We start from the raw sequence: 57,671 nt of genomic DNA on the forward strand, positions 1-57,671 counted from the left end.
GCAAATCGGTTGTAAATCGTCGGAGCGATCCGGGCAGCACCCACGCCCGACGGCCAGCGCCTAACAGTCAACCCGTCTGCTCATTCGTCGCGAAGCGTCCGGGCCGGGTCGGTCTGCGCGGCACGGACCGTCTGCGACCCGACCGCGAGGAACGCTAATACGCCCAAGCCCGCGGCACTCAGCACGAACGGCAGCGCGCCCATCTCAATCCGGTAGGCCATGCTGCGGAGCCAAAGCCGGTTCAGCCACCACGCCAGGGGCAGGCCCAGCGCCCCCGCGGCGCCCACCAGCCACAGGAAGTCCTTCGACAACAGCCCTACGACGGAGGGCACGGTCGCGCCCAGTGCTTTCCGAATCCCGATCTCGCGGGTGCGGGTCTGCACCGTGTAGGTGGCAATGCCGAGCAGGCCCAGGCACCCGATGAGGGCGGCCAGGGCTGCCACCAGCGCCAGGACGCCCCCGGCCTCAGCGATCGGCGTCACAACCCCGCTCCGTACGATCTCGTCGTAGCGGCGCACGTCGGGAGGGTTCACGGAATCGAACTGCTGCCACGTGCTACTCAGGGCGGTGAGGGCGGCCTGCTCCTGTGACGAGGCCACCTCGGCGATGGCGGCCCGAAACCCAGCCGGGTCGTAGCGAAACACCACCGGCTGATCCGGCGACTCCGAAAAACGGATGTAGAAGTTTGGGGTGACGGCGGCGATGCGGACCTGGCGCGTGGTGTCGCGCCGCTCCATCATCACGGGCGCGCCGAGGGCCGACTTCGCCGACTCGAACCCGAGCGTGCGGGTCGCCGCCTTGTTGGCGACGATCACCTGCCCATCTTCAAATCGCGCCTCCGACCACTCGTCGGTCGTCGTTAGGGGAACGTCGAGGATCCGAAGCGCCTCGTAGTCGGCCGGGTAGTAGATCGACGCAAAGGAATCGGCAATGTGGGCCGAGTGGAGAGACGCGGTGGTGGTGCGCCCGTCGAGGGGGAGGTTGCGCACCGCACCCACCTGCTCAACGCCGGTGACGGCCCGGGCCTCCTGCCGGAAGGGCGTCATCGGGGCGTCTTGCAACGCCACGCGCGCAACATGGTCGGTCCGGACGCCTGCATTGTCCCGCTGCTCCATGTGCTGGACCTGCTGGTAGACCAGCGCCGCGGTCACGATCACCACGATGGCAACGGTAAACTGGAGCACCGTGAGAACCTTGCGTAGGGTCATCCAGCCCAACCCGGGCGTCTCGCTCTGCGCACTGGCCTTGAGCACCCGCGCCGGACGGAATTTCGACAGGTGCCACGCCGGATAGAGGCCGGCCACGGCCCCCACGCCCAGCGCAAAGAGCAGGAAGGCCCCGTACACGAGCGGGCCCTGCCGCACGTCAATCTGAGCGCCGAGGGTCTGATGGATCGAGAGTTGGTTATACAGGGGCACGAGTCCCTGCAGGAGTACAAGCGCGAGGCCCAGTGCCAGCAGCGACACGATGGTGCCCTCCGCAACAAATTGCCCCATTACCTGCCGCCGCCGGGCCCCCACAGCTTTTCGGACGCCCACCTCCCGGGCCCGCGTGAGCGACCGGGCGGTCGATAAGTTGACGTAGTTGAAGGCGGCCGCCACCAGCACCAGCAGCGCCAGAATGCCCAGAAAGTACCCGATGACTGACGGCAGCATCCCCGTCGCAATCTCGTTGGGGAGGAGCTCGCTCAGCGGCAGTGCCGAGAGGGCCTGCAGCCGGAACGCCTCCGGCGGCACGCCCTCCGCCGACGGGGGTGGCAGGTACTGCTCCTCGATCTGCCGGAGGGTCGGCGCCAGGTCGGCCGGCGTGGTGCCGGGCGCGAGGCGGAGATACGTGTAGTAGGCATAACCTCTATCCCAGTCGCTCTCAATCTCCTCGGCCCGGGTCTGCTGGAGGGTGGCGAACGAATACAGCACGTCGAAGTCCAGGTGCGACCGATAGGCGTCGCGGTCCACGACGCCAGTAACGGTGAAGGTGCCCATCTCCTTAAGCTGAAAGGTGCGGCCCATCGGGTTTTGGTCCCCGTACAGCTGGGTTTCGAAGTCCTGGGCGATCACCGCGGTGTAGGGATCACTCAAGACCTCTGCCGCCCTTCCGGCCTCCAGCTGAAAGCCAAAGAGGTCGAAGAACTGCGGCTCGGCGTAGAGGCCCTGGGCACGGAATCCGCGGTTATCCTGCGACACGTTGCGGTCGGTGCGCCGCAGACGCGTGGCCGTTTCGAGGCCCGCGACCCCGTCCCGAAGTACCGGCGCCAGTCCCGCCGGCGACGGGGCGTACGGGTCCGGATTCTCCTGATGGGTGGTCGTGACGCGATGGATGCGCTCGCTGTCGGGATGGAAGTCGTCGTGCGTCACCTGATCCCAGAAGAGCAGGCCCACGAGCAGGCAGACAGCCATCCCCGCCGCTAGGCCCACCACGTTGATGGCGGTGATGCCCTTCTGCTTCCAGAGCGTGCGGAGCGCAATCTTGAGGTAGTTGCGGAGCATGGGATTTCAGACTTGGTGTTGAGGACCGAGGCGTTGTGATGCTGATGGGTTGAGGAAGCGAATCTCCTGAGCACCCACGCCCCTGAACCGGTGAATGCTATTCCTCCCGAAGCGCGGGGGCCGGGTCCACGAGGGCGGCGCGGATCGAGTGCACGCTCACGGTGCCGAGCGCGAGGAGTGCCACCACGATGCCGGCGCTCAGAAAGAGCCACGGCCCCAGATCCACGCGGTAGGCAAAGCCCTCCAGCCACGCCTGCGCGCCGAGATAAGCCCCCGGCGCGGCTACGACAAACGCGATGCCGACGAGGGCGAGGAAGTCCTTCGACAGCAGGCCAAGGAGGTGGCTCATCGTCGCCCCCAGCACCTTGCGGATGCCAATTTCTTTCCGGCGCTGCCGCACCGTGAAGGCCGCGAGTCCGAGGAGGCCCAGGCACGCCACGAACAGGGCCAGGCCCGCGAAGCCGCCGAAGATGGATGCGAGACGCCGTTCGGCCTGGTACTGGCGCTCGAAATCTGCGTCGAGGAAGAAGTGCTCGGTCGGATACGCCGGGTAGAGATCGTTCGACGTCTGCCGCAGGTGATCGAGGGCCTGCGATGCCTGACCGGGGCCTACTCGCATCGCTGCGTACTCGTAGCCTTCGGGGGCGAAGCGCAAAAAGAGAGGCTCGATTTTTTGTCGGAGCGAGAAGTGATGGTAGTCTTCAACGACGCCTACGACCTCGTAAAGAGTCTTTTCGTTGCGGCGCATTGTCTTTCCGACCGCCGTCCTGGGGCGATCCCATCCGTTCACCTCCACAGCCGTCTCGTTGACGAGTACCGGGCGCGGATCTTTTGCACCCCGGTCCCCTGGACGAAAGCCACGTCCAGCAATGACCTCCAAGTCGAGGGTTTCCAAATAGTCCGCATCCACGTCGTACCGGCGCAGGTCGCGCGTCTCGTCGTCGGGATGTCCCTCCGGACGCACCACAATGCCGTCGGCAATCGAGCGGCCCGGCACGCCGCCCGTCACGGCGGCCCGTTGAATGCTGGGCGCGCGCGACAGCTCCTGCTTCAGCGTGCGATACTGCTGGGCGACCAATGTGTCCGGCACCGGACGCAGGTCGGCCACGAGCACCTGCTTGTCCTGAAAGCCCAGATCCTGGCCCTGCATGTACGCGAACTGGCGGAGGATCACGGCGACGCCAATCACGAGGGCCATGGCCACGCCAAACTGAAAGACCACGAGCCCCTTACGAAGCCACTGCCGCTGCCGCGATCCGGTCAGGAAATCCTGAAGCACGCGCGCCGGCTGGAAGCGGGAGAGGACCAGGGCCGGGTAGCTCCCGGCCAGGACCCCCACCATGGTCACGCCCACGATGGCCCCTACGATTACCGTGGGGGCTGCCAACGTTGAGACCGAAAGCGTCTTTCCACTAACGGCGTTCACGAGCGGCAGGCCCACCGCCACGAGGCCCACCGCCAGAACCGCCCCGGACAGTACCGTCAAGACCGACTCGGCGAGAAACTGCCCGGCGAGGCCGCTCTGCGTGGCCCCGATCGCCTTGCGCACGCCGACCTCGCGGGCGCGGTCCATCGACCGCGCCGTCGCCAGGTTCATGAAGTTGATACACGCAACCAGCAGCACGAGGACGGCGATGCCTGCAAAGAGGGAGACAGTTTGAATGTCGCCCGATTCGCTTAGGGCATAGCGCCGGTCGGAGTGAAGGTGGATGTCTGAGACCTGCTGCAAGCTGAGAATAGACGTCATCCCAAGGACCTCCTGTACGCGCCCGCCCGTCTCTTCGTCGACGAACTGGGCGATGTCTTCCTCAAACGACTGAACGTCGGCGCCACTGGACAGAACGAGATACGTGTAGGCGTTGATGTTGCCCCAACTCTGCTGCTGAGAGTCGCTGAGGCTCGAGTACGAGAAGACGCCTTCAAACTGGAGGTGAGTATTCGCTGGTGGGTCGTCCACGATCCCTGTCACCGTGTATTCGGTCTCGTCCGCCACGATCGTCTGTCCCATCGGATCCTGGTCGCCGAAGTACGTCCTTGCGGTCCGCTCCGTCAGCACCACCGACCTCGGCGCCCGTAGCGCTGTCGAATCGCCCCGCTGCAGCGTAAACCCGAAGGATTCGAAAAGGTCGGGCTCGGCGTAGAAAAACGACCGATCCCGGTAAAACTGCGCCCCCACCTTCACGGTCGGTTCTCGGGCGTTGTGCAGCCGAACAGCCGTCTCTACCTCCGGATATTTGCGCTCTAGGATCGGGCCGACCGGCTGAGGGGTGGATGCGAGTTCTCGCACATGATCGTCTCCTTTCAGGTCCGTGACCACCCGGTGGAGCCGATCGCCTGTGGGGTGAAAGTCGTCGTAGCTGAGCTCGTCGGCCACGTAGAGCCCGATGCACGCGCACACGGCGAGGCCCACGGCCAGTCCGAGGACGTTGATGGTCGTGTAGCCGAGGTGGCGGCGCATGCGCCGGAGCGCCACGGTGAGGTGGTTGCGGAGCATGGCTTTGGGGGTCTAGTGTGAAGGTTGAGGGCAGAGCACATGTCCTTGAGCACCGGGATCCCCAGAGCAGAATTCATTCGTCCCGCAGCGTCGTCGCTGGGTCGGTGCGGGCGGCGCGGAGGGCGTGTACGCTTGCGGTGAGGCCGGCAATCAGGAGGGCGCCCGCGGCGGTCACCACGAAGGGAAGGGCGCCGAGCGCCAGCCCTATGATGTTGAGGACGGCGTACAGAGGACGACGTCGGATGCGTCGGAGGGCGATCGTAAGCGTATTGAGGGGCACGGACTGAAGTGTTCTTGTTGTGATGGAGGGGACGAAAAACCGCTCGGTCCAAGAGGGCCAGCCCACACGTTACGCGAACACGAGTCAGACCCCAGGATGGGCGGCGTACTCCTGCTCGATGAAGTTTTCGGAGACGACCTTGCCATCGAACAGGTGGATGGTGCGGGCCGAGTACTCGGCGTCGGCGGGGGAGTGGGTCACCATCACGATGGTGGTGCCCGCCTCGTTGAGGTCCGAGAGCAGCTCCATCACCTGCGCGCCGTTCGTGGAGTCGAGGTTCCCGGTCGGCTCGTCGGCCAGGATCAGCTTCGGGTTGGCCACCACCGCGCGCGCCACGGCCACCCGCTGCTGCTGGCCTCCGGACAACTGCTGCGGAAAGTGATCGCGGCGGTGGGCGATCTGCACCCGATCCAGGGCCGCCTCCACCCGTTCGCTGCGCTCGGCGGAGGGGGTGTCGAGGTAGAGGAGGGGCAGCTCCACGTTCTCGTAGACGGTGAGCTCGTCGATCAGGTTAAAGCTCTGAAAGACGAACCCGATGTTGCCCTTCCGGAGCTTCGCGCGCTGGCGCTCGCTGCGGTCGCCGACCTCCTGCCCGTCGAACGCGTAGCGGCCCTCGGTCGGGGCGTCGAGCAGGCCGAGCACGTTGAGGAGGGTAGACTTGCCGCAGCCGGACGGGCCCATCACCGACACGAACTCGCCGGTGTCGATCTCGATGTTGACGCCGTTGAGGGCCAGGGTTTCGACCTCGTCGGTGCGGTAGACCTTCTGTAGGTTCTCGGTCTTGATCATGGGCTTTTCTTACTGGTTGGAAAAAGTGTGGCTGATGCTTGAGCGTAGACCGGGGGCGCCTCCATTCCCCCTAGCGAGGCAGAAAGGCGACGAATACGAATTCGATCGGCACTCGTTACTCGTCACCCGATGTTGCCGTTGCGTCCGTCCAGGCGGTCCGCCGCGCCCGAGCACGGATGATGCAGGGCTGGACGGCGGCGGTTTGATCACTGGAGACCATATTTGTGGCTCTAATAAAAGGTCAGATCCGATTTTGATGTCGGGTCGAAGGCCGTGCACGATTCCTACTGGAGAGACAGACGGTCGGCGTCGCCGAAGGTGTCGTAGCTGCTGGTGATGACCTTGTCGCCCGGCGCCAGCCCTTCCAGCACTTCGAAGTGATTGGGGTTCTGGCGCCCGAGGCGGATGGACCGCCGCACCGCCATGTCCTCGCCTTCAGCGAGCACGTAGGCCCAGTTGCCGCCGGTGCTTTGGTAAAACCCGCCCCGCGCCAGGAGGGTTGCCTCCTGCGGCTGCCCCAGTTGAAGCCTCAGGCGCGCCGTCTGGCCGCGGCGCAGGCCGCGGGGGGAGCCGCCCTGCACGGCGAGGTCCACCTCAAACCGGCCGTCCTCAACCTCCGGATAGACGCGGTCGACAACGAGGGTGCGGGCCGTGTCCCCGAGGGCGTCGGTGGTGGCCGTCTGGCCGTGCTGGACACGCTCGATGTAAAACTCGTCGACCTGGGCCCGCAGCTTGAAGTCGTCGGTGTTGTCGACCCGCCCGATCCGCTGGCCCCGCCCGATCGTCTGTCCGACCTCCGCGTTGAGGGACGTCAGTTGCCCGTTGATGGGGGCGCGGACGGTCAGGCTCTCCACCGATTCCTGGATGACCTCGTACTGCTCGTCGAGCCGCTGACGCTGCTGGCGCTGCTGCTGGAGTTGAGACCGAAAGCTGAGGGAGTCCTGCCGGTAGGCCGACCGGGTCAGCTCCAGCCGACGGCGCTGGTACCGGAGGTCATCGCGGGTCCGCTGAAACGCCCGGTCGGCAATCAGGTCCTGATCGTGGAGCCGCTTCTGGCGCTTGAACTGTCGCTCCAGTTGGCGGATCTGGTTCCGGATGTTGGCCAGGTCGCGCTGGAGGCTTAGCCGGCGCTCCTCCATCGACATCCGCAGCTGCTGCATGTTGCTTCGCTGCTCGGCCAGCCGGGTCTCGGTGTCGGCGAGCTCCAGGCGGAGGTCGTTGTTGGAGAGGCGCAGAATTGGGTCGCCCGCCCGGACCTGCGCCCCGGCCCGGGCGGGGACCGCCTCGATGCGCCCCCCTTCCTCGGCGCTCAGAAAGACCGTCTTCTCCGGAACGGCCGTGCCGGTTACCGCGATGAACTCCTGGAAGTCCCCCTGCCCGACAGTCGAAATCGTGACCTTCTCGCGGTCGACATTAAGGACGCGCCCCCCCGTGGCGGTGTCCCACACGCCGTACGCCAGCGCGCCGACGATCAGAAAGGCCGCGAGTCCGGCGGCTACGCGTGTCGGGGTGAAAACGGGCGTCTCGATGTTGCGGTCGATGCCTTCTCCGGTGCCGCCCGTTTCGGTATCGCCCCCGGAGGAGGGATTGCCCTGAAGGAGGGGCGACTCGGGCGAGGACGACTCATCGGAGGCCCGATTCTCGGGGGACGTTCCGTTTGGGGCGGTCGAGTCCTGTGGCGCCATGAGCGAACAGAGATGATTCGGAAGCAGGTCGTAGCGGAGGCAAGGCGTGTCAGCCTCCACGGGTGCTCTTCGCAATCGCATTTTGTTGTCCGCGCAACGGGCGTTCCAGACTCCAAGGGGGCCCTCAGCGTCGGCAAGCAGGGGGGCATGCGGAGCCGCTGTGCGGATCCGCACAGTCGGATGTGCGCAATCGCCCGCTGGTTGATGGGACCGCCCGCCATGCCGTGGAAAGAGAAACCATCTGCGGATTGCTTCGCTTCAGAATGATGTCCCTCAACGCACTTCCGCACGGACGTCCTGGTGTCGCCATGCCTGCCTCCCCCGCGTCCCCCAGTGCCGAGACCAACGGTCGGGTGCTCGTCGTCGATGACAACCGGGACGTGCTCACAGCACTTCGTCTCCTGCTCAAAGAACACGTGGGCGCGGTCCACACCGCCACCGACCCGTCGTCCATTCCGTCGCTCCTTGGCGACAACGACTACGACACGATTCTGCTGGACATGAACTTCCAGCAGGACGCCTCCAGCGGCCGGGAGGGGTTTGAGTGGCTCGGCAAGATCCAGGAGATCGATCCGCGGGCCGTGGTGGTTATGATCACGGCGTACGGCGACGTGGACAAGGCCGTGCGCGCCATGAAGGCGGGGGCAGCGGACTTCATCGTGAAGCCGTGGACCGACCCGGAGCTGGTGGCGAGCGTCCAGGCGGCCATCAAGCTCCACCAGACCCGCGCGGCGGCGGAGGCATCAGGGGACGCCCCCTCAAACGCTGAGCCGGACGTGGCCGCGGCGGCGGAGGAACCGCCGCCCGGGTTCGAGGGCATTGTTGGGAGGAGCGCGGAGATGCAGGCAGTCTTCGATCTCATCCAGAAGGTGGCTACGACAAGCGCCAATGTGCTCATCCTCGGCGAGAACGGCACCGGAAAAGAACTCGTGGCCCGTGCGGTGCACCGGCGCTCCGACCGGGCTGAGGGGGCATTCGTGACGGCGGACCTCGGGGCCCTCAGTCCGTCGCTCTTTGAGAGCGAGCTGTTTGGGCACGTGGAGGGGGCCTTTACGGGGGCCGACGCGGACCGGGCGGGGCGCTTCGAGACGGCCGACGGGGGGACGCTCTTTCTCGACGAGATTGGCAACATTCCCCTGGAGCTCCAGAAGAAGCTGCTCACGGTGCTCCAGCGCCGTGAGGTGACGCGGGTGGGGGCGGTGGAGGCGCGGCCCGTTGACATCCGGCTGGTGTGTGCCACGAACCAGCCCATTTACGACGCGACGAACGACGAGGACTTCCGACAGGATCTTCTCTTTCGCATCAACACGGTCGAGATTGAGCTGCCCCCGTTGCGGGAGCGCGGGGACGACGTGCTCCTTCTGGCGCGTCATTTCCTGGGCGAGTACGCGGCGAAATACGATGCCGCGACCACGGGCTTTACGGACGAGGCGCAGGCGGCCCTTCACCAGTACCACTGGCCCGGAAACGTGCGGGAGCTGAGGCACACGGTCGAGCGGGCCGTCATTCTCAGTGAGTCGGCCCAAATCGAGCCCGGCGATCTGCGCTTCTCAGCCCCGTCCCGGGATGCCTCAAGCGGTGATGGAGAAGGGGCCTTCAACACCCTCGACCTTGACGATCTGGAGCAGAAGGCGGTCCGGAAGGCGCTTAGCAAGCACGGGGGCAATGTGAGCCAGGCCGCCGATGAGCTTGGTATTTCCCGCCGTGCCCTTTACCGCCGTATCGAAAAATATGGTCTGTGAGAATGTGCGTTTGGGCGAGGGGCGAATGGAGGAGAAGACGAAAAGGCGAGAGGGGGATGAGCAGAAAGTGGGATTGGAGAGCGAGGAGGAATTTCTTGACCAGTATCAGAAAGATCTTGAGGTCATGGCGATTGAGCGTGTTGAGGATCTGGAGGTGTATCGGTCGGCGTTTTGTTCATCAATGGAGATCTTTCGGCAATCGAAGGAACGGCCGAAGGTGGAGCGGTGCGCGTTGGCGGATCAGATTCGGCGGTTCTCGCGGGCGGTCTGTGCGAATCTTTCGGAGGTGTGGCGAAAGCGGCGGTACCCGAAGCACTTTGTCAACAAGCTGTCGGATGCCGGTGCGGAGGCCAGTGAGACCCGAACGTGGCTCCGGTTTGCGCGGAGTTGTGAGTATCTGGGTTTGGAAGCGTTCGAGACCTTGGACGATCGGTACGATCGGATCTGCGGGGGACTTGTGCAGATGATGGATGCTCCCGAAAAGTGGTGCGGTCCCACCGACTCTGCTCAGGAACCCTCGGTTCCCTACGACACGGAGTAACGCCTCCTCACCCATTCTCCCTTTCGCCCATTCCTCCGTTCGCAAATGCACAAGCGGTTTCGTGTACAGGTGGCTGTGCGGGTTGGGGCCCTGATGGCCTTGGTGGCGGGGGCAGCGTACCTGATCTTCGGGCGCGCTCTCTATCTCCCGGGCGGCCTCCTGGGAGCGTGCGCCATCCCCGTCGGCGTGTCGCTGGTGCGCTACACGGAAAAGACCACCCGCGACCTCACCCGTTTTCTGGAATCGGTCCGCTACGCCGACTTCACCCGCCGGTTCACGACCGATGGGCGCGGGCCGGTCTTTGAGGACCTGCGCGACGCCTTCGAGGACGTAACGGCTGAGTTTCGGCGGCTGCGGGCCGAGAAGGAGCGCCAGGTGCAGTACCTGCAGCAGGTGGTGCAGCACCTCGGGGTGGCCCTGATCACGTACCAGGACGACGGCGAGGTGGAGACGATGAACACGGCCGCCCGGCGTCTCCTCCGCACCGGCCCCATCCGGCACGTAGAGGCGCTCGAACGGGTGAGCGATGAGCTTGCCGAGGCGCTCCGCACGCTCGACTCTGGCGACCAGGCGATGGTGCGGGTGGAGGAGACGGACCGGACGCTCCAGCTGGCCGTCCGGGTGAGCCGGTTTCAGTTGCAGGGGGAGCCCCACGCCCTCGCCTCGATTCAGGACCTCCGCAACGAGTTGGAGGAGAAGGAGATGGAGGCGTGGCAGCAACTCACGAGCGTCCTCACCCACGAGATCATGAATTCCGTGGCGCCCATCTCGTCGCTCGCCTCCACCGCTTCGCGTCGCCTGCAGTCCGGCGGGGGTACTGGAACGATCACCGCCGACCAGGCCGCCGACGCCCAGGAGGCGGTGGACACGATTGAGCGACGGAGCGAGGGCCTCATGAACTTCGTCGACGCCTACCGCAGCTTCACCGACATCCCGGCGCCCGAGTTTGAGGTCCTCGACGCCAGGCCCCTCCTCGACGACGTGGAGAGCCTGCTCCGCGCCCAGATCGAAGAGCAGAGTCTTGAGGTTGCGGCCTCCGTCGACCCCCCTGATCTAACCCTCTCTGGGGACCCCGATCTCCTGGAGCAGTTGCTCATCAACCTGGCGCTGAACGCCGTGCAGGCCATCGAGGAAGACGCTGAGACGAGGCAGGGGCGCATCGAATTCCGCGCGTTCGTCGACCGGCGGAGTCGTCCCGTGATTCAGGTGGAGGACAACGGCCCGGGCATCCCCGACGACGTGCAAGAGAAGATCTTCGTTCCCTTCTTTACCACGAAGGAGGAGGGCTCCGGGATCGGCCTCAGCCTGTCGCGCCAAATCATGCGTCTGCATGGGGGCAGTCTCTCGGTCCGCTCCACGGAAGGCGACGGGTCGGTTTTCACGCTCCGTTTCTGAGGAGCGGACGGCACCGCCCCGCGCCAAGTCACGATGCCTGTCCCATGGCGGCCTCCCGGTTTTGCCGACTGATGAGCTTCCACTTTTCCGTCCGGAAGCGGTAGTAGATGACCGCGGCGGGCACGGCAGTCTCGGCGAACAGGGTGCCGTAGAGCCCCCAGATGCCGAGCGACGTGACGGCCCCGAGGTAGGCCAGGGGCAGCGCAAAGACGAAGAGCCCCAACAGCTGGCCGTAGAAGGGCCAGGTGGTGTCGCCGCTGGCACGGAGCGGCCCCAGGGCGCCGTTCATGACGCCCCAAAGCAGCACGCTCACGCAGGCCGCCCGGATGAGGGCCGTGGTGGTGGTGCGCACGGCGCCCTCGTCCACGAAGAGCGCGCTGACCGGGTCGGCCACGACGAACACGGCGGCCCCGACTAGGGCGTAGGTCGCGACGGTAAAGCGGAGGGTGTCGCGGGCGTAGCCGTCGGCGTCCTGTTCGTTGCCCGCGCCGAGCGACTGGCCGACGAGGCTGCTGGAGGCCAGGCCGAAGCCCCAACCGGGCGTGTTCATGAGGGCCCGCACGCGGAGCGCGACCACGAAGGCGGCCACCATGTTGGGCCCGTAGAGGCCCACGATGGCGAGCAGGGGAAACTGCCCGCCGTTCTGGGCCACCTTCCGCAGGGCCAGGGGCGTCGAGATGCGGGCCAGGTGACGGGCGTCCGCTGCGTCCCAGTAGGGCGCCGACCAGTCGATCTGCACGGGCAGGGTCCCCACGAACGGAAGGCGTCCCGCGGTGAGCCCCCATCCGAGGAAGAGCACGCCGCCGATGCTTCCAAGAACCGTCCCCAACGCGGCCCCGACCACGCCGAGGTCGAAGACAAAGATAAAGACGGCGTTCAGCCCCACGTTGATCACCGCGCCCCCGGCCCGCACGATCATGGGCGTCCACGCATCGTCGGCCCCGATGAGGGTGCGGCTCCCCACCAGGTTGAGGGCCGCGAAGGGCATCGCTAGACTCGCGACCCGCAGGTACCGCGTGCCGTACTGGATGGCCTCCTCGCCCGTCCCGATGAGGCGAATGAGCGGCTCCGGAAGCGTCCAGAACACGACGACCAGGGGCAGTGTCACCAGGAGCGCGGCCACCACGCTCACCTTCACCGCCCGATCAATGTCATCGTGCCGCCCGGCCCCGTACCGCTGCGAGACGAGGCTAATCGTGCCCCCGGCGATGCCGCCTCCGAGCATGTACGTCATGGTCCAGTACGGCACCCCGTACCCGACGCCCGCAATGGCGGCCGGCCCCACGGCCACGCCCACCATCGCCACGTCGGCGGTTGCCTTCGACATGCGCGCTAGGCCCGTCAGGATGCGGGGCCAGGCCAGGTCCGCGATCCGTTGGACCCGCGACGCCGCGATGAGTTGCAGACGAGCAAGGAGGCGCCCAATGCCCTCGACGGCGGCGCGGATGGGATTCAGCACAGAGGCGGAACGGAACGGGAAAACAGCGTGGACAGTCCCGATGCCTAGATGGATGACACATCGGGAAAAAAGGCACTCGCGGGACGGAAGGGTTGTTCGGGCAAGCCCAAGCACGTGGAAGCTCAGCCCCAGGAATAACTCATTTCTGCCATTCCCCTCACGCGCTCTTGACCTGCAGGCCGATGCCTGCGCTAGTCCGCTTCGCGTGTGGACGGCGAATGAGAATGTGAGGGGAATGAAATTCCCGTCATCAATCGGACGCGGGAGACGTGTGTAACTCACGTACCAAGCTGATCTTTTTCCAGTGCCCTCCCATCTCATGCTCACGTTCTACCTTTTGGCCGCCCTCGTTCTGATTGCGGTCGTTCTCGTCGTGCGCACCTTCAAGGTCGTGAAGGAGTACGAGCGCGGCGTCAAGTTTATGCTCGGGCAGTTCGTCAAGGTGATGGAGCCGGGCCTCGGCACGGTCATCCCGCTGATCCAGTCGTGGGAGCGGGTCGACATGCGCGTGAAGGCGGTCGACGTGCCGCGCCAGGAGAGCATCACGCGCGACAATGTAACCGTCGAGATCGACGCCGTCATCTACTACCAGGTGCGGGACGCGGAGAAGGCCATCCTGGAGGTCGAGGAGTACATGTACGCCACCCAGCAGCTGGCGCAGACCACCATGCGCAACATCGTCGGGGAGGTGGACCTCGACGCGCTGCTGGCCGAGCGGGAGCGCATCTCCCAGCAGATCCGTGAGATCATCGACGAGGCCACCGACCCGTGGGGCATCGAGGTGCAGTCGGTGGAGCTGAAGGACATCATCCTGGCGGAGAACATGAAGCGGGTAATCGCCCGGCAGGCCGAGGCGGAGCGCGAGCGCCGTGCCGTCACGATTCAGGCGGAGGGGGAACTGGAGGCGGCCCAGAACATGGCCGACGCGGCGGATACGCTCAACGACGAAGAGGGGGCGCTCCACCTCCGCACCCTCCAGACGCTCAACAGCCTCAGCAGCGACGACTCGAACACTGTCATCTTCGCCGTGCCCACCGAGGCCCTGCGGGCGCTGGAGTCGATTGGGGGGAACGGAACCGGTGGAGAGTAGGCCCCGATCGCAGGCAGATGTGTGCAGTGCCAGTTCTTGACCAGGGCCTAGACTCATGCCCCTGGTGCCTCCCGCACGCTGGCGATGTGTGTGCAACCAAAAAGCCGACCTTGGGCCCTAAGACCCAAAATCGGCGGAAAGAAGTGTCTACAATGGTGTGCGCTCGGGAGGATTCGAACCCCCGGCCTTCGGTACCGGAAACCGATGCTCTGTCCGACTGAGCTACGAGCGCATGTCTAAAAAAGACACTACAGTGTTCGAAGCGCACCCCAAAGTGTTCCTGCAAAGAATCAGCAAAGGGGCAAACAGGAGGGGGCGCCGCACTTTCAAGGCGCCGCTAACGTCTCTCCTCACGGGCCCTTCACGCTGTGGCGTCTCCCTCCTCTGCTTCCGGCGGTGTCCTGTTCGATCCGTGGACCCGACGGGGGCATCTTCCACTGAACGGCCCACTGGAGCGGGCATCGGTGGGACGGCCCACCCTGAGCTTCGTGACGGGCCTGCTGGGCCTCGGGGCCGCGTTTTTGCTGTTCCAGTTTCTCCTCACCCCCATTGCACTCCTCGCCCAGATCGCGATGGCGGAGGGCGGGCTGTCGTTGGAGGCCTTCCAGAACCCGGAGCGGCTGATGGCGTCCTACACGCAGGAGCTGCTGGTCAGCAACAGCATTGGGCAGGTGCTGGGGCTGGCGGTCCCGGCGCTGCTGGCGGCGCGCCTGCACTCCTCCGAGTGGATGGCGTACCTGCGCCTTCGGGGCGTGGACGGGCGGCTCCTGGCACTGGCGCTGGTCGGGATCGTCGGGCTGCAGCCCGTGACGCAGTGGCTCGCCGAGCTGAATCGGGCGCTGCCGCTGCCGGAGTCCGTCCGGGCGATGGAGCAGTCGCAGCTGGAGATGATTCGGAGCGTGCTGCAGAGCGACCTGGGGCTCGTCTTCAGCGTCACGGTGCTGGCGCTCGTCCCTGGGGTCTGTGAGGAACTGCTGTTCCGAGGGTACGCCCAGCGACAGTTTGAGCGAGCCGCCGGGCCGACTGGGGGCATTCTTTTGGCGGGGGGGCTCTTCGGGGTGTATCATCTCCGCCCTTCGCAGGCGCTTCCGCTCACGGTACTCGGGCTGTACATGGCGTATCTCGTGTGGCGCACCGGCAGCCTCCTGCCGGCTGTGCTGGTGCACATCGCCCACAACGGCCTCGCCGTCGTCGGGGCCCGATACGCAGAGACGCATCCCGACTACACGGTCCGCGCGCTCGAACAGACCTCAATGCCGTGGTACCTGGTGGGGCTTGGGTTCGTCATTGTGGGAAGTGTTCTCTATGTTATGCATTCCCTTGCCACTCGCCTTCAGAATTCTCCAGGCGAGGCGGAGCGCTCTTCTCCTTGACCGTTTCCACGACCCATGAGTTCGCACGAGGAATGGGCGAGTGTTTTTCGGACTAGCACCGACTACGAGGCCGACCTCGTTCGGGATCGGCTCGACGACAGCGGCATTCCGGCCGTCGTGCTGACCCAGCGCGACCATGCCTTCAACCTCACTGTGGGCGACCTCGCCTCGGTGCACGTGATGGTGCCGCCGGAGCAGGCCGACAAGGCGGTGTCGCTGTTGGAGGAGCAACTCTCGGACGAGGAATTGGAGGCGGCGGCGCTCAGCGCCGACCCCGACGCCCCTCCGGCCAACACCCCCGACCAAGACTCGAAGCTCGACTCCGGGCACGAGCACATGGACCTGGGGCCGCCCGAAGACGACGCGGAGGACGCCGACGACGACTCGTCCGCGTAGAGGAGCCGGACCGACGCCATGGAATGGATTGATCAGACCGCGTCCCCGTGAGCAACAACTTCCGCCGGATCGTCACGGCCCTCTTGGCGGCGCCGGTCGTGCTGGGACTGGCGTACCTGGGCGGATGGTGGTTTGCGGGCCTCGTCGCGGGCATCGGGGTGCTGGGGCAACGCGAGCTGTACCAGATGGCCCACCAGGGCGGTGCGTGGCCGCAACGGATCTGGGGGTTTCTCGTCGGCATCCTCCTCGTGGGAACGTTCCTGCGGCCGTCCCTCTGGCCCGTTGGGGCGACGATTCTGCTCCTTTTCGTCGTAGGCGCGCCGCTGCTGGTGCCACAGGAGCAGTTTCTGTTCAGCTTCGCGGTAACGCTCGTGGGGGTCGTCTACCCGACGGGCCTGCTCGGGAGCTTGATCTGGCTTCGCGAGACCCAAAGTGCGGCCGTCGGCGACGGGGAAGCGTTCTGGTTGGTCCTGTTCGTCTTGCTGGTGGTCTGGGCGACGGATGTAGCGGCCTACTACGTTGGCAAGACCGTCGGCCAGCGCCCCCTTGCCCCCACCATCTCCCCGAACAAGACGTGGGAGGGCACGCTCGGGGGGCTGGGAGCGGCCCTGATCGTCGGCATCGTGCTCAAGCTGACCGTCGTGGACCTCCTCGCGTGGGCTCATGTGGCGGCCCTCATCGGAATTGGGGGCGGCGTGAGCCAGCTTGGCGACCTGCTGGAGAGCAAGCTCAAGCGCTCGGTGGCGGTCGACGATTCGAGCCAGCTCCTGCCGGGCCACGGCGGGATGCTGGACCGCTTCGACGCGATGGCGGTGGCGGCCCCGCTTAGCGTGCTCTATCTCCACCTCGTCGCGGGACTGGTGTAGTGCCTGGTTGCAGTCTGGGAAACGGGGGGCCACGCCAGCGGAGGGGCTGAGGGCCTCTGAGGGCCATCGTACACCGGATTTTGGGAACGACGGCTCCGACCGCCCTGTTCGGTCCGGTGCACAGATTTCTGACACGCAGCCGACGCGACCATGGGTCTGTTTAGTGCCGGGCGCGGGCCCCGGTCGTTCGACTACCGGCCTCGCCAACACGATCCCGAAGAGGAGGACGATCGCGACATCCGGCGGCGGATGAAGTCCCGCCGCGCCCAGGAAGCACAACGCAGTCCGCTCAGCCTGCTGTTTTTCCTGGCCCTCCTGTTTCTCACGCTGCTCCTCTACTACTCGCTGTAGGTTTCTCCAATCCGTCCGTGCCGTGGCCGACGAGCCCACCACGTCCGAGGGCCTCATTGAGGTGATGTCCGACCGCCTCGCCAATCAGATTGCGGCGGGTGAGGTGGTGCAGCGGCCCGCCTCGGTGGCGAAGGAGCTGACCGAGAATGCCCTCGATGCGGGGGCGTCGTCGATCGAAGTGCTCCTGAAAGACGCAGGCAGTACCCTCGTGCAGGTCGTCGACGACGGGTGCGGCATGGGGCCGGGGGACGCGGAGCGCTGCTTTGAGCGACACGCCACCAGCAAGCTCCGCTCGGTGGACGACCTGGAGCGCATCCGGACGCTCGGGTTTCGGGGAGAGGCCCTCGCGTCGATCGCCGCCGTCGCGCAGGTGACGCTCAAGACAAAGCGGGTGGAGGACGACGCGGGGACCCTGGTGCGGGTGGAGGGGGGCGAGCAGGTGGCGAAGCGTCCCTGTGCGATCCCGAGCGGGACCTCCGTGGCGGTCCGCAATCTCTTCTTCAACGTCCCGGCCCGTCGCAATTTTCTGAAGACCCCGGCCACTGAGCTGAAGCACCTCACACAAACCGTCCAGTCGCTGGCCCTCGCCAACCCCGGTACGGCAGTCCGGCTGGAGCACGACGGCCACGAGCACTACGACCTGCCCGCGGCGCCGGACGACGACTGGCACGCGGCCACCCGCGCCCGCATCCTCGGCCTCTTCGGCGGCGACCACGAGGGCGAGTTGGTGGCGGTCGGGGACGAGTCGAGCGACCTCAGGCTGCGTGGGTTCGTCGGGGCGCCGTCGTTCCATCGGAAGACGCGGGGCGAGCAGTTCCTGTTCGTGAACGGCCGGGCCGTGACGGATCGGTACCTGAGCCACGCGGTCAAAAAGGCGTACGGCGAGCTGGTCCCGGATGGGGCGTTTCCGTTCTTCGCGCTCTTCCTGTCGATGAACCCGGAGCGGGTGGACGTGAACGTGCACCCGCAGAAGGAGGAGGTCAAGTTTGACGACCAGAGCGGCATCTACGGGTTCTTGCGGAGCGCCGTGCGGCGGGCGCTGGGCCGGGTGCACGTGTCGCCGCAGATGGACGACGAGGAGACGTCGGGAGAGAGGGCGGACACGCCCGGTCCCGAATCCGATGAAACGGAGGGCGGGGGGGACGCCGCGTCGCCGGTGTCGGGGGACGGCACCTCGTCCACGCGGCCCACGCCGACCTCCTTCCAGCCGCGGCAATCGTCCGAGGGGGCGTCCGATTCGTCGGGAACCCCGCCGTCTGGGTCGTCCTCCCGGCCTTCGAGTCCCACGAACGAATCCCCGTCGGTGTCGCCCGGCGATCAGTCCGACGCCCTCTACCGCCCGCCGGATGAGGGCACTGAATCCTCATCGGGGGACGCCCCGGCATCGTCCCCTCCGCGCGGAGAGAAATCGTCTTCGACGCCCGGCGCCGACGGATCAGAGCGGTCGGAGCGCCCGGTGTGGGGCCTGCACGACACCTACGTCGTGACGCCGACCGAGACGGGCATGATGCTCGTCGACCAGCGGGCGGCGCACCTCCGCGTGCTGTACGAACGGGCCCAGGCGCATCTTCGCGATCAGCAGGGGGCATCGCAGCGCCTGCTCTTTCCGCACACCGTCGACCTGTCCCCCGCCGAGGTCGAGCTGCTGGACGAGCTGCGAGACGACCTCGATGCCCTCGGGTTTGAGCTGGAGCGCCTCAGCGGGCGTACCGTCTCGGTGCGGGGCGTGCCGGCCGACGTGCCGGACGGGAACGAAGACACGATCCTGGAGACGCTCCTAGAGCAGTACCGCTCCGCCCAGGGTGCGGTCGAGGATGAGCGCCGCGAGCACCTCGCGAAGACGATGGCCCAGCGAAGCGCCGTGGACCGGGGGCAGCCGCTGTCGGAGGAGGAGCGGCGGGCCCTCCTCAACGACCTGTTCGACTGCGAGATGCCCTACGCCGACCCCACCGGTACGCCCACGATCGTCAAGTTTTCGATGGAGGAGCTGGCCGACCGCTTCGGGCGGTAGGCGGTTTCTCTCCCACGAGTCTCTCCCCCGATGTCCCACCCGCTCGTCGACACGGTCGCGGCGTTCAGCGATCGGCACGCCCTTCTGGACGACGAACCGGTACTGGTGGCGGTAAGCGGCGGCGTGGACTCGATGACGTGTCTCTCCGTCCTCCGCCGACGGGGCATCGACGTGCACGCACTCCACGCAAACTATGGGCTGCGAGAGGGGGCCGACGCGGACGAAGCCCTGGTGCGCCGGTGGTGCACTGAGCAGTCGCCCCCGGTGCCGCTCTCCGTCGTGGCGCTCGACGCCAAGGCCCGCGCCGCGTCCCACGACGAGTCGCTTCAGGAGGCCGCGCGCCGGCTGCGCTACGACGCCCTGGCGACGGAGGCCGCGGAGATCGGGGCGCCTGCCGTGGCGACCGGCCACCACCGCAACGACCAGGCCGAAACGCTCCTCCTCAATCTTGTCCGCGGAAGCGGGCCGGAGGGGCTGGCCGGAATGCGCCCGGCACGTCCCCTGGAGGCCGACCCGTCCGTCACCCTTGTCCGGCCCCTCCTGAACGCCCGACGGGACGCGATCGAATCCTACGCCGAGTCCACGGGACTCCCGTGGCGGACCGATCCGACCAACCAACGTCACGACTACGACCGGGGTGTTGTCCGGACCGACATTCTTCCCCGGCTGGAATCTCACTTCGAGGGCGCGACCGACGCCCTGGCCCGGTCGGCGGACCTCATGCAGGAATACGTCGACCAGGCCCTCCGGCCGGCCTTGAGGCAGCGGATGACCCGGACGTACACCGACCGTGATGAGGGCGGGGCCCTGTCTGTAGAGGCCCTGCGTGAGGCCCCGCCCGTCTGGCGCCGTCGCCTCCTTCTGGAGGCCCTGCGCCGCGCGCTGCCCACGGCGCCCTACTCCCGGGCGGTGGCCGAGGAGCTGGAGGCCCTCGTTGAGGCGCAGGTGGGGAAGCGCGTCGAGGTGGGGGCGGGAACCGTCTGGCGGGAGCGCGGGCAGATGCGCTTCGTGCCCGACGCCGCCACGCCCGATCCGCTCCCGCCCACGTCCGTTGAATGGGGGACGCCCGTGTCGATCCCGCAGGGCCGTCTCCGGGTGGCACGGTGCGACGAGCAGCCCTCATCGCTAAATCCGGGCACGCCGCACGTCGCCTACGCCGACGCCGATCGGCTGGGGACGACGCTCACGGTGCGCTCCTGGGCGGATGGCGACCGCATTCGGCCTCTGGGGCTGGACGGCACGAAACCTGTGAGCGACCTGTTGACGGAGGCCCGCGTGCCGCCCCACAGACGGATGGACGTGTCCGTGCTGTGCGGGGACGGCCGCATCGCCTGGGTGGTGGGCCACCGGCTCGACCACCGGGTCCGGGTCCGGCCCGCGACCGACCGGGTGGCCCGGCTCATCCTACGACCACGTGAAAAACCCTCGGACAATTGACACTCTTCGGGGCCGCCGCCTAGCTTTGCTCGTCTCATTCGCGCCTCACTTTTTCCACCGATGGCTTCTGACATGCCCGCCACGCGCGACCTCTTGGAGACCCCCGTCCAGCCCACCGATGCCGCCGTTACCGTACAGGGCGAACGCTTCCGACGATACCTGTCGGCCGAGCGGATTCAAGAGCGGGTCGCCGAGATGGGGCAGGCCATCGCCCGCGACTACGCCAGTACCACCCCCATCCTCGTGAGCGTCCTGAACGGGGCGTTCATGTACACCGCGGACCTGATGCGGGCCATCGACACGGATTGCGAGATCGACTTCATCAAGCTCTCCTCGTACGGGGACGAGAAGGTGTCGAGCGGGGAGGTGCGGGAGCTCAAAAGTATCGACGCGGAGCTGGAGGGCCGCGACGTGATCGTGGTGGAGGACATTGTAGACACGGGACTGTCGATGGAGTTCATGAAGCGCCGCCTTGCGGGGTGCAACCCGGCCTCCCTGCGCGTGTCGACCCTGCTCCACAAGCCCACGGCGACGGAGCCGGACCTCACGCTCGACTACGTCGGCTTCCGCATTCCGGACCTCTTCGTCATCGGCTACGGGCTGGACTACGGCCAGCTCGCCCGCAATCTGCCCGACATCTACATCCTCGACGAGGAGTGATCGGGGCACGGCCTGCAGGCCGCGGACTGGCATGCCCTCCTGTAAGGGCGCCGTGATTCTGTCCACGATGGAGACGTTGGTCCGTCGAGCGGTTGCTGGGGGGAGGTCCCCGCCCGAGCGTTTTCTTGAATCGCAGCATTGGTACAATGGCCGAGTCTTCGCCCCGCATTCTCGTGGTGTACACCGGGGGCACGCTGGGCATGGTGGAGAGCGAGGAGGGCTACGTGCCGGGGCCCGGCACTCTCGAAGCCCTCATGGAGGAGCGCCTCTCGTTTCAGTCGGAGGACCTTCCCGCCTACGACGTGCACGCGTTCGATCCGCTGCTCGACAGCGCAAACATGAAGCCGGCCGACTGGCTCGGCATCGCGGAGGCCATTCGGGACCGCTTTGAGGCATACGACGGCTTTCTGGTTGTCCACGGCACGGATACGATGGCGTTCACCGCCTCGGCGCTGTCGTTCATGCTGCATCCGCTCGATAAACCGGTGCTCCTCACCGGCGCTCAACTGCCGTTCGACGAGGCGCGCACCGACGCACAGGGGAATCTGCTCACGTCCCTTCTGCTGCTGGCCACCTATCCCGGCCGGCTGGGCGGGGTGCACGTGTTCTTCCACGACCGTCTGTACCGGGGCACCCGCGTGACGAAGGTGAACGCCGACTCGTTTGCGGCCTTCGACTCCCCAAACTTCCCAACCGTGGGCACGGCGGGCATCGATCTCGACGTGGACTGGGAGCGGGTGCCGGCGCCCCATCAGCCGCCCCGCCCCCCCGCCGTAACAGAACTCGGGGCGGCGACCGTCTCGGCGTTTCGGCTCTTTCCGGGGCTGGGGGTGGCGTCCCTGAAAAACGTACTGGCCCCGCCGGTGGAGGGCGTTGTGCTGGAGTGCTTTGGGGCGGGCAATGCGCCGGCACAGAACGACGCGTTCCTCGATGCCCTGCGCGAGGCGACGGCGCGGGGCGTCGTCATTGTGGCGGTGACACAGCCGCTCCGGGGCACGGCGGACCTCGACCTCTACGCGACCGGCCAGGCCCTGGCGGACGCAGGCGTGGTGAGCGGGTACGACATGACGACGGAGGCGGCGCTGGCCAAGCTATACTACCTCTTCGAGCAGGACCACTCGCCCGACGAGGTGCGCCGGCTCGTGCAGAACAACCTTCGAGGGGAGCTGACGCCGCCGGAGGAGGTGCCGCCCGCCCTGGGCCGTACGCGGCGCCGCTTGGCTGGATACCGGTAACGGCGAGTCACGACGCTGTGGCGGAGGCGTCTGTCTCGTGGTGGACGGCCCCGGGCTGCTTTGGGCGGAGGTGGGCCGTGAAGTGGCGGAGCTGAGGGGGCTCTTCGGTGATTTCGTAGCCGCAGAGGGCGTCCTTGCGCGCCACCAGTTCCTCGAAGCACTCGATCACGTAGTCGACGTGACTCTGGGTGTAGACGCGGCGGGGGATGGCGAGGCGCAAGAGCTCCTGGTCCGCTGGCTCCTCACTGCCGTCGGGCTGCCGGCCAAACATGACCGACCCGATCTCGACCCCGCGGATGCCGCCCGTCACGTATAGCGCCACGGCCAGCGACTGGGCCGGGTAGTCCAGCGGTGGAATGTGAGGGAGAAACGACTTCGCGTCGATGTAGACGGCGTGCCCGCCCACCGGCTTGACGATCGGCACGCCCAACTCCGTGAGGGCCTCGCCGAGGTACCGCGTCGACGCCATGCGGTACTCCAGGTAGTCCTCGTCGACAATCTCCTGCAGTCCCACGGCGATGGCCTCCAGGTCCCGTCCGGCCAGTCCCCCGTAGGTTGGGAAGCCCTCCGTGAGGATCAGTTGATTGCGGGCCTTCCGGGCCCACGTGTCGTCGTCGAGGGCCAGCCACCCCCCGATGTTGACCAGCGCGTCCTTCTTGGCGCTCATCGTCATGCCGTCCGCGTGCGAAAACATCTCCCGGACGATCTCCTTGACCGAGCGGTCGTCGTACCCGTCTTCGCGCTGTTTGATGAAGTAGGCGTTCTCGGCGAAGCGACAGGCGTCGAGGACGAGCGGCACGTCGTGCTCGTCACACAGGGCCTTTGCGCCGCGGATGTTGGCGATCGAGACCGGCTGGCCGCCGCCGGTGTTGTTGGTGACCGTGAGCATAACGACAGGAACCCGGCCCCCCTCCGCGACTAGGAGCGCCTCCAGCCGGTCGAGATTGATGTTGCCCTTGAACGGATGTTCCGCGTCCGGAATGTGCCCCGCGTCAATGACGAGGTCGACCGCCTCGGCGCCCGTGGCCTCAATGTTGGCGCGGGTGGTGTCGAAGTGCGTATTGCTCGGGATTTTGGCGTCGGGACCCGCCACGATGCCCATCAGGATGCGCTCGGCGGCCCGGCCCTGGTGGGTTGGCACGACGTGCTCGAACGGCATCAGGTCCTTCACCGCCTCCTCGAATCGGAAATAGGAGGGCGACCCCGCGTAGCTCTCGTCCCCCTGCATGAGGCCGGCCCACTGCGCCGCGCTCATCGCGGAGGTGCCCGAGTCGGTCAGCAGGTCGATGATGACGTCGTCGGCGTGCAGGTTAAAGAGGTTGTAGTGCGCGTCCCGAATCATCCGTTCACGCTCGGCCCGAGACGTGAGTTGAATCGGCTCGACCGACTTGATCCGGAACGGCTCGATGATCGTATCCATCTCCATGGCGGACTGAAGAATTCTGGAGTTGAAACGGAATCGTAAACTATCAACTCAGCCAGGCAAGGACAACGGAGGGGCGAGATGCCGAGAGACGAACGCTAGGCGGGAACCGGGTCGAGGGCACGGTCAAGCTGAGCGCGCAACTTTTTGCGGCCCCGGTGGAGGTAGACCTTGACGGTGTTGAGCGGCATGTCGAGGGCCTCGGCAATCTCCTTGTACTTGAGTCCTTGCAGTTCGCGGAGGGCCACCACCCGCCGGTACGGATCGTCGACTCGGTCCAGGGCGTCGAGCACGTGGTCGTGGAGGTCGGCCGCCTCGGTGTGGCGGTCGGGCGTCCGGCTCGGGCTCGGGGCACGGTCCACGCCGTCGGGGTCGTTCCGGACGGTCTTGCGCCGTCGCTGTCGGGCCCGAAGCCGGTCGATGCAGGCGTTCCGGGTCACGCGCATGAGCCAGGCGATAACCCCGTCCTCGTCGAGCTCGTCCTGGTGCTCCCAGAGCGTCACCAGTACCTCCTGGGTCACGTCCTGGGCCGTTGCGTCATCGTTCAGCATCGAGCGGGCGAACCGGTAGACCTGGTCCTCGTGGTCGGAAACCTGACGTTCAAAGGCGGGAAACGTATTCATCGTGGTGGAGCCATGAATGGAACGAACCAAGCGAGCGCGACGATGGGCCGTCGCACAACCGCAGGGGACAGGTCGCGCCCCTCCTCGGTTGCAGGGGAGCCTACGGAGTGGGGCGGGGCCGGGATGCCGGCTGCGCGATGAGTGGGACGATGCGTGCGATCAATCGCCAATCCTCGTTCTCCGGGCCCCTCCATAAAAAATGCCCCGACCGGGGACCGGCTGGGGCACTGGAGAAACGAGTCGGGACGTACGGAAAGGCTTCAACCACAGCCCATTGTCCGGACGCTCGCGCGGGCACGCCCTCAGAATTAAGAAAAGACACCGGGCTGGTCTCCAGGCTAGCGCCGCGCGGAGATCTGTCTCCTCCGAAGCGAGAGCGACCGTCACCCCTCAGAGACTGCGCCGAGGTCCAGGTCGACCGGCTTCGGAAAGCACACGTAGGGCTTCTCTACGAAGCCTGTGAGGTCCGAGATGGTGGCGGTGTCGGCCATCTGAGAGAGCTCGCGGGCGGTGCCGTCCCGCCCCAGGATGCCAATCAGTTCCTCGTCGCCGTCGTAGGCAGTGTGGCGCGACACGTTGAGGGTGAGGTAGTGCCGGGCGGCCGCCTCCGCCTCGGAGCGGGGCACAAGGTCCTCGGCCACGAGCCAGTCCGCCACGTCGGCGCGCCAGGCGTCGATCTGTGCCTCGTCGGGGCGCTGCGAGAGAAAGCGGACGCGCAGGAAAACACGGTTGATGAAGCGGTGGCACAGGTCGGCCAGAACCGGGTCGGGGCCCTGCATCCACTGCTTGAGGCTGAAAAGGACGTCGGTGTCGTCAAGTTGCAGGTAGTGGTCCTGGACCTCGGGGGTCTCGATCGCGTCGACGTGCACGTCGTGGTCGAGAAAGAAAAGCAGCGCCCGCGATCCCCGTTGCAGCCAGTCGGGGGCCGGCCCGGCGTCGAGGTGCGTCTGCGCGCGGCGCAGGATGCCCCGGAGCAACTCGTCGCCGGCCAGCACGGTCTTGTGGAGGTAGACCTGCCAGTACATGAGCCGGCGTGAGATGAGGAAGTTTTCCACGGCGTAGATGCCCTTCGCCTCGATCATGACCTCCGCGTCGGCCCCGCCCGAGAGGGGATGCACGCGCATGGTCTTGAGCAGACGCTGGACCCCCACTTCTCCCTCCGCCACGCCGGTGTAGAAGGAGTCGCGCCGGAGGTAGTCGAGCCGGTCCATGTCGAGCTGGCTCGACACCATCTGGTGGAAGAAGGGCCGGTCGTACGTGTCGTCGAACATGGCGAGGGCCATCTCAAGCGCGCCGTCCATGCGCTCGTTGAGGTCCGTCAGGAGGACCCGGCTCATGTCTTCGTGCGAAAAGTCCTCGATGAGCTCGTGTTCGAGGGTGTGAGAGAAGGCGCCGTGTCCCACGTCGTGCAGCAGGGCCACGGCCAGGGCGGCGGTCTGCTCCTCCGGGCTCACGGGCGTGCCCTTCTCGGTCAGGTTGGCGAGGGCGTCCTGCATGAGGGCCATTGCCCCCAGCGCGTGGTTGAAGCGCGTGTGCTCGGCGCCCGGAAAGACGAGATGCCCGACGCCGAGCTGGCGGATCCGGCGCAGCCGCTGGACCTCCGGCGTCTGGACGAGGTCCATGATCACGTTCTTCGGCACAGAGACAAACCCGTGGACCGGGTCTGAGAAAAGCTTGAAGCGCTGGTTGGCGGACACGGGGGAAGAGTGAACAGGTGCAGAGGAGCGTCGAAGGGAGGAGCCGCACGGGAAGGCAGAGCGGCGCGTCGGCATCCTACCATCCGTCGTCGGCTAGATTCTGGACGATGGTGGTGTAGAACGCATTCGAGTCGAAGTCGGCGGCGAGCCCCGACGAGAGGCCCACCTGTCGGGCGTGATCGGCGTCCACGGTGCCCTGGTAGTCGCCCCAGCGAGCACTCTCGACGCTTACGATGCCGTCGTTTTCCCCTTCTTCCTCGTACAGGTAGCGGTTCAGGTAGCGAAAGATGGGGGCGATGGGGATGGCGGTCCCTTTGCCCGCCCGGCACCCGTAGGACCAGTATTCGACGTCCGGATGGTCGGGGACCTCGGGGTTGAACGTGTTTTCCATGTGCTCGGGGGTCAGCTCCGTAAGGGCCCGCCGGAGGTTGGCCGACCCGTCTTCCAGAATGTGGGTGCCTACCCAGTCGGCCATGTCCGCCAGCCAGTCGCGCACCAGCTCGGGCTGGTCGAGCACGAGGGAGGCTACGGAGGAGCCGCGATGGGGGGTTGCGATCGTGACAAGGACGTCGACCACCTCGTGCCAGCCCATGGCCGAGATGAGGTAGCGGGCGTCCAGGCCGCCCATCGAGTGGGCGATCAGCAGCAGGCGGTCGGTCTTGGCTTCGTCGAGGACGCGCTCCAGGCGGTCGTTCCAGGTGGCGGTCCGGGCGCGGACAGTGTCGTAGGGGGACACGTTGGGCGCCACGGCCCGCACGCCCTGCGACCGCAGGTGCAGGGCCTCCTTGTGCAGGTGCCCGCCCCGCCGGAAGGACGCCCCCACGCCGAAGCCGTGCATGAGCACGACCGGGGTCTGTACCGGAATCAGTTCGGGCTGCGGGAAGGGCTCCAGGCCGGTAATGCGCCGCAGGGCGGAGGCCGGAATCGTGGGCTCCGGGTCGTCGGGCATGGTGGGGGTGAAGGTGCTCGGAAGAATCGCTGGCTGAGTGATACCCGAACTGAACCGGGCGGGTTCGTGGGCCCGACGGCCTTACAGCGAGAGGATGGGCAGGAGCGAAGTGGAATGGCCCATGATGAGCGCTTCGCCGGCGACCACTGCCAGCGCGGCCCCGACGGGCACGCGGATGTTGTCGTTCACCGGCAGCGGGAGGGCCTCGAGGCCGGCCCCCACCAGGACGCCGCCGGCCGCCGGGCCGAGGGCGATGGACGAAAAGAAGGTCACCACGCCCAGGCCCGTGACCACGAACGCGGCGGTGCCCTCTACGGTCGCCGAAAGGGGGCCCCATGCATGGCGGCCCCACCGGCGCCCCACCAGTGCGGCGGCGGCGTCCGCCAGCATGGCCATCACGAGCACCGGCACCGCAATCCGGAGGGGGAACAGCGCCACCATCATGGCGGCGCCTACCAGTACGCACGTGGCCCCATTGAATTGCACCCCCGTTCTTGTTGCCGGCAATTCTTCCGCCCGCATCAGGGCCCCGAAGCCCCACCGGATGACCGCGTTGAAGGGCTCAGAATAGGCCCGAGCCACGTCGGCGGCGATGGCCACGAGCGCTGCGGGGGCCAACAGGTACAGTGCCGTCGGCATGCCGATCACCCATGCCCCAAACGGGATCAAGAGGGCGAGGAGGTGGAGGGCCTTCCGGGCGACTTCGCCGGTGTACGAGAGGGAAGAGGCGGACACGAGACGGCGAAACCAGGGCGCGAGATTCCGTTCGTCTCCCGAACCTTCCGGCCCGGCGATGGTTCAGCATCTTACCAAATCCGGTTCCACTTCCTGGGCAAAACCAGTGAAGTCCGGGCCGCCTTCCCAACAAAGGGATTTCCTCCTGGGTTGACCGCAGGCCTTTCGCCGTCTCTCAGCACCTCCTCCCGAAAAGTCCTTGCGCCCATGCGCGCCACCGCTTCTGTACTCGTCGTCTGTATGCTTCCACTGCTCGCTGGCTGTGGCTCCGGCTCCGACGGTGGCTCCGAGGCCGAACGCATGGCGGAGAAGCACGAGGGCGACACGCCCACAGCCACCGAGGCCGCCCAGGCCCCCGAGATTCCTGTGGAGGGGCGCACGGTGACCTACACGCAGCAGAATGGGACGGACCAGACTGGGTACCTTGCCGTGCCCGCCAATGAGGACTCGGTGCGGTCGGCGCACGAGGGCGACGCACTACCCGGCATCGTGGTGATCCACGAGTGGTGGGGCCTTAATGACAACGTCCGGGCTGCCACCCGGCGCCTCGCCGGCGAGGGATACCGCGCCCTGGCTGTGGACCTGTACGGCAATGCCGTCGCCGAAACGCCGGACTCGGCCCAGGCGCTCATGGGGCGGGCGATGCGCGATGCGTCGCGGCTCGTCGAGAACGTGCTGGACGGACGAGCCTATCTGACGTCTGAGACCGGCGCGCCCCGGACGGCTCTGCTAGGCTGGTGCTTCGGCGGGGGCATGACGTACCGGACCCTGGCAAATGACGCGTCCGGCTTCGACGCGGCCGTGGCCTACTACGGCACGCCGGAGCCCCTTTCTGGGACGGCCCTGCAAGAGTTGGAGACGCCGATCCTCGCCCACTTCGGCACGGAGGACCAGGCCGTTTCAATCGACGCGGCCCGGGGCTTCCGAGACCGGATGGAGGACACTGGGAAATCGCTCTCGTACCACGAGTACGACGCCGGCCACGCATTTGCGAACCCGTCGGGGGAGAGCTACCAGCCAGCGGCCGCCGGGCAGGCCTGGACGCGCACGACCGACTTTCTGCGGACGCACCTCTCCCCGTAGGCGCTCTCGGTTCCTGCCGAGCACGTGTGGCACCATCGGTTCGACGCTCTCTGCACTCGTTCACTCTTTCGGACCTACGTTCGCGTATATGGCCTCTTTTCCGCCCCTCGACAATGACCGCCTGCTCCGCGCCGCCCGCGGGAAGCCCACCGACTGCACGCCGGTCTGGATGATGCGGCAGGCCGGTCGGTACTTGCCCGAGTACCAGGCGATCCGCGAGGAGCACCGTTTTTTCGAGGTCGTGGAGACGCCCGAGCTCGCGGCGGAGGTGACCATCCAGCCGGTAGAGCGCTTTTCCCTCGACGCGGCGATTCTCTTCTGCGACATCATGGTGGTGCCGGAGGCGATGGGGCTCACGGTCAAGATGGTGTCGGGGCAGGGGCCGACCTTCCCGAGGCCCCTCACGACGCCCGACGAGATGGAGCGCCTCGTGGAGCCGGATGTGGAGAAGTCCCTCCAGCACGTGTTTGAGGCACTGACGGTGACGCGGCACGAGCTGGCCGGGCGCGTGCCGCTGATTGGCTTCTCGGGGGCGCCGTGGACCCTCATGGCGTACATGGTGGAAGGGGGAGGCAGCAAGTCGTACCGGGCCGCCCGGCGCTGGCTGTACCGCCACCCCGAAGCCAGCAAGGCCCTGCTCCAGCGCACGACGGACGTGATTGTCGACTATCTGATCCGCCAGGTAGACGCCGGGGCGCAGGTGCTTCAGGTGTTTGACTCCTGGGCGGGCCTCCACACCCCCGAGAATTTCCGGACGTTCTGCCTGCCGTACCTCGCCGAGATTGCCGCGCGGGTGAAGGAGGCGCATCCCGATGTGCCGCTCGTTGTCTTCGCGAAGGGGGCACACTACGCCCTGGACGCGCTGGCGGACACGGACTACGACGTGATTAGTCTTGACTCTACGATGGACCCGGAAGCCGCCCGTGACACGGTCGGCGACCGGGCCGTCTTGCAGGGCAACCTCGACCCATGCGCGCTGTACGCCCCGCCCGATGTCCTGCGACGCGAGGTGCAGCATATGCTCGCGGACTTCGGGCCGCACCATCACATTGGCAACTTGGGCCACGGCATGCTGCCGGACCACGACCCCGAGCACGCCCGCGTCTTTGTCGACACGGTCCACGAGCAGTCTCGGCACATGCGGACCGTCTGAAGAAGGCCGTTGGCGAGGTCGGAACTGCCCGCTCTCCCACATTCCGTTTCACGCACCCCCTTGACTGTTATGCTCGATACCGACTCGCCACGGGTTCGCGCCGTCCTTCCGCTACTGTACGTGGCCTGGGCGGACGGGGTGCTCACGCCGTCGGAGGCCGCGACGATCCGGAGCCACCTTCGCAGGCAGGGGTGGCTCGATGCGTCCACCCGTGAGGAGATCTGCGACCACCTTGACCCCCAGTCGCCCCCCACGCCCACGCAGTACCTCCGGTGGATCCGCACGCTGCGGGACGGGGCCGGGAACGCGGCAGTGACGTCCCGGTGCTCACTCGCGGAGCTCGGGATGGCCCTCGCAAACGCTGGGGGGGATGGGGTGGCCCTGCCCGAAGATTCTCGTCGGGCGTTGGAAGACATTGAGTCGGCCCTTAACATTGACGGGGAGGAGGTCGTGCGTGATCTCCTCGGGGAGCGGCCCGAGCCGTCGCCCGTGGAGCCGGAGGCGCCGTTCGACACGGACGCGATGCAGCGTCTCCTCGACGGCCCTCACGCGGACCTGCGTGAGAACATCCGCACGCTTCTTCAGGATCCGGCGTTCGAGTACCAGGACGGGCTGGACACCGAGGCCTACCGCGAGCAGGTTCTTCGCTGGTGCGAGCACCTGGCCGACCAGGGGCTTGGGGCGCTGGCCTATCCCGACGAGTACGGCGGCGGGGGCAACATGGAGCAGTTCATCGTCGCCTTCGAGACGCTTGCCTACCACGACCTGAACCTGGTCGTCAAGTTCGGGGTGCAGTTCGGCCTGTTTGGGGGAAGCATCCACCACCTCGGCACGGAGCGCCACCACGAGGAGTACCTGGACCGCGTGGGCACGCTCGACCTGCCCGGCTGCTTCGCCATGACGGAGTGGGGACACGGCTCGAACGTGCGAGAGCTAGAGACGACGGCCCGCTACGACCCCGCGACCGAGGAGTTTGTAATCAACACGCCCCACGACGGCGCCCGGAAGGAATGGATTGGCAACGCTGCGGCCCACGGGCAGATGGCGACCGTCTTCGCCCAGCTCCGGACCGACGGGGAGGAGCACGGGGTCCACGCCTTCCTTGTGCCCATTCGGGCCGACGACGGGACCCCGCAGCCGCGCGTCCGAATCGAGGACTGCGGCGAGAAGGTCGGCCTCAACGGCGTCGACAACGGACGGCTCTGGTTTGACCAGGTGCGCATCCCACGAACGAACCTGCTCGACCGGCACGCACAGGTGGCCCCGGACGGCACCTACGACAGTCCGATCCCGAGCTCCGGCAAGCGCTTCTTTACCATGCTGAGCACGTTGATCGGGGGGCGCATCAGCGTGGCACGGGCGGGGCTGAGCGCGGCCAAGTCGGGCCTCACGATTGCCGTGCGCTACGGCAACCGGCGCCGCCAGTTTGGGCCCAAGGACGAACCGGAGGTGCCGCTCCTCGACTACCGCACCCACAAGCGGCGTCTCCTCCCGCGCCTGGCCACGACCTACGCCCTCCACTTTGCGCTCGACGACCTCACCGCGCGGTTCACGCGCAAGGGGCGCGGCGAGTCGCTGGAGGCCATCGAGGCGGAGGCGAACGCGCTGAAGGCGTACGCCACGTGGCACACGAGCTCCACCCTTCAGGAAGCGCGTGAGGCCTGTGGCGGGCAGGGCTACCGGGCCGACACCCGCATCGGACGCCTCCGGGCGGACACGGACGTCTTCACGACCTTCGAAGGCGATAACACCGTGCTCATGCTGCAGGTGGCGAAGGGGCTGCTCTCCGACTTCCAACGGGAGTTTCGGGACATGAACCTGTGGGGGATGGCGCGGCTGGTGGCCGACGAGGTGGCCACACAGGTACAGGAGCTCAATCCGGTCGTCACGCGCAAGACCGACCCCGAACACCTGCGGGCCCTCTCCTTCCAGCAGAGCGCGCTTGCGTACCGGGCCGAGAAACAGCTTCAGAACGTCGGCCGGCGCCTCCAGCGGCGCATCGACGACGGTACGGAGCCGTTCGATGCGTTCGTGGACGTGCAGGATCACCTCGTGCAGTGCGCCCGGGCGGACGCCGAACGAATGATCCTGGAGCGCTTCGCGGACGCGGCCGAGGACGTCGACGATCCGGACCTCCAAGACACGCTCACGGCGCTCCGCCGCTTGTTTGCACTGTCCCGCATCGAGGCCGACCTGGACTGGTTCCTGGAGGCCGGCTACGTGAGTGGGGCGAAGGCAAAGGCCATCCGGGGTGCCGTAAACGACTTGTGCGACGAGGTGCGCCCCCAGGCGGAGGCCCTCGTCAACGCCTTTGGCATCCCGGACGCCCTGCTGGGCGCCCCGATCGCGACGGAGCCCGGCCCTGGCCCGACGTGATACGGGCGACGAGCCGCTGGCGTCAGAGCAGCAGCCCCCACGCGACGGCCATCCCCAGACAGCCACCGAGCAGCAGGAGGTCAGTAGGACGAGACCACGCTCCCCGTCTGTAGACCCCGTACAGGGCCACGGGCCAGCACACGAGCACAAGCAGGCCGAGCCACCCGGTGTGCTCGTGCCACGGCGGGCCCGTTGCCTCCGAAAGGTGAACCTGCGTCAGCGTCTCTCCACAAACCGGGCAATAGTCGTCCGACGGTTCGCGATGGGCACCGCAGGAGGGACAGCGCTCCATAAGAGAAGAGAAAACGCGTAGAACTTGGCCTGCCTTGGCAGATCGCCCGTGGTCCTATCGGCGAGACTGCGCGGCTAGCTGAAGGTCTGGCCCCGCTGCTCCATGGCCTGGCGGGCGTTTCTCTGCAGCCATCGCCCGAGCTGCATGGCGTGCTCGGGCGTCATGACGAGGGACGCCTGCACCTCGCGCGTCAGCTCCCCACGCGTGACCTGCCCGCTGCGCTCACTGAGGTCGACCTGACCGGTCTCGTCGATCTGGTGACTTACGTGGTGGGGAATGCTACTACGCTCGACGTACAGATTCGCCACCACCGAAGCCCCGTCCGGGGACGGGCCGCCATGCGCCCCGGTCGCGGTAATGGTGTGCACCGTGTCGGCGTCTTCGTAGACGAACGTGATTTCGTCTTGAGAGTCGTCGGGCATGGAGACGGGCCGGTCGGATGGGATGGATCGTGCGGAGCAAAAATGGGAAACTGGGGTGCAAGGCCCAGACGGGGGCGTGTCAGTTCTCGGCGACCTGGATTTCAAACGGAACGCGCGCATCGGCCCAGTACAGAACACAGGTGCCGGAGGTGTCGGTGACCTCCTCAAACACGAACGTCATCATCTCGTGCTGCGGGGCGGATCCGGGGCTCACGTCCACCCGCAGAGCATCTTCACCCTGGTTGTACTGCGTGCCCCACTGGTTCGCTACGTCATTGAAGATGATCGTCCAGGAGTCGGGACCCGGAACTGTGTAAAGCGAGTAGGTTCCTGCGGACAGCGGTTCGCCCTCGACGGTTACGTCCGACGAGACCGAAACCGTGGTGGCCTCGTTCGCGCCGGTGCGCCACACCTCATCGTAAGGTACTAGGTCGCCAAAGATGGTGCGGCCGTTCACCTGCGGCCGACCGTATGTGATGCGGACCTCAGTGGTGCCAATGGTCTGTGAAACCGCCGCGTTGGGGCTGGTGCGGGGCTCCTCGTTGCCCCGTTCCTGAGCGGTCGCCGGGGCGGCTGCCACGAAGCCGAGAAAGCCAGCGGAGAGGAGAAGGGGGAGGAGGCGAGAGAGTGTCTTGGTCACGGTGGAGAAGAGGAGTCAAGAAAGAGAATCCGAACGTCGACGAAAGAGGGCGGGACAGCCGGTCCTGCCCGCAATGAAGGGGCTACTCAGTGTCCAGAGACCCGGGGCCCGCGATGCTCCCGTCTCGGGTCTCGTACCATTCGATCTCTAGTTCGAGACTAATCTCGGAGGAGTCCCGGTCGTTCGATTCGCGTTCGAGCTCCACCTCGAACTCCACGTGGTCGGGGACTCGAATCGTCGTGGACTGATCGTCGGACGAGAAATCAAGCTCCCCGGATTCGTCCAGCTCGTCGGCGATGGTGCGAAGGTACGTGGCGACGTCCGCACGCGAAAGGTTTCGTTCGAATTCGTAAAGCGTATCGTCAGGCATTATTGAGCAAAGTGTTCGAAGAAGATTGTGACACAGATGTCAACGTACGTACACGAGCCTGGGGCATCCGTTCATCCTTCGTGGATGAAAAATTGGGGCGATTGATTGGGGGAAACGTGTCGTTGGACCCCCGAAACCATGAGGTCTCGGTGAATGAGATGAGACTTCACGAGCCAGCACTTACCCTAAAAATGTAAAGTTATGGGGTCAGCCCTATCGCCACTGCGTGGTGACACGAGAGGGCGCGATGCGTCCGTCGTTTTTATTCGTCGTTTGTAAGAGTTGGGCCCGGTGTTATGGTAGAGCTTAGCGGTGCTCCGGCTTGGTTTGCGTCCGCCTGTCTGGTCGCAATTGCCCTCTCGCTCGTGATGACGGTGATTCGGTTGCTGATGGGCCCGGCCCTCCCGGACCGGGTGGTCTCGTTGGACCTCGTGGCCTACCAGGCGGTCGCCTTCATGCTCGTCTACGCCGTGCTCACAGGTCAGCCCGCGTTCCTAGACGTGTCGCTGGTACTGGCCCTGGTGGCCTTCCTCGGGACGGTCGCGTTTGCCCGGTACATTGAGTATTTCTCGGTCGCGGAGGAGGAGGCCCCACAGACGTCGGAGTGACGATGCGGGCCGGCCCTGCACGCCCAAAGATATAGATTCTGTCATGCTCGCCCAGCAGATTGTCGGCATTTTTTTGATGGGCACGGGTACGCTGTTCGTGTTCGTCGCCGGGCTTGGCGTCCTGCGACTGCCGGACGTTTACATGCGGCTCCACGCCTCCACCAAGGCCGGTACCCTCGGGGTCGCGCTGAACGCGGCCGGCCTCGTGGCCTTCTATCCGAGCCTGGGCATCTTCACGCGAGCCTTCGCCCTGGTGCTTTTTCTGCTCCTAACGGCCCCCGTGGCCGCCCACATGATCGGGCGGGCCTCCTATTTTGCCCGAGAAGAGATGGGCGTGACCCTCTGGGACGGCACGGTCGTGGACCGCATGCTCGACCACCGGGGGGAGGCGCTGTTTTCCACCGGGGTCGTAGGGGAAGAGGCCGACTCTCCGGACCCAACATCCTAAATCTGGGCTCGCGCCCGGTGAATTCCTCCAATCGTCTCGTTTTTGGGTCGACCGACGCTAACTCATGGCAATCCTATTTGCCGTCTTCTCGGGCTTTGTGCTTGCCCTGGCCTCGCCCTGGCTGACGCAGTACACGGGGCGGGCCACGGGATGGGTGTACGGCCTGCTGCCGGCCGCCATCACGGGCACGCTGGCGACCCTCGTGGGGCGCGTGGCGGCGGGCGAGACGCTTCGGGTGTCCTATGCCTGGGTGCCTGGCCTGAACGTCAACCTATCGTTCTACGTCGACGGGCTAAGTCTCTTTTTCGCCCTTCTCATTACCGGCATCGGGACGCTGATCTACGTCTATGCCGGGGGCTACCTGAAAGGACATCACCACCTGGGACGCTTCTTCAGTTACCTGTCCATGTTCATGGCCGCCATGGTGGGGCTGGTCCTGGCGGACAACCTGATCACGTTCTACATTTTCTTTGAACTGACGAGCTTCGCCTCGTTCGTCCTGATCGGGTTCAACCACGACGAGGCCCCCTCGCGGCGGGCGGCCTGGCAGGCGCTGCTGGTCACCAAGGCCGGCGGCCTCGCGCTCCTCGTCGGGTTCATTCTCATGCAGCAGGCGACGGGGACCTTCCAGATCTCCGCAATCCTGGAGTCCGGCGATCTGATTCGTCAGCACAGCTTCTACCTGCCCATCGTCTTGCTGGTGCTGGCCGGGGCGTTCACGAAGTCGGCCCAGTTTCCCTTCTACTTCTGGCTTCCCAACGCGATGGAGGCGCCCACGCCGGTGAGTGCCTACCTCCACTCCGCGACGATGGTAAAGGCCGGCATCTACGTGATGGCCCGCTTTCATCCCGTGCTGTCGGGGACCGACCTCTGGATGTGGACTGTGGGCGGCATCGGGGCCCTCACGATGCTCGTCAGTGCCTGGCTCGCCCTGCAGTACACCGACATGAAGGCGATCCTGGCCTACACTACCATCATGGCCCTCGGGCTCCTGACGATGCTGCTGGGGCTGGGGACCGAGGTCGCCGTGGAGGCCTGCATGGTGTTCATCCTGGTGCACGCCTTCTACAAGGCGGCCCTCTTCATGGTGGCGGGGGCGATCGACCATGAGGTGCACGTCCGCGACATTACGAAGCTGCGAGGCCTGTGGAACCGGATGCCCGTGACCGGAGCGGCGGCCGCCCTGGCGGCCCTGTCGATGGCCGGCATCCCGCCGTTCTTCGGCTTCGTGGGGAAGGAGTTGATCTACGAGGCGGCGACCCACTTCGAGCCGGCCACGGTGGCGGTCACGGCCGCCTCGGTGCTGGCGAACGTGGCGCTGGTGGCGTCCGCCGGCCTGCTGGTGGTGCGACCCTTCTTCGGGGCGGTGAACGACGTTACGGAGCACGCCCACCGGCCCGACGCCGGGCTCTGGTTTGGGCCGGTCGTCCTGGCGGTCTTCAGCGTAGGCCTCGGCCTGGCGCCGTGGCTGCTCGACGCCGCGTTCCTCGGCCCGTCGGCGGGGGCGGTCCTGGGCGCCTCCATCGCGCCGCACCTTGCCCTCTGGCACGGCTTCACGCTCGAGCTGGGGCTCAGCGCCGTGACTGTCGCCGCGGGCGTGGGGACGTACCTGGCCCGAACGGGTCTCCGCACCAACGCGGCCTTCCGGCAGTTTGAGCGCTGGCTCGGGACAGGGCTCGACCACGGGTACGACAACGTCGTCGACGGGCTCCTGGGCGTGGGACGGTGGCAGACCAATGTGCTCCAGAGCGGCGTCCTGCGCCGCTACCTGTCGATCGTTCTGGGGGCAACCATTGCACTCGTGGCGGGCACCTTTTACCACTACGGGTTCTTCGGCGGGCCAATCTCGGTGGCCGAGGTGGCGGGCCACGAGTGGGTGCTGGCGGTCCTGTCGGTGGTTGGGGCGTTCGGGACCCTGTTCTTCCGGTCCCGCATCGGACTCATCACGTCGCTCGGTGTCTCCGGCTTCAGCATCGCCCTGCTCTTTCTGGCCTTCGGCGCGCCGGACCTCGCGAAGACCCAGTTCCTCATCGAGACGCTGACGGTCATCCTCGTTGTGCTCATCCTGACCGCCGTGTCGGATGTAAAAGAGACGCTCACGATGGGGCAGAAGGTGACAAACGGCGCTCTGGCGGCCGGGATGGGCGTCGTCGTGTCGGGGCTGATCCTGGCCGTTCTCAAGCTGCCCTTCGAGAACCCGATGGGCGACTACTACGCGCAGAACACGTACGTCGAGGGGGAGGGGCACAACATCGTCAATACCATCCTGGTCGACTTCCGGGCGCTTGATACCCTCGGGGAGATCACGGTGCTTTTGGTGGCGGGCTTCGGCATCTACGCCCTTCTGCGTGCGGGGACGGCCCCGGACCCCAACGCCGAGGACGACCCTCCGCCCGAGGACGCATCCGCGCCGATCGAACAGGCTGAACAGACCCAACAGGTACCGTGAGGTTTTCCGTCATCCTGCGCACCGCGGCGCGCCTCCTCGTGCCGCTGATCCTTTTGTTTTCGGTGTTTCTGCTCCTCCGCGGGCACAACGAGACCGGTGGGGGCTTCATTGGGGGGCTCGTAGCCGGAATTTCGTTTGCCCTCTACGCGATTGCGTACGGAACGGCGGCGTCCCGAGAGGCCTTGCGGGCGACGCCTCCGCGGCTGATGGCCGTGGGGCTGGGCATCGCGGTGCTGAGCGGGGTGGTCCCACTGTTCATGGGTGGGGCCCTGCTCGAAGGGCTGTGGGTGAAGTGGCCGGTGAAGGTCGGCACGCCCGTGCTCTTTGACGTGGGGGTCTACCTGTTGGTCATCGGCTTGACGCTGATGATTGTCTACGAGCTGGACGAGCATAACTCGGGCCTCTTTCCGCAGCCGACCGCCCCCGAGTAGGCGTGCTGCGCGACCGGTCCTCTCACAAATCACACGCGGCTCTAAATGGAAACCCTCCTTGCCCTCGTCACCGGCGCGATGGTTGCCATCAGCGTCTACCTGCTGCTGCAGCGCGATCTGGTGCGAAAAATCATCGGTGTGGTCGTGTTGTCGAACGGCATTCACCTGCTGATCTTTGCGATGGGCCGGATGACGCGGGGCGCGTCGCCGCTCATTCCCGACGGGGAAAAGTATCCCCCCGAGGTTATTGCGAATCCGCTCTCCCAGGCCCTCATCCTCACGGCCATCGTGATCGGGTTCGGGCTGCTGGCATTCTCGCTCGTGCTCGTCTACCGACTACACGAATCTAGCGGATCGGCCGACGCCGACTCGATCATTGAGGTTACCCTCGGCGACGAGTAGCTCCCGCGACACGTTCTGCCTGTTGAACTGACCGGTTTCTGGTCCATGTCCGCCCATCTCCTTATCATCCTGCCGCTGATCATCCCGTTCGTGGCGGCGGTGGCGGCGCTCTTGTTCGCCCAATGGCCCACGGTGCAGAAGGGCATCAACATTGCCAGCATGGGGGGCATCCTGGCGGCGTCGCTGGGGCTGCTGTCCCGGATTACGGAGCAGGGCATCCAGGTCACGACGATTGGGGACTGGCCGGTCCCGTTCGGGATCGTGTTCGTGGTGGATCACCTGAGCGTCGTCATGCTCATCGTGTCCGCCATCATCGGGGTGGCCGTGGCCGTGTATGCGGTGCCGGACGTCGACGACACGCGGGTTCGGTTTGGGTTCTACCCGTTCTTCAACCTGCTCATGATCGGCATCAACGGGGCGTTCTTGACGGGGGACCTCTTCAACCTCTACGTGTGGTTCGAGGTCATGCTGATCTCCTCGTTCGTGCTGATCGTGCTGGGCAACACGGATGAGCAGCTCGCCGGGGCGGTTAAGTACGTCGTCATCAACCTGGTGTCGTCGCTCCTCTTCCTGTCGGGCGTCGGGCTGGTCTACGGGATGACGGGCACGCTCAACATGGCTGAGCTCTCGCTGGCCCTCTCCGAGGTGGGCCAGCCGGGGTTGGTGACCGTGGTGGCGATGCTGTTCTTGATTTCCTTCGGCATCAAGGCGGCGCTCTTTCCACTCTTTTTCTGGCTGCCGGCCTCCTACCACACCCCGCCCGCGTCGGTCTCGGCCTTCTTCGCGGGCCTGTTGACCAAGGTGGGGGTCTATGCGCTCTTTCGGGTCTTCACGCTTCTCTTTACCCAGGACGTGGGCTACACCCACACGCTTCTGTTGTGGGGGGCGGGGCTCACCATGGTCACGGGTGTGCTCGGCGCCGCCGTACAGAACGACTTCCGGCGCGTGCTCTCCTTCCACATCGTCAGCCAGATCGGCTATATGATCATGGGGCTCGCGCTGTACACGCCGCTGGCCATCCTAGGGGGGGTGTTCTACATCGTCCACCACATCATCGTGAAGGCGAACCTGTTTCTCGTCAGTGGGGTGGCGAAGCGCCTCCGGGGCTCCTTCAGCCTGAAGTCGCTCGACGGCCTCTACGCGTATCACCCCTGGCTGGCCGCCCTCTTCATCATTCCGGCGTTCTCACTGGCCGGCTTCCCGCCGCTCTCCGGCTTCTGGGCAAAACTGATCCTGACGATCGCCGGCATTGAGGCGGGGGCCTACTGGATCGTGGCGGTGGCCGTCGCCGTGGGCCTCTTCACGATGTTCTCGATGACGAAGATCTGGGTGAAGGCCTTCCTCCCGGGGGGCGGGGGCGACCTGGCGGACGCGGTCTCGTCGATGGGCCTGGGCACGCGCGTCATGTATGTGCCGATCGCGGGGCTCGCGGCCCTTACGATCATGATTAGCGTTTTTGCCGGGCCGGTGTACGACCTCGCCGAGCGTTCGGCGGACGAGCTTTACAATTCCTCCGAATACGTCGAAGCGGTGCTCAACCATGAAGAATCTGCTGCTGACGCTGGTCCTCGCCCTGGTGTGGACGGCCGTACAGGGCGCGTTCACGCTCGCTAACTTTGCGCTCGGCTTTGTGCTCGCCTACGGGGTGCTTCGGCTGTTGCGGCCCCTGCTCGGAGAGGCCAGCTACGACCAGCGCATCTGGTACAAGGCGTCCCTGGCGGGCTTCTTCGTGAAGGAGCTCGTCAACTCGAGCGTCCGGGTGGCCTGGGAAACGATCACGCCGGGGTATCGCATGCGGGCGGGCATCCTCGCCGTGCCGCTCTCCGTGCGGTCGGACCTGGGCATCACGCTCTTCGCGAACCTCATCTCGCTGACCCCGGGCACCCTGAGCCTCGACGTGTCGGAAGACCGGGAGTACCTCTACGTCCACACCATGTACATCGACCAGGGGGAGGAGGAGGACATCCTGCACCTGAAACGCACACTGGAGCGCCGCATCATTCTCGCGCTCGGGGGAGAGTCGACCGAGACGCCGCCCCCGACCTCCGACGCGGCGCCCGCCTCGTAGCGCCCGTCCGGGTGGGACCGTGCTCGGGGGATGAAGACACTACGAGGTCCACCACCGGCGGAGGAGCCAGGTCCCCAGAGCGGTACCGCCCAGGCCCGCCAACAGTGGCGTGAGGGTGGGCGTAGACACGGCGTCCGGGTCGACGAGCCCGCTCGTGCGCCCAACGTCGTCGATCTGGGGCACCGTGAGGGTGCCTTCCATCGTGGAAGACACGGCGGCCTGCACGGCGGCGGCCGCCACGAACTCGACGGGCAGCGGACGACCCTCGGCCGTGGCGTACGGATGAGGGCGAAGGCTCTGGCCCTGATTGAGAACGGCCGCGAGCGTCGGCGTGCCCGTCTTCCGGTCTCCATAGACGAGATTCGGGCGGAGTGTCACACTCCGGAGAGAGGGATGGGCTTCCTGGAGGGCCCGCTCGGCCCGGCGCTTGGCAGACAAAAAAGCGTAGGGGACGAGGGGCGGTTTGTCGCGTACCGAGAGGAATACGAAGGCATCCACGTCGGCCGCGACCGCCGCCTCGGCCGTGCGGAGCGCCGACTCTGCGTTCACGCGGTCGAACGTGACGTTGCGATCGGGGTACTCGCGGATGGTGGCGATGGTGTGCACCACCGCGTCGGCGTCGTCGAGCATGTCCCGCCAGGCATCCGCATCGAACACATCGGCCGCCCGCCACTCCACGTCCTGAACCCAGGGATGTCGAGCAGGGGTAAGGGCAGGGCGACCGGTGCGGCCGAAGGCAGCCACCTCGTGGCCGTTCTGTACGGCGACGCGGCAGATTTCGGTGCCGATGAATCCATTGCCGCCGGGAACGACGAGCTTGGCCACGGGACGGGGGCGGGATTGGTCAACAGGAAAGAGGTGTGGAGGCGACACGTCTGGCCGCATCTCGTTGCACGGACGACATCGGAGGCGTAGGGGTTCCTGGGGGCGAGAGGCGTCCCCGGTGCATCCCCGGTCCGGCGGCGGCCGGCGTGGACACGTGGAGCCCAGCCGGAACGCAGGCGTCGCGTGCAACGTGTCTTGGCATTGACCGTAGTGTCACGGAAGCGCTTCCTGGTCCTCCCGGCGTTTTTCCTCAGATCCCATCACAACTCTTCTCCTCCCATGGACATCGATCGCTATGAGCCCACCCACCCGGTTCGGTTCGTCACCGCCACGAGTCTGTTCGACGGGCACGACGCGGCGATCAACATCATGCGCCGCATCCTGCAGCAGACGGGTGCGGAGGTGATTCACCTGGGCCACAACCGCTCGGTGCAGGAGATCGTGGACACGGCCATCGAAGAAGACGCGCAGGGCATCGCCGTGTCGAGTTATCAGGGCGGGCACATGGAGTACTTCAAGTACATGCACGACCTGCTCCAGGAACGGGGGGCAGGCCATATTCGCGTGTACGGGGGCGGCGGTGGCGTCATCGTGGCCGAGGAGAAGGTGGAACTGGAGGACTACGGCATCGCCCACATCTACTCCCCGGACGAGGGGATGGACATGGGGCTCCAGGGCATGATCAACGACATGGTGGAGGAGTGCGACTTCCCGGTCGCAGACGCCGATTTCCACGTGCCGGACGACGTTCCGATGCGGGATGCTCGGGCCGTGGCCCGAAACCTCACGCGCGTTGAGGCGCCGGAGCCAGAACGGGCGGCGGTGGTCGTGGGGGCGTCGGAAGAGGGGGACGACGTGGAGGCGTCGCCAACCGAGGGGAAGCCGCGGGGCGACGGCCACACCGAATCGCTGAGTGCGGACGACCTGAGCGTAGGGGGAGCGCGGGCGCCAACCCTGGGCATTACCGGGACGGGGGGCGCCGGGAAGTCGACGCTGACCGACGAGCTGGTGCGGCGGTTCCTGAACGACCACGACGACCTGGAGGTGGCCGTGCTGTCGGTGGACCCCACGCGGCGGCGCACCGGCGGCGCGCTGCTGGGCGACCGCATCCGCATGAACGCGATCTACGGGACGAACACGGACCGCGTCTACATGCGATCGTTCGCGACGCGGGCGGCAAACCGCACGACCACGGAGGCCCTCAAGGAGGCGATCGGGGTGTGCCAGGCGGCGGATTTCGACCTGATTCTCGTGGAGACAGCCGGGATCGGGCAGAGCGACACGGCGATCGTGGACCTCACGGACCTGACGCTCTACGTAATGACCCACGACTTCGGCGCGCCGACGCAGTTGGAGAAGATCGGCATGCTCGACCTCGCCGACTTCGTAGCGATCAACAAGTTCGAGAAGCGGGGGTCGGAGGATGCCCTCCGCGACGTCCGGAAGCAGGTGCAGCGCAACCGAATGCGGTTCGACGAGGACCCGGCGGAGATGCCGGTCTACCCGACGATGGCGTCGCGCTTCGGGGATCCGGGGGTCACGCGCCTCTACCTCGGGCTGCTCGACCGCCTGAACGAGGGCTTCGACTTCGAGCGCGAGTCGGGCACGTACGATTGGGACGAGGTGCCCGAGCCGGACCCGTCGGAGGTCGCGATTATCCCGCCGGACCGGCAGCGCTACCTCGGCGAGATTGCGGAGACCTGCGACGAGTACCACGACTGGGTGGAGCAGCAGGTAGCGTACGCCCGGAAGTGGGGGGAGGCGAGGGGCGCGCGCCAGCAGGTGGAGGACTGGGCGCCGGAAGACCAGGACCAGATTGCCGGGCGGCTCGACGAGATGGAGGCGCACTGGTGGGACAAGCTCGACAAACGGTGCAAGGAGATCCTGGAGAATTGGGACGACCTGGCCGAGGAGTACCGGCAGGAGGAGTTCACCTACACGGTGCGGGGGCGCGACTTCACGGTGCCGCTCTACCGCGAGAGCCTCAGCGGCACCCAAATCCCGCGCGTTGCCCTGCCGCAGACCGACGCCCCGGGCGAGCGGCTGGAATTCGCCCTCACCGAAAACCTGCCCGGGTACTTTCCCTTCACGGCGGGCGTCTTTCCGTTCAAGCGGGAGGGGGAGATGCCGACCCGCCAGTTTGCGGGGGAAGGGTCCCCCGAACGCACGAACCGCCGCTTCCATCTCGTCTCGCAGGGGGACGAGGCAAACCGCCTCTCTACGGCCTTCGACAGCGTCACCCTCTACGGCCGCGACCCCGCCGAGCGCCCTGACATCTACGGCAAGGTCGGCAACGCCGGTGTGTCCATCTGCACGCTCGACGACATGAAGAAGCTCTTTTCGGGCTTCGACCTCTGCGACCGCAAGACGAGCGTGTCGATGACCATCAACGGGCCGGCGCCGATGCTGATGGCGATGTTCTTCAACGCGGCCATCGACCAGCAGGTCGAGAAGCACCTGCGCGAGGCGGGCCGGTGGGAGGAGGTCGAGGCAGCGATCGACGACCACCTGGGCGACGACCGCCCCGAATACGTGCCGTACGGGCCCGACGGCCGCGAGGACGAGTTGCCGGAAACCCACGACGGCAGCGGGCTTGGGCTGCTCGGCACCAGCGGCGAGGAGCTCGTGGAGTGGGGCGTCCTCGACCGCGAGACGTACGAGGAGATCAAGGCCGACACCCTCCACACGGTTCGGGGCACGGTGCAGGCCGACATCCTAAAAGAGGATCAGGCGCAGAACACCTGCATCTTCTCCACGGACTTCGCCCTCCGGCTGATGGGCGACATCCAGCAGTACTTCATCGACTGGGACGTCCGCAACTACTACTCCGTCTCCATTTCCGGCTACCACATCGCCGAGGCTGGCGCCAACCCGATCACGCAGCTGGCCTTCACGCTGGCCAACGGCTTCACGTACGTGGAGTACTATCTGAGCCGGGGCATGGACATCGATGACTTTGCCCAGAACCTCTCGTTCTTCTTCTCGAACGGGATGGACCCGGAGTACAGTGTCATCGGGCGGGTGGCGCGGCGCATCTGGGCGGTGGCGATGAAGGAGCTCTACGGCGCCAACGAACGGAGCCAGAAGCTCAAGTACCACATCCAGACCTCCGGCCGCAGCCTGCACGCCGAGGAGATTCAGTTCAACGACATCCGCACCACACTGCAGGCGCTCATGGCGGTCTACGACAACTGCAACTCGCTCCACACCAACGCCTACGACGAGGCCATCACCACGCCGACGGAGGAGAGCGTGCGGCGCGCCATCGCGATCCAGCTCATCATCAACAAGGAGCTGGGAATGACGAAGAACGAAAACCCGCTGCAAGGGTCGTACATCATTGAGGAGCTGACGGACCTCGTGGAGGAGGCCGTGCTGCACGAGTTCGAGCGCCTAAACAATCGCGGCGGCGTGCTCGGGGCGATGGAGTCGATGTACCAGCGGGGCAAGATCCAGCAGGAGTCGATGAAGCTGGAGGAGTCGAAGCACTCCGGCGACCGCCCGGTGGTGGGCGTCAACACTTTCCTGCGCGATGAAGACGACGACGCGTCGGGGACGGAGGAGGTGGACCTGATGCGCTCGTCCGACGACGAGAAGCAGCACCAGCTCCACAACCTGAAGGCGTTTCAGGGGCGCTACGCCGACAAGAACGAGGCCGCGCTTGCGGAGCTTAAGGAGGCGGCCCGCGAGGACGAAAACACGTTCGAGGTGCTGATGGAGGCGGTCAAGTACTGCTCCCTCGGGCAGATCACGGAGGCGCTCTTCGAGGTCGGGGGGGAGTACCGGCGCAACATGTAAAAAGTCCCCTGCCGACTCTATTTCCAGAGGAGGGGTGTCTCCATGTTTAGGTCGAAGAGCAAGGCTTCGGTCTCGGCTCCGAACGTAAGGTGAAGCGCGTCGGTGTTGGTAACCCCGGCGCCGTCGCCACTTTCCAGGGAGCGGCCGGCAACTTCCAGGTCCCCGTCCACGACCTGGATCCAGGCCCCACGGTTTACCCCCAAATCGTGCTCGACCCGATCCCCTGCGTCAAACAGGCCTGCGTAGATGTAGGCGTCGGTGTTTACGGGCATCGGGCCGTTCGGACCGGCCTCTTCGGCGGTGTACGGGGCCACGTAGCAGCGGAACTGCCCCTGTCGCTCGTCGGGTGAAAACCCACGCTCGTGATAAGCAAAGTCGGTCCCGGCCCGGTCCGGAACGAGCCACATCTGATAGTTGTGCTCGACGACGTCGTGGTGATTCTCCTCGGAGTGGACCATTCCCTCGCTTCCAGCGCTGATGAGCTGCATCTCCCCGGCCGAGATGCCGGCCTCGTGGCCCTGGTCGTCGCCGTGGGTCAGCGTGCCCGACGAGACGTACGTGACGATTTCCGCGTCGCGGTGCGGGTGTGCGGAGAACCCCTCGTGGGGCTGGATGTGGTTCTCCACCATCACACGCAGCGGCCCGAAATGCATCCAGTCCGGGTCGTGGTAGTTCGCGAACGAGAAGGTCATCCAGTTGTCGGTCCACCCCATGTCTTCAAAGCCCCGCTCGTCACTGCGACGGAGGCGAATGGTGGGGGCGTCGGGGCCGGCAGCCGTCGAGGCATTCATGGTTGGGCGAGGGACGAAGAGGGATAGGGGAAGGGTACAAACGGGAGTGTCAACTACCCGCGGGGAGCCAGCTCAGCCAGGGACTCGAGCGTGTCGATGGTCTCGCCGTTCTGGAGCTCCTCCCAGGTGGGGTAGTCCGTGTACCCGCGCTCGTCTCCGTTATAGAAAGTCTCCTCGTCGGGCACGTTGATGGGCAGGCCCTCTTGGAGACGCTGGGGCAGGTCGGGGTTGGCCAGGAAGGCACGTCCGAAGGCCACAAGCTGGGCGTATCCGCGCTCGATGGCGTCGGCGGCGGAATTGGTGTCGTAGTTGCCGTTGGCGACGAGCGCCCCGTCGAAGGCCTCCCGGACGCCGCCGAAGACATCGGCCGCTTCTCCGTCGCCGGCCACGGGCGGCTTGGGGGCGTCCGGCTCCACGAGGTGGACGTACGCCAGGTCAAACTCGTCGGCCGTTGCCGCCGCCCCGCGAAACGTAGCCTCTGGCGTGTCGTCGTAGATCCCGTGAATGGGAGCGAGGGGCGAGAGGCGCACGCCCACCCGGTCCGACGTCCACACGTCCGTCACGGCGGTCATCACCTCCCGCAGAAAGCGCAGGCGGTCGTCGAGCGACCCTCCGTAGCGGTCGGTGCGGTTGTTGGTGCCGGAGCGAAGGAATTGGTCGATGAGGTACCCATTTGCTCCGTGGATCTCCACGCCGTCGAACCCGGCTCGCTGAGCATTCTCGGCGCCCCGGCGGTACTGCTCCACGATCTCCGGAACCTCCTCCGTCTCCAGGGGACGGGGCGTCTCGAAGGAGACCATGTCCAGATCCGGCGTGATGACTTGTCCTTCAGCGGGAATGGGGGAGGGGGCGACGGGCTTCTCGCCGTCGTGGTACAGGGAGTGCGAAATGCGCCCCACGTGCCAGAGCTGTAGAAAAATGCGCCCCCCGGCCTCGTGGACCGCGTCGGTAACCCTCTTCCATCCATCCACCTGCGCGTCGGAGTAAATACCCGGTGTGCGCGGGTAGCCCTGTCCCTTGGGCGCGACCTGTGTGGCCTCGCTCACGATGAAGGCGGCGTCGGCGCGCTGGCGGTAGTAGGTCGCGTTCATCTCTGCGGGTGCGTTTCCCTCGGCGGCCCGGTTTCGCGTGAGTGGTGCCATCGCCACACGGTGCGGAAGCGTGAGGGGGCCGAGGTCCAAGTCATCGAAGAGAGAAGCCACGAGGAAAAGGGGGGGTGGTGCGCAAGAACAATATCTCAGTCCCATATACCCGGTTTATGAAACGTACGTTCCAGTACCGCCGGCCGATTTCGCGCGTTCTCCGAACAGGCAAAGATGCGGTCAATCTGGAACGATCATTCCAGATGTCGCGCTCAATGACGTGTTGTTTGTGCTAGCACCCCAAAAATAGTGCCCAAGGCCCCCACACCGAGAACTGCGGATCGGGCGTTGCCATAGGTCCTCTCATCCCGCTCGCAATGTATAGCTAGTTCCGTCCTCACAGATACAGTTTCTTCTCATGAACGCCATTGAACTCCACCCCAGCGGCGATGCCTTTAATGCCTTAGAGCCTACGGAGCGTCCCCGTCCGGAGCCCGGACCGGGGCAGGTGCGCGTGCGGCTCCGGGCCGCGTCCATCAATTACCGGGACCTGTCGATTGCCTGGGGGACGTATCCGGGGCAGCAGGACGCGCCCGTCGTCCCGCTCTCCGACGGGGCCGGGGTTGTAGATGCTGTGGGGGAGGGGGTGACGCGCTTCAAGGAAGGCGACCGGGTGGTGAATACCTTCTCGCAGGTGCCGCCCGATGCCCCGCCGTCTGCGTCCCGGCAGGCCCTCGGCGCTCCGCTCGACGGCACCCTGTCGGAGTTTCAGGTCTTCCACGAAAGCGGGGTTTTGCCCGTGCCCGATTCCCTCTCCTTCGAGGAGGCCGCCACGTTGCCGTGCGCGGCCCACACCGCCTGGCACGCCCTCTTTGGGGCGGGCACGCCCGTCCAGCCCGGTCAGACGGTTCTGATGTTGGGGACGGGTGGGGTGTCCATCTTTGCCCTGCAGTTTGCGAAGGCCGCCGGCGCCCGGACGCTCATCACCTCGTCCAGCGACGACAAGCTGGAGCGCGCCCGTGCCCTTGGGGCCGACGAGACCATCAACTACGAGCGCACGCCCGACTGGCACGAGCCCGTCCTGGAGCGGACCGACGGGGACGGGGTGGACTGCGTGGTCGAGGTGGGAGGCACCGGCACGCTGGGCCGCTCCTTTCAGGCCGTCGCGCCGGAGGGCAAGATCGGACTCATCGGGGTGCTCACCGACGCGGACGAAAACCCGAACCCACAGATGCTCATGCAGCGCCGAGGGCATTTGCACGGCATCTACGTAGGCTCGATCGACCATCCGCGCGACTCCTTTGCGGCCATGAACGCCGCGATTGAGGCCAACGCCATTCAGCCGGTCGTGGATCGGACGTTCCCGATGGATGAGGCGCAAGAGGCGTACCGCTACCAGGCCGACCAGGCCCACTTCGGAAAGGTTGTCATCTCAATCTAGGTCCCGAAAGCAGACCCGGCTCAGAGAGAATGGGTGTTTGAGAATCGTTGCGGACGAAGGCATCGGCGGGGCAACGAAGCGCTGGACGGCACGTACCGTAAACCGACAAGTGTTGTCCCACGGAGCCTTCCCTGCAATCTGTGCTCGATCCTCAAATCCTCACCCGCCCCGGGACCGTCCTTCTCGACTCGGCGCGACCCGACGCCGAAAACCGGTGGAGCTACGGCTTTACGGCACCGAAGCGCGTCCACACCGCGTCAACCGCGGCGGATGTGCAAGGACTGGTCGAAACGCTCCAGAGAGAAACGACCCGCGGCAACTACGTCGCGGGGTATTTTTCGTACGAGGCTGGATACCCGTTCGTAGACCTCGAGATTCCGGAGCGGGCCGATTCCACCCTCGCGTGGTTTGGCGTCTATGACGCGCCGCGCCGCCTTGCGCCGGCGGATGTGGAGGCGGGCCTGAAGACCCTCGACGCGCGCCCTGCCGTCGAGGACGTTCGGCTGGGCGTCTCGGAGTCGGACTACATCGACGACGTCCGGGCGGTCCGGCGCCACATCGGTCAGGGCAACGTGTACCAGATCAACTACACGGCCCCGCTTCGCTTCCATGTGAAAGGCGACCCGCGAGGCCTCTATCGTCGCCTGCGGGGTCGCCAACGCGTCCCATACGGGGCATATCTCCACTGTGGCGACCGCCAGATCCTGTCCCTATCCCCGGAGCTGTTCTTTCGGCGTGCGGGCGACCGGCTGGTGACCCGGCCCATGAAAGGCACCATCCGCCGCGGTCGAACGCAAGTTGAGGATCAGGCCCTGCGGGAGGAGCTCGCCGCCGACCCGAAGAACCGGGCGGAGAACCTGATGATTGTCGACCTGCTCCGCAACGACCTGTCGGTATGCTCCCGCCCGGGGACAGTCACGGTGCCGTCCCTCTACGAAACGGAGCCGTACCGGACGGTTACGCAGATGACGTCCACCGTTGAGGGGCGCCTCCAAGACGATGCGGGCCTCGCCGAGGTGCTCCGCGCGCTCTTTCCGTGCGGCTCGATCACCGGCGCCCCCAAGCGCCGCGCCATGCGGATCATTCGAGACCTGGAGGCGGGCCCCCGCGGCGTCTATTGTGGGGCCGTCGGCATGGCGGGCCCGGACGATACGGCGGCCTTCAATGTCGCCATCCGCACCGCCGTCATCGACGGGAGCGAGGGCACGATGGGCATTGGCAGCGGCATCGTGTGGGATTCCGATCCGGCGGCCGAGTACGAGGAGTGTGCCCTCAAGGGCAACTTCCTGACGCAGGATCGGTCCGTGCAGACGCACTCGACGACGCCCCCCGACGACGACCTGAAGCTCATCGAAACGATGCGCGCCGACGGTGAGCAGGTCCTGCTTTTTGACCGGCACGTCGCGCGTCTTGCCCGTTCGGCGGACTACTTCTCGTTCCCGTTCGACGAGGCACGGTTTCGGTGTCGTGCCCGGCGGGCCGTGGCCCGGGCTGAGGAGGGACAGAGCGTCAAGGTTCGTGCGACGCTCGACCGGTGGGGACGCATTGCGGTCCAGGTCACCCCGATTCAGGAGGCCTCCGGCGGGGTGTGGCGGCTGACCGTCGCGGAGGAACGGGTGGACCGTTCCGATCCGCTGTTCTACCACAAAACCACGCGGCGCGGCCTGTACGATCGCGCCCTGCGGGCGGCCCGTGACACTGGGTTCGACGAGGCGATTCTCCTGAATCAGGAGGGGCAAGTCACCGAGGGCGCCTACAGCAACGTGTTCGTCCAGCAGGGCGATGCGCTGTGGACCCCACCGGTGGAGGCTGGGTTGCTGGCGGGGGTGTACCGGGACCACGTGCTGGAGACGCGCCCGGAGGCCGCCGAGCGCCCGCTAGACCTTCAAGACCTTCGAGAGGCAGACGCCTTGTACTGCTGCAACGCAGTCCGGGGCTGGTGCAGAGCGGAGCTTGCGGTGGAGGCTGAGGCCCCCGCCCCGAGTTGAAATTGGGCCCCCAAATCCCTAAAGTATCTCCCGTGGGAAGCAGGGGCAGTCTAAAGATCGAAGCCCTTCCAAACAGGGGTGCCCTTGTCCCGCTCACCATCCCGTACATGAAACACCTGCACGTCATGGCCGACGCAGACGCCGCTCTCGAAGCCCGACTCTCCGACCAAGAGTATCTCCGGCCCCCCTCCGCGTTCGTGGGACAGGCCAACGTGTCGGACCCGGCGGTCTATGATCGGTTCGACGACTTTCCGGAGGGATTCGAGGAGTACGCCGACCTTCTGGACTGGCACAACCGCTGGGACGAGGTCTTCGACGGATCCGACCCGCCCTTCTTCGAGTGGTTCGCGGGCGGTGAGCTGAACGCCTGCTTCAACTGCGTGGACCGTCATCTCCACGAGCGGCCCAACCAGGCGGCCTTCATCTGGGAGGGCGAGGACGGCACGCAGCGCACGCTGACGTACCGGGACCTTTACCGCGAGGTCAACAAGATGGCGGCCTCCCTCCGCGACGTGGGCGTGCAGGAGGACGACGTGGTCACGCTCCATCTCCCGATGGTGCCCGCGCTTCCCATCACCATGCTTGCCTGCGCCCGAATTGGCGCGCCGCACTCGGTCGTCTTCGGCGGCTTCTCGGCTAGTGCCCTCGCCCAGCGGGCCACCGACGCCGACTCCGACGTAATCGTCACGATCGATGGCTACTACCGGCGGGGCGAGTTCCTGCACCACAAGGAAAAGGCCGACACCGCAGTGGAGGAGGCGGACACCGATATTGACACGGTGCTGGTGTGGGAGCGCCACGAGGGCGACCTCCACCCCGACGCCGATCTGGAGGAGGGCCGTGACATTCTCGTGTCCGAACTCCTTGCCAACAACGAGCGAGCGCGGGTTGAGCCGGTGTCCCGGGACGCCGAAGATATTCTTTTCTTGATGTACACGTCCGGCACCACCGGCGAGCCGAAGGGGGCCCAGCACCGGACCGGAGGGTACCTCAGCTACGTGGCGGGCACCTCGAAGTACGTGCTCGACATTGAGCCGGAAGACACATACTGGTGTGCCGCCGACATCGGATGGATTACCGGCCACTCCTACATCGTGTATGGCCCGCTCGCGCTGGGGACGACGAGCGTGATGCGGGAGGGCGCCCCCGATCACCCGCACAAGGGCGTCACCTGGGAGATTGCCGAGCGCTATGATGTCGACATCTTCCATACCTCCCCCACGGCGGTACGGATGTACATGAAGTGGGGCAAGGAGCACCCGGCGGCGTACGACTTCAACTTCCGCCACATGACGACGGTCGGGGAGCCGATCCAGCCTGAGGCGTGGCTCTGGTACTACGAGCACATCGGGAACGAGGACGCCGTCATTGTCGACACGTGGTGGCAGACGGAGACGGGGGGGCACCTCATTACCAACCTGCCGGCCCTGCAGGACATGAAGCCCGGCTCGGCCGGCTATCCGTGCCCGGGCATCCAGCCGGCCATCTACGACAACAATGGCGATCCCGTAGAGGCCGCGAGTGGGCAGGCGGGCAACCTGGTAATCGAGCGCCCCTGGCCCGGCATGCTGCAGACCGTGTACGGCGACGACCAGCGCTTCATCAACGAGTACTGGCGCCGCTTCTCGGACGTCGACTCCGACGACTGGCGCGACTGGGTCTACGAGGCCGGCGACGGGGCCGTCCACGCCCAGGACGGCTACTTCCGTGTCCTGGGGCGCCTCGACGACGTGATGAACGTGGCCGGGCATCGACTCGGCACCATGGAGCTGGAGTCGGCCGTGGCCCAGGTGTCCGAGGTGGCCGAGGCCGCAGTGGCCGCGCGACAGGACGACCAGAAGGGGAATGTGCCCGACGTGTACGTGACGCCTCGCGACGGGGTCGCGGCGTCCGACGAGTTGCGGCAGGACATCGTCGCCGCGATTGAGAAAGAGATCGGAGCCTTCGCCCGCCCGGGGAACGTTATCTTCGTCGGGGACCTGCCCAAGACGCGCTCCGGCAAAATCATGCGTCGTCTCCTCGAGAACATCTCCAACGGCAAGGACCTCGGCGACACCACGACCCTCCGCGACCCGAGCGTCCCCAACGAAATCCGCCGGCAGGTTCAAGAGGCGTAGACGCCAACTCTCTCGCGTCCCACACAAACTACGGCGCCGACGGAACGAGCCGGGTCGTGTTTGTGACCGAGGCCCGCTGAACCGAGGCGGGGGGCGGACGGTCGTGGGATCGAAGGGACCGGGCGAAGAAGCCCGAGGGGTCAAAGCGCAGGCGTCGCACCGTGAGATCGCCGCGGGGGCCCTGCATCCAGCCGTCCCAGTGCGTCGGGGCGGGCCCAAGGGGGAGCGGGTCGGTCCGCGCCGCGCCGCCCGACAGGCTGGAGGCGTGTCCCCGGCCGGGGCGGTTTAGCGGCGCAAACCGCGTGCTGCTCAGGTCAGACAGGTCTTCCGTGACGAGGCTGTCGGCCGCCCACACGGGAAAGAAGCGACGCCCCGGGACGGCGCGCTCCCACCGCCACCGCCGCACGTCGGTGCCGTAGCGACGAGTGAGCGAGTCGACGGCTGTGCGAAATGCCCGGCGTCGGCGCGGCCCCGCGAAAAAGGCTGAATCGGCCGGGGTCGGGCGGCGGCCAATCTCGCGTTGATAGGCGCGCAGCCACTCCTCAAACACAACCGCCCCGATACTGGCCGGGTCGTAGACGGCATCCCAGTTGCGCAGGTACGAGCGGGCGTCGACGGTCGTGGAGTCGGGATCGTCGAGCGAAGCCAAGTCGGGCACGAGGGCCGGAAGGAGGGCGGCCGCCCAGGTGCTCGAGTCGCTCGTGCTCCACCGAGCCGGGGCAACGGGGCCCGTTCGGGCCTGTGCCCGGAGCCCGTCGGCCTGGTGGGCGGCCCAGTCGGACCGACCGACAAGGATGGAGGTGGGGCCGCGATCGACCACGGGCGGCTGGCCCTCAACCGTCCAGGCGCCCGCCGAGTCCACCCGCAGCCCTTCTCCCGCCACGAGATGGAAGTCGGAAGGCGTAGCGTCACGCTCCGCACTCAAGTTGGCCGTGGTGAGCCACCGTGAAAGATCGGTCCGGGCACGGAGGCCAGACCACTCCAATACCCAGGCCGAATCGGGGCGCATCGTGCCGACGCGAACCCCGTTTCCGTACCGCCGAATCTCGACCAACTGCTCATCCCCCTGGGACGGCGCGATACGTTCGTGGCGGACGCGGGCTTCTGTGGAGTCGACGTTGACGGGGGCAAGCTCAGCATCGCTGTGGAGCAGGTAGGTCCATCGTTGGCCCTCCGCGCGGCCGGTGGGAAAGAGTGGAGCGCCCGGGAGGGAGGCCGTGACTGTAGGGGGGGCGCCGGGGCGCCGGATGGCGACCTCCTGCACCACCGGATCGGCCGTGGCCCCCAGTACGTGCTTAGCAAAGAGCGCCGTCTGGGTTGTGTCGCCCGACCCGCGTGCGGCCCACGCTACACTGCGCGAGCGTCCATGCAGGCGGAGCCAGCGCCGGAGCTGACGATCGGCGGTGCGAAAGTTGGCGAGGCCGGAGCCAGAGAGGGCGCTCTTCGGAGTGGGGGCGGTGCTCGTCCAGGCCACCAGCCGTTCGATGGCCAACGAGTGCCAAGGAGCCCAGCGCTCGGGGGTGAGGTTAAAGCGCAGAAATGGGCCCCGCTGGTGCACGCGGTCGGACTGGAGGGCTGCGTTCAGGCCGCGGGCGTATGCCTGAAGGCGCTCTTGAGTCGTGGCGTCGAGCCGATCGTACGCCCGGCGCGCATGGTGCGCGAAGCCGAGCCGACGCGCGTGTCGGTCGATGGACACGAGGTCGCCGCCGAACGCAGTGGAGAGTGTGCCGAGGGCCGTGTACCGCCACACCGTCAGGGTCCAGGCCCGTTTCATGCCGTGCACGTAGCCCAGCGCCGTGAGCGCGTCGGCGGCGTCGGTGGCCTCAATCGTTGCGGTGTGCCGGCTCGTCCAGCCGACCGTCGTGGTGTCGCGGAGGCCGTCGATTGAGTGCTCGGCTGGAGGGGCGGTGACAGGCCCGCTGAGGGTCCACCACAGGACGACCCCGGCGGCAGCAGCCAGGACCCCCGTCAGCCCAAGGTAGAGGCGTCGGGACACGATCTTGGAGAATGGGAAGTGGAAACGAGCAGCGGGCCCTACGATCGAGTGTCATTGAGCCACTGCACAAAGGCATCCAGGGACTTCGCGTTGAGACACTGGTCGGGCGTCAGCCAGCCCTTCCGCCCCACAGCCACGCCCCACTTCACGTAGTCGAGCTCCGAGGTCGCGTGGGCATCCGGGTTGATTGAGATCAGAACCCCCTGATCGGTGGCGTGTCGAACCCACCGCCAGTCGAGGTCGAGCCGGTGTGGGTTGGCGTTCAACTCCAGCGCCACGTTGTGCTCGGCGCACGCCTCGATCACACGTTCGTGGTCGATGGGGTAGCCCTCCCGGCCGAGGAGGAGGCGGCCTGTCGGGTGGCCGAGGATGCGGGTGTGCGGGTTGCCGACGGCCCGGACAAGGCGCTCGGTGGCCTCCTCCTCCGTCATGCTGAAGCCAGTGTGGACGCTTCCCACCACGAAATCGAAGGCCTCGAGGATCTGTTGTTCGTAGTCGAGTGACCCGTCTCGAAGAATGTCGCTCTCGATGCCGTGGAAAATGCGGAAGGGCGTCTCGTCGTCCGCAAGTTCGTCGTTCAGCCGGCCCACCGCGTCGCGTTGGTCGCGGACCTCCTCGGGCGACAGGCCGTCGGCAATGCGGAGCGACTGGCTGTGGTCGCAAATGCCAAAGTACGAGTAGCCGCGGTCCCGCGCCGCTACCGCCATCTCGCGGAGCGTGTGTGCGCCGTCGCTGTAGGTCGAGTGGTTGTGGAGACAGCCGTCGAGGGCCTCCGTCGTGAGAAGCTCCGGCAGGTCGTCGCCGGCCGCCGCCTGCACTTCCCCGTGGCCTTCGCGGAGGGCCGGCGGCACGAACGCCACTCCGGCGGCCTGGTAGAGGGCCTTCTCGTCGGTGTGTTTGGCCGGGGAGCTGGCGTGTTCGGTCAGCGCAGCGCAGTGATCGGGGGTTCCGGTGGTGCGCCACCAGGCCGTTCCAAATTCGTCCGATGACGTGAGGTGTACTGCGACGGGCAGTCCCTCGTCCAGGTGGCCCGTCACCACCGCGTCCTCGGAGGTAGCGTCATCGAGGTGTGGGTCGAGCCAGTCTGTAACCGACGGTGCGGTGTCCGTGGACACGAGGACATCGGCCCGCTCCACGGTTTCGGTGCGGCGCCGAAGGGCACCGGTGGGTTCGGCCCGGTCGACTGCGTCGAGAGCGCGGAGCGACTGAAGAAAGGAGTGGGTTGCCGTCCAGGCGTCGGCGAGACGCCACTGCGCTTCATAGCGCCGGAGCTGGCGCACGTTCTCCAGAATGTTCTGTTGTGTCTTGGCGCCGAAGCCGTCGAGGCTCGCGATGCGGTCGGTCTCCGCGGCGTGCTCGAGCTCATCGAGCGATTCAATATTGAGCTCCGTCCAGAGCCGGCGGGTTCGTTTCGTCCCGAGTCCGTTCACCTGCAAGACGTCCATGAGACCCGGGGGAACGGCACTTCGCAGTTCGTCCCGGAGGGTGAATGAGCCCCCGTGGACAACCTCGGCGATGTGGTCGGCCATTCCATCCCCAATCCCCGATACCTCGACGAGGGTGTCGTCCCGGAGACAGTCGGCGGCGGGGGCATCAAGGTCCTGCAGCGACCGGGCGGCCCGAGAGAAGGCCCGGGCCCGGTGCGGGTTCCCGCCCGTGAGTTCGAGTAGGTCGGCCGTTTCCTGCAAAATCTGGGCAACCTCGTCGTTGCTCATGGGCGTATGTGGCTCGGAGAGAGATAGCGCTGAAAAGAACACTTCCGCAACATGCCGGCCCGCCGAATTGATTCCAGTACGGACCTGAAAGAGTCATGAGGTACGGACCGGTGCAGTTGGGCCGAGGTCGTGGGACTGCTGAAGAATTGTTGATGGTATGTTTACGGCAGGCATATGGGGAAGTGTGGAGGAACCCTGGACGGTCGGGTCATTTGGGGATCAGCGGACTTTGCCGGGCGCTCCAAAGCAAGACGTGTGCTATCGATAACCCTGCTTGGGTGTATTCTTCCCGCGCCGTTCACAGAAAGCGAATGCGAAAACCCCGAGTACGAATGAATTCGACAATTCCGTCTTTTGACAACCTCTTCTGGGCTGTGTATACTAGGTAATTGTGAAGCAGAGCCTACGGATCTGCTTGCGCGTGCACGGCCATTTTGTTTGTGTGAGACTGTTTCTGCGGACCTTCCACCTGCTGGCACGTAGCGCTGAGGGCCGTTCCGGCTGGCCCAACTGGGCTTGACCCCAGTCTCGTACCCCCTCACCCCTGAATTTCACCCTCCAATAGACTCGACTGAGCACTAGCCACTTATGGTCATCCTGGACAAGCTGTCGGTTCACCTTCTGCTCCTGTTGCCCCAACAGTCCGGTGGAAGCGGTGCCATCAACGCCCTCGTTGAACGCTTCAACGAGGGGGGCGAGTGGATGTGGCCCGTTCTCATTTGCCTTATTATTGGGCTCGCGATCTCATTTGAGCGCATCATTTCGCTGAACCGTGCCGACATCAACACGCAGGCGTTCCTGCAGCGCGTGAAGGAGGCCCTTGATGAGGGCGGAATTCCGGCGGCTGAGGAGGAGTGCGCCAGCACGCGAGGCCCCGTCGCGTCTGTCTTCCAGGCTGGACTGCTCCGGGCCGACGAGGGCATCGACGCTGTAGAGGAGGCGGTCGTCTCCTACGGGTCCATCGAGATGAGCTTCCTCGAGCGGGGACTCGTTTGGCTTTCGCTCTTCATTAGCGTTGCCCCGATGCTCGGCTTCCTCGGAACCGTCATCGGAATGATCGAAGCCTTCGACTCGATCGAGCAGGCCGGAGACATTTCCCCGCGGCTGGTGGCCGGAGGAATCAAGATTGCTCTCCTGACGACCGCCTTCGGGCTTATCGTGGCGGTCATCCTGCAGTTCTTCTACAACTACGCCGTGTCGAAGATCGACCGGCTGGTGGCCGAGATGGAAGACGCCTCCATCGAACTGGTCGACGCACTCGTGGCCCTGGAGCGGGGCGAGTCCGCCACGGCTGAGAAGTCAATTCCGGAGAGTGTTGGCGAACGAGAAGAGTAGGGAAGCGGGTGGGTCCCTGCGCGCCGCCGGACTGGGGGGCGCAGGGGGGCGCTTCCCCGGTCCTCTTCTCTCTTTTTCCGACGATAGACTGACACCCCCTTTATGAGTCAGAATGCCATTCTTC

At 66.2% G+C, this 57,671-nt stretch carries 48 protein-coding genes and 1 tRNA gene (1 of these 49 only partly in view); 28 read left to right on the forward strand and 21 right to left on the reverse strand.

Annotation, left to right across the window (positions count from 1 at the left end; genetic code table 11):
• Positions 1–80: 80 nt before the first annotated feature.
• The 5 genes from OJB03_RS13990 to OJB03_RS14010 form a co-directional block, all read right to left on the reverse strand.
• The gene (locus OJB03_RS13990; RefSeq protein ID WP_263788529.1) at positions 81–2,486 is read right to left on the reverse strand and encodes an FtsX-like permease family protein; all 2,406 of its coding nucleotides are present in this window, start codon (positions 2,484–2,486) and stop codon (positions 81–83) included.
• A 97-nt stretch (positions 2,487–2,583) separates the two neighbouring features.
• Positions 2,584–4,980, reverse strand: coding sequence for an ABC transporter permease (locus OJB03_RS13995; protein WP_263788532.1), 2,397 nt, complete (start codon positions 4,978–4,980; stop codon positions 2,584–2,586).
• Between the two features lie 73 nt (positions 4,981–5,053).
• Positions 5,054–5,260: a hypothetical protein gene (locus OJB03_RS14000; protein WP_263788533.1), complete on the reverse strand. Its 207-nt coding sequence runs from the start codon at positions 5,258–5,260 to the stop codon at positions 5,054–5,056.
• Positions 5,261–5,344: 84 nt separating this feature from the next.
• Entirely contained in the window at positions 5,345–6,049 is a 705-nt protein-coding gene (locus OJB03_RS14005) for an ABC transporter ATP-binding protein (RefSeq protein WP_263788535.1), read from the reverse strand.
• 284 nt (positions 6,050–6,333) lie between these two features.
• A complete protein-coding gene (locus OJB03_RS14010; RefSeq protein ID WP_263788537.1) occupies positions 6,334–7,734 on the reverse strand; it encodes an efflux RND transporter periplasmic adaptor subunit in 1,401 nt (466 codons plus the stop codon).
• Positions 7,735–8,042: 308 nt separating this feature from the next.
• Here OJB03_RS14010 and OJB03_RS14015 point away from each other — a divergent pair, with 308 nt between their 5' ends.
• Genes OJB03_RS14015 through OJB03_RS14025 form a run of 3 tightly spaced genes read left to right on the forward strand, consistent with a single transcriptional unit; the run spans position 8,043 to position 11,412 of the window.
• Positions 8,043–9,476, forward strand: coding sequence for a sigma-54-dependent transcriptional regulator (locus tag OJB03_RS14015; RefSeq protein ID WP_263788539.1), 1,434 nt, complete (start codon positions 8,043–8,045; stop codon positions 9,474–9,476).
• Positions 9,466–10,017, forward strand: a complete 552-nt coding sequence (locus OJB03_RS14020) for a four helix bundle protein (protein WP_263788541.1) — start codon at positions 9,466–9,468, stop codon at positions 10,015–10,017. Before OJB03_RS14015 ends, OJB03_RS14020 begins: the two co-directional genes overlap by 11 nt.
• Before the next feature lie 45 nt (positions 10,018–10,062).
• Complete coding sequence (locus OJB03_RS14025; RefSeq protein ID WP_263788543.1) at positions 10,063–11,412, forward strand: sensor histidine kinase; 1,350 nt, start codon at positions 10,063–10,065, stop codon at positions 11,410–11,412.
• A 28-nt stretch (positions 11,413–11,440) separates the two neighbouring features.
• Here the strand turns inward: OJB03_RS14025 and OJB03_RS14030 are convergent, their stop codons facing one another.
• Entirely contained in the window at positions 11,441–12,871 is a 1,431-nt protein-coding gene (locus tag OJB03_RS14030; protein ID WP_263788545.1) for an MATE family efflux transporter, read from the reverse strand.
• Between the two features lie 319 nt (positions 12,872–13,190).
• Between OJB03_RS14030 and OJB03_RS14035 the strand changes: the two genes are divergently transcribed.
• Complete coding sequence (locus OJB03_RS14035; protein ID WP_263788547.1) at positions 13,191–13,961, forward strand: slipin family protein; 771 nt, start codon at positions 13,191–13,193, stop codon at positions 13,959–13,961.
• 158 nt (positions 13,962–14,119) lie between these two features.
• Here OJB03_RS14035 and OJB03_RS14040 read toward each other — a convergent pair.
• Positions 14,120–14,193: transfer RNA gene (locus OJB03_RS14040), tRNA-Arg, on the reverse strand.
• A gap of 136 nt (positions 14,194–14,329) precedes the next feature.
• On the opposite strand from OJB03_RS14040, the gene OJB03_RS14045 reads away from it, so the two are divergent.
• From OJB03_RS14045 to ansA, 8 genes are all read left to right on the forward strand, one after another.
• Positions 14,330–15,334, forward strand: a complete 1,005-nt coding sequence (locus OJB03_RS14045) for a CPBP family intramembrane glutamic endopeptidase (RefSeq protein WP_263788549.1) — start codon at positions 14,330–14,332, stop codon at positions 15,332–15,334.
• 15 nt (positions 15,335–15,349) lie between these two features.
• Entirely contained in the window at positions 15,350–15,730 is a 381-nt protein-coding gene (locus OJB03_RS14050) for a DUF2007 domain-containing protein (RefSeq protein WP_263788551.1), read from the forward strand.
• Between the two features lie 47 nt (positions 15,731–15,777).
• Positions 15,778–16,596, forward strand: coding sequence for a phosphatidate cytidylyltransferase (locus OJB03_RS14055; RefSeq protein ID WP_263788553.1), 819 nt, complete (start codon positions 15,778–15,780; stop codon positions 16,594–16,596).
• Between the two features lie 150 nt (positions 16,597–16,746).
• A complete protein-coding gene (locus OJB03_RS14060) occupies positions 16,747–16,947 on the forward strand; it encodes a hypothetical protein (RefSeq protein WP_263788555.1) in 201 nt (66 codons plus the stop codon).
• A 22-nt stretch (positions 16,948–16,969) separates the two neighbouring features.
• Positions 16,970–18,958 (forward strand): DNA mismatch repair endonuclease MutL, encoded by a 1,989-nt coding sequence (gene mutL / locus OJB03_RS14065; protein WP_263788557.1) that lies wholly within the window; start codon positions 16,970–16,972, stop codon positions 18,956–18,958.
• 30 nt (positions 18,959–18,988) lie between these two features.
• Complete coding sequence (gene tilS, locus OJB03_RS14070) at positions 18,989–20,395, forward strand: tRNA lysidine(34) synthetase TilS (RefSeq protein ID WP_263788558.1); 1,407 nt, start codon at positions 18,989–18,991, stop codon at positions 20,393–20,395.
• A gap of 60 nt (positions 20,396–20,455) precedes the next feature.
• Positions 20,456–21,055, forward strand: a complete 600-nt coding sequence (hpt, locus tag OJB03_RS14075; RefSeq protein WP_272507346.1) for a hypoxanthine phosphoribosyltransferase — start codon at positions 20,456–20,458, stop codon at positions 21,053–21,055.
• A gap of 146 nt (positions 21,056–21,201) precedes the next feature.
• On the forward strand, positions 21,202–22,290 hold the full coding sequence (ansA, locus tag OJB03_RS14080) for an asparaginase (RefSeq protein ID WP_263788562.1): 1,089 nt from the start codon (positions 21,202–21,204) through the stop codon (positions 22,288–22,290).
• Positions 22,291–22,297: 7 nt separating this feature from the next.
• Here ansA and OJB03_RS14085 read toward each other — a convergent pair whose 3' ends face one another.
• The 5 genes from OJB03_RS14085 to OJB03_RS14105 form a co-directional block, all read right to left on the reverse strand.
• Complete coding sequence (locus tag OJB03_RS14085) at positions 22,298–23,710, reverse strand: tryptophanase (RefSeq protein ID WP_272507350.1); 1,413 nt, start codon at positions 23,708–23,710, stop codon at positions 22,298–22,300.
• A 101-nt stretch (positions 23,711–23,811) separates the two neighbouring features.
• Positions 23,812–24,336 carry an RNA polymerase sigma factor gene (locus tag OJB03_RS14090; protein ID WP_263788565.1) on the reverse strand — a complete coding sequence of 175 codons (525 nt, stop codon included), beginning with the start codon at positions 24,334–24,336 and terminating at the stop codon, positions 23,812–23,814.
• A gap of 383 nt (positions 24,337–24,719) precedes the next feature.
• On the reverse strand, positions 24,720–26,033 hold the full coding sequence (locus OJB03_RS14095; protein ID WP_263788567.1) for an HD domain-containing protein: 1,314 nt from the start codon (positions 26,031–26,033) through the stop codon (positions 24,720–24,722).
• Positions 26,034–26,109: 76 nt separating this feature from the next.
• A complete protein-coding gene (locus OJB03_RS14100) occupies positions 26,110–26,982 on the reverse strand; it encodes an alpha/beta fold hydrolase (RefSeq protein WP_263788570.1) in 873 nt (290 codons plus the stop codon).
• A gap of 81 nt (positions 26,983–27,063) precedes the next feature.
• Positions 27,064–27,717 carry a diacylglycerol/polyprenol kinase family protein gene (locus tag OJB03_RS14105; protein ID WP_263788572.1) on the reverse strand — a complete coding sequence of 218 codons (654 nt, stop codon included), beginning with the start codon at positions 27,715–27,717 and terminating at the stop codon, positions 27,064–27,066.
• 207 nt (positions 27,718–27,924) lie between these two features.
• Between OJB03_RS14105 and OJB03_RS14110 the strand changes: the two genes are divergently transcribed.
• The 3 genes from OJB03_RS14110 to OJB03_RS14120 all read left to right on the forward strand — a co-directional run bounded on the left by OJB03_RS14110 (position 27,925) and on the right by OJB03_RS14120 (position 32,329).
• Positions 27,925–28,800, forward strand: coding sequence for a dienelactone hydrolase family protein (locus tag OJB03_RS14110; protein ID WP_263788573.1), 876 nt, complete (start codon positions 27,925–27,927; stop codon positions 28,798–28,800).
• An 88-nt stretch (positions 28,801–28,888) separates the two neighbouring features.
• Positions 28,889–29,953 carry a uroporphyrinogen decarboxylase gene (hemE, locus tag OJB03_RS14115; protein ID WP_263788574.1) on the forward strand — a complete coding sequence of 355 codons (1,065 nt, stop codon included), beginning with the start codon at positions 28,889–28,891 and terminating at the stop codon, positions 29,951–29,953.
• A 69-nt stretch (positions 29,954–30,022) separates the two neighbouring features.
• Entirely contained in the window at positions 30,023–32,329 is a 2,307-nt protein-coding gene (locus tag OJB03_RS14120) for an acyl-CoA dehydrogenase family protein (RefSeq protein WP_263788577.1), read from the forward strand.
• A 22-nt stretch (positions 32,330–32,351) separates the two neighbouring features.
• On the opposite strand, the gene OJB03_RS14125 is transcribed toward OJB03_RS14120, so the two are convergent.
• The 4 genes from OJB03_RS14125 to OJB03_RS14140 form a co-directional block, all read right to left on the reverse strand.
• The gene (locus OJB03_RS14125) at positions 32,352–32,621 is read right to left on the reverse strand and encodes a hypothetical protein (RefSeq protein WP_263788578.1); all 270 of its coding nucleotides are present in this window, start codon (positions 32,619–32,621) and stop codon (positions 32,352–32,354) included.
• Positions 32,622–32,695: 74 nt separating this feature from the next.
• Positions 32,696–33,043, reverse strand: coding sequence for a hypothetical protein (locus tag OJB03_RS14130; protein ID WP_263788579.1), 348 nt, complete (start codon positions 33,041–33,043; stop codon positions 32,696–32,698).
• A gap of 79 nt (positions 33,044–33,122) precedes the next feature.
• Entirely contained in the window at positions 33,123–33,683 is a 561-nt protein-coding gene (locus OJB03_RS14135; RefSeq protein WP_263788581.1) for a DUF2911 domain-containing protein, read from the reverse strand.
• Positions 33,684–33,765: 82 nt separating this feature from the next.
• Positions 33,766–34,053 carry an amphi-Trp domain-containing protein gene (locus OJB03_RS14140; protein ID WP_263788582.1) on the reverse strand — a complete coding sequence of 96 codons (288 nt, stop codon included), beginning with the start codon at positions 34,051–34,053 and terminating at the stop codon, positions 33,766–33,768.
• 296 nt (positions 34,054–34,349) lie between these two features.
• On the opposite strand from OJB03_RS14140, the gene OJB03_RS14145 reads away from it, so the two are divergent.
• The 7 genes from OJB03_RS14145 to OJB03_RS14175 all read left to right on the forward strand — a co-directional run bounded on the left by OJB03_RS14145 (position 34,350) and on the right by OJB03_RS14175 (position 40,459).
• Positions 34,350–34,661 carry an MrpF/PhaF family protein gene (locus OJB03_RS14145; RefSeq protein WP_263788583.1) on the forward strand — a complete coding sequence of 104 codons (312 nt, stop codon included), beginning with the start codon at positions 34,350–34,352 and terminating at the stop codon, positions 34,659–34,661.
• A 43-nt stretch (positions 34,662–34,704) separates the two neighbouring features.
• A complete protein-coding gene (gene mnhG / locus OJB03_RS14150; RefSeq protein WP_263788584.1) occupies positions 34,705–35,109 on the forward strand; it encodes a monovalent cation/H(+) antiporter subunit G in 405 nt (134 codons plus the stop codon).
• Positions 35,110–35,173: 64 nt separating this feature from the next.
• On the forward strand, positions 35,174–37,558 hold the full coding sequence (locus OJB03_RS14155) for a putative monovalent cation/H+ antiporter subunit A (RefSeq protein ID WP_263788585.1): 2,385 nt from the start codon (positions 35,174–35,176) through the stop codon (positions 37,556–37,558).
• Positions 37,555–37,989, forward strand: coding sequence for a Na+/H+ antiporter subunit B (locus OJB03_RS14160; protein WP_263788586.1), 435 nt, complete (start codon positions 37,555–37,557; stop codon positions 37,987–37,989). The genes OJB03_RS14155 and OJB03_RS14160 overlap by 4 nt, the downstream gene beginning before the upstream one ends.
• Before the next feature lie 45 nt (positions 37,990–38,034).
• On the forward strand, positions 38,035–38,391 hold the full coding sequence (locus tag OJB03_RS14165; protein ID WP_263788587.1) for a sodium:proton antiporter: 357 nt from the start codon (positions 38,035–38,037) through the stop codon (positions 38,389–38,391).
• 45 nt (positions 38,392–38,436) lie between these two features.
• Positions 38,437–40,005: a Na+/H+ antiporter subunit D gene (locus tag OJB03_RS14170; RefSeq protein ID WP_263788588.1), complete on the forward strand. Its 1,569-nt coding sequence runs from the start codon at positions 38,437–38,439 to the stop codon at positions 40,003–40,005.
• Positions 39,932–40,459 carry a Na+/H+ antiporter subunit E gene (locus tag OJB03_RS14175; RefSeq protein ID WP_263788590.1) on the forward strand — a complete coding sequence of 176 codons (528 nt, stop codon included), beginning with the start codon at positions 39,932–39,934 and terminating at the stop codon, positions 40,457–40,459. Before OJB03_RS14170 ends, OJB03_RS14175 begins: the two co-directional genes overlap by 74 nt.
• 39 nt (positions 40,460–40,498) lie before the next feature.
• Here the strand turns inward: OJB03_RS14175 and OJB03_RS14180 are convergent, their stop codons facing one another.
• Entirely contained in the window at positions 40,499–41,284 is a 786-nt protein-coding gene (locus OJB03_RS14180) for an NAD-dependent epimerase/dehydratase family protein (RefSeq protein ID WP_263788593.1), read from the reverse strand.
• A 279-nt stretch (positions 41,285–41,563) separates the two neighbouring features.
• Here OJB03_RS14180 and OJB03_RS14185 point away from each other — a divergent pair, with 279 nt between their 5' ends.
• Positions 41,564–45,082: a methylmalonyl-CoA mutase family protein gene (locus tag OJB03_RS14185; protein WP_263788596.1), complete on the forward strand. Its 3,519-nt coding sequence runs from the start codon at positions 41,564–41,566 to the stop codon at positions 45,080–45,082.
• A 17-nt stretch (positions 45,083–45,099) separates the two neighbouring features.
• On the opposite strand, the gene OJB03_RS14190 is transcribed toward OJB03_RS14185, so the two are convergent.
• Both OJB03_RS14190 and OJB03_RS14195 read right to left on the reverse strand, forming a co-directional pair.
• Positions 45,100–45,873 (reverse strand): pirin family protein, encoded by a 774-nt coding sequence (locus OJB03_RS14190; protein ID WP_263788599.1) that lies wholly within the window; start codon positions 45,871–45,873, stop codon positions 45,100–45,102.
• 53 nt (positions 45,874–45,926) lie between these two features.
• Entirely contained in the window at positions 45,927–47,075 is a 1,149-nt protein-coding gene (locus OJB03_RS14195; RefSeq protein WP_263788602.1) for an alkene reductase, read from the reverse strand.
• 298 nt (positions 47,076–47,373) lie between these two features.
• Between OJB03_RS14195 and OJB03_RS14200 the strand changes: the two genes are divergently transcribed.
• From OJB03_RS14200 to acs, 3 genes are all read left to right on the forward strand, one after another.
• Entirely contained in the window at positions 47,374–48,396 is a 1,023-nt protein-coding gene (locus OJB03_RS14200) for a zinc-dependent alcohol dehydrogenase family protein (RefSeq protein WP_263788605.1), read from the forward strand.
• Between the two features lie 140 nt (positions 48,397–48,536).
• Positions 48,537–50,384 carry an aminodeoxychorismate synthase component I gene (gene pabB, locus OJB03_RS14205; protein WP_263788609.1) on the forward strand — a complete coding sequence of 616 codons (1,848 nt, stop codon included), beginning with the start codon at positions 48,537–48,539 and terminating at the stop codon, positions 50,382–50,384.
• A gap of 125 nt (positions 50,385–50,509) precedes the next feature.
• Positions 50,510–52,501, forward strand: a complete 1,992-nt coding sequence (acs, locus tag OJB03_RS14210; protein ID WP_263788611.1) for an acetate--CoA ligase — start codon at positions 50,510–50,512, stop codon at positions 52,499–52,501.
• 28 nt (positions 52,502–52,529) lie between these two features.
• Here acs and OJB03_RS14215 read toward each other — a convergent pair whose 3' ends face one another.
• Both OJB03_RS14215 and OJB03_RS14220 read right to left on the reverse strand, forming a co-directional pair.
• Complete coding sequence (locus OJB03_RS14215) at positions 52,530–54,497, reverse strand: penicillin acylase family protein (protein ID WP_263788613.1); 1,968 nt, start codon at positions 54,495–54,497, stop codon at positions 52,530–52,532.
• 38 nt (positions 54,498–54,535) lie between these two features.
• A complete protein-coding gene (locus tag OJB03_RS14220; RefSeq protein WP_263788615.1) occupies positions 54,536–56,212 on the reverse strand; it encodes a helix-hairpin-helix domain-containing protein in 1,677 nt (558 codons plus the stop codon).
• Between the two features lie 588 nt (positions 56,213–56,800).
• On the opposite strand from OJB03_RS14220, the gene OJB03_RS14225 reads away from it, so the two are divergent.
• Both OJB03_RS14225 and OJB03_RS14230 read left to right on the forward strand, forming a co-directional pair.
• A complete protein-coding gene (locus OJB03_RS14225) occupies positions 56,801–57,547 on the forward strand; it encodes a MotA/TolQ/ExbB proton channel family protein (RefSeq protein ID WP_013062145.1) in 747 nt (248 codons plus the stop codon).
• Positions 57,548–57,649: 102 nt separating this feature from the next.
• On the forward strand, positions 57,650–57,671 hold the 5' portion of the coding sequence (locus tag OJB03_RS14230; protein WP_263788616.1) for a hypothetical protein. It continues 260 nt past the right edge of the window; 22 of the gene's 282 nt are visible here — the first part of the coding sequence; it begins with the start codon at positions 57,650–57,652; the stop codon falls past the right edge of the window.

Source organism: Salinibacter grassmerensis (assembly GCF_947077765.1).
GTDB lineage: Bacteria > Bacteroidota > Rhodothermia > Rhodothermales > Salinibacteraceae > Salinibacter > Salinibacter grassmerensis.

What these genes read in the sequence shown, in the direction of transcription:
- hemE (WP_263788574.1), top strand. Translation starts at nt 28,889, where the DNA reads ATGGCCTCTTTTCCGCCCCTCGACAATGACCGCCTGCTCCGCGCCGCC.
- OJB03_RS14170 (WP_263788588.1), top strand. Translation starts at nt 38,437, where the DNA reads ATGTCCGCCCATCTCCTTATCATCCTGCCGCTGATCATCCCGTTCGTG.
- OJB03_RS14010 (WP_263788537.1), bottom strand. Translation starts at nt 7,734, where the DNA reads ATGGCGCCACAGGACTCGACCGCCCCAAACGGAACGTCCCCCGAGAAT.
- OJB03_RS14140 (WP_263788582.1), bottom strand. Translation starts at nt 34,053, where the DNA reads ATGCCTGACGATACGCTTTACGAATTCGAACGAAACCTTTCGCGTGCG.
- OJB03_RS14060 (WP_263788555.1), top strand. Translation starts at nt 16,747, where the DNA reads ATGGGTCTGTTTAGTGCCGGGCGCGGGCCCCGGTCGTTCGACTACCGG.
- OJB03_RS14155 (WP_263788585.1), top strand. Translation starts at nt 35,174, where the DNA reads ATGGCAATCCTATTTGCCGTCTTCTCGGGCTTTGTGCTTGCCCTGGCC.
- OJB03_RS14185 (WP_263788596.1), top strand. Translation starts at nt 41,564, where the DNA reads ATGGACATCGATCGCTATGAGCCCACCCACCCGGTTCGGTTCGTCACC.
- OJB03_RS14175 (WP_263788590.1), top strand. Translation starts at nt 39,932, where the DNA reads ATGAAGAATCTGCTGCTGACGCTGGTCCTCGCCCTGGTGTGGACGGCC.
- OJB03_RS14025 (WP_263788543.1), top strand. Translation starts at nt 10,063, where the DNA reads ATGCACAAGCGGTTTCGTGTACAGGTGGCTGTGCGGGTTGGGGCCCTG.
- hpt (WP_272507346.1), top strand. Translation starts at nt 20,456, where the DNA reads ATGGCTTCTGACATGCCCGCCACGCGCGACCTCTTGGAGACCCCCGTC.
- OJB03_RS14100 (WP_263788570.1), bottom strand. Translation starts at nt 26,982, where the DNA reads ATGCCCGACGACCCGGAGCCCACGATTCCGGCCTCCGCCCTGCGGCGC.
- OJB03_RS14015 (WP_263788539.1), top strand. Translation starts at nt 8,043, where the DNA reads ATGCCTGCCTCCCCCGCGTCCCCCAGTGCCGAGACCAACGGTCGGGTG.
- OJB03_RS14090 (WP_263788565.1), bottom strand. Translation starts at nt 24,336, where the DNA reads ATGAATACGTTTCCCGCCTTTGAACGTCAGGTTTCCGACCACGAGGAC.
- acs (WP_263788611.1), top strand. Translation starts at nt 50,510, where the DNA reads ATGGCCGACGCAGACGCCGCTCTCGAAGCCCGACTCTCCGACCAAGAG.
- OJB03_RS14165 (WP_263788587.1), top strand. Translation starts at nt 38,035, where the DNA reads ATGGAAACCCTCCTTGCCCTCGTCACCGGCGCGATGGTTGCCATCAGC.
- mnhG (WP_263788584.1), top strand. Translation starts at nt 34,705, where the DNA reads ATGCTCGCCCAGCAGATTGTCGGCATTTTTTTGATGGGCACGGGTACG.
- OJB03_RS14220 (WP_263788615.1), bottom strand. Translation starts at nt 56,212, where the DNA reads ATGAGCAACGACGAGGTTGCCCAGATTTTGCAGGAAACGGCCGACCTA.
- OJB03_RS14145 (WP_263788583.1), top strand. Translation starts at nt 34,350, where the DNA reads ATGGTAGAGCTTAGCGGTGCTCCGGCTTGGTTTGCGTCCGCCTGTCTG.
- OJB03_RS14125 (WP_263788578.1), bottom strand. Translation starts at nt 32,621, where the DNA reads ATGGAGCGCTGTCCCTCCTGCGGTGCCCATCGCGAACCGTCGGACGAC.
- OJB03_RS14225 (WP_013062145.1), top strand. Translation starts at nt 56,801, where the DNA reads ATGGTCATCCTGGACAAGCTGTCGGTTCACCTTCTGCTCCTGTTGCCC.
- OJB03_RS14130 (WP_263788579.1), bottom strand. Translation starts at nt 33,043, where the DNA reads ATGCCCGACGACTCTCAAGACGAAATCACGTTCGTCTACGAAGACGCC.
- OJB03_RS14200 (WP_263788605.1), top strand. Translation starts at nt 47,374, where the DNA reads ATGAACGCCATTGAACTCCACCCCAGCGGCGATGCCTTTAATGCCTTA.
- OJB03_RS14110 (WP_263788573.1), top strand. Translation starts at nt 27,925, where the DNA reads ATGCGCGCCACCGCTTCTGTACTCGTCGTCTGTATGCTTCCACTGCTC.
- OJB03_RS14035 (WP_263788547.1), top strand. Translation starts at nt 13,191, where the DNA reads ATGCTCACGTTCTACCTTTTGGCCGCCCTCGTTCTGATTGCGGTCGTT.
- OJB03_RS13990 (WP_263788529.1), bottom strand. Translation starts at nt 2,486, where the DNA reads ATGCTCCGCAACTACCTCAAGATTGCGCTCCGCACGCTCTGGAAGCAG.
- tilS (WP_263788558.1), top strand. Translation starts at nt 18,989, where the DNA reads ATGTCCCACCCGCTCGTCGACACGGTCGCGGCGTTCAGCGATCGGCAC.
- ansA (WP_263788562.1), top strand. Translation starts at nt 21,202, where the DNA reads ATGGCCGAGTCTTCGCCCCGCATTCTCGTGGTGTACACCGGGGGCACG.
- OJB03_RS14005 (WP_263788535.1), bottom strand. Translation starts at nt 6,049, where the DNA reads ATGATCAAGACCGAGAACCTACAGAAGGTCTACCGCACCGACGAGGTC.
- OJB03_RS14085 (WP_272507350.1), bottom strand. Translation starts at nt 23,710, where the DNA reads ATGGATACGATCATCGAGCCGTTCCGGATCAAGTCGGTCGAGCCGATT.
- OJB03_RS14020 (WP_263788541.1), top strand. Translation starts at nt 9,466, where the DNA reads ATGGTCTGTGAGAATGTGCGTTTGGGCGAGGGGCGAATGGAGGAGAAG.
- OJB03_RS13995 (WP_263788532.1), bottom strand. Translation starts at nt 4,980, where the DNA reads ATGCTCCGCAACCACCTCACCGTGGCGCTCCGGCGCATGCGCCGCCAC.
- OJB03_RS14050 (WP_263788551.1), top strand. Translation starts at nt 15,350, where the DNA reads ATGAGTTCGCACGAGGAATGGGCGAGTGTTTTTCGGACTAGCACCGAC.
- OJB03_RS14120 (WP_263788577.1), top strand. Translation starts at nt 30,023, where the DNA reads ATGCTCGATACCGACTCGCCACGGGTTCGCGCCGTCCTTCCGCTACTG.
- OJB03_RS14190 (WP_263788599.1), bottom strand. Translation starts at nt 45,873, where the DNA reads ATGAATGCCTCGACGGCTGCCGGCCCCGACGCCCCCACCATTCGCCTC.